Source organism: Lysobacter cavernae (assembly GCF_042648505.1).
GTDB lineage: Bacteria > Pseudomonadota > Gammaproteobacteria > Xanthomonadales > Xanthomonadaceae > Lysobacter_L > Lysobacter_L cavernae.
In genome coordinates, this window is record NZ_JBHRXK010000001.1 from 110,788 (window position 1) to 168,458 (window position 57,671).

Annotated in this window: 49 protein-coding genes and 1 pseudogene (2 of these 50 only partly in view); 14 read left to right on the forward strand and 36 right to left on the reverse strand. The window is 65.1% G+C overall.

What is annotated here, in order from left to right:
- Together chrA and ACFOLC_RS00565 are read left to right on the forward strand one after the other, a co-directional pair.
- Nucleotides 1-45, forward strand: partial view of a chromate efflux transporter gene (chrA, locus tag ACFOLC_RS00560; RefSeq protein WP_386756741.1) — the 3' portion only. 1,296 nt of this gene lie to the left of the window's left edge; 45 of the gene's 1,341 nt are visible here — the last part of the coding sequence; its start codon lies beyond the left edge, outside the window; it ends in the stop codon at nt 43-45.
- A gap of 84 nt (nt 46-129) precedes the next feature.
- Nucleotides 130-438, forward strand: coding sequence for a hypothetical protein (locus ACFOLC_RS00565; RefSeq protein WP_386756742.1), 309 nt, complete (start codon nt 130-132; stop codon nt 436-438).
- A 77-nt stretch (nt 439-515) separates the two neighbouring features.
- Here ACFOLC_RS00565 and ACFOLC_RS00570 read toward each other — a convergent pair whose 3' ends face one another.
- The 11 genes and pseudogenes from ACFOLC_RS00570 to ACFOLC_RS00620 all read right to left on the reverse strand — a co-directional run bounded on the left by ACFOLC_RS00570 (nt 516) and on the right by ACFOLC_RS00620 (nt 11,346).
- The gene (locus ACFOLC_RS00570; RefSeq protein WP_386756743.1) at nt 516-788 is read right to left on the reverse strand and encodes a hypothetical protein; all 273 of its coding nucleotides are present in this window, start codon (nt 786-788) and stop codon (nt 516-518) included.
- A gap of 46 nt (nt 789-834) precedes the next feature.
- Complete coding sequence (locus ACFOLC_RS00575) at nt 835-3,066, reverse strand: S8 family peptidase (protein ID WP_386756744.1); 2,232 nt, start codon at nt 3,064-3,066, stop codon at nt 835-837.
- A gap of 11 nt (nt 3,067-3,077) precedes the next feature.
- Complete coding sequence (locus ACFOLC_RS00580; protein WP_386756745.1) at nt 3,078-4,196, reverse strand: AAA family ATPase; 1,119 nt, start codon at nt 4,194-4,196, stop codon at nt 3,078-3,080.
- A gap of 722 nt (nt 4,197-4,918) precedes the next feature.
- Nucleotides 4,919-5,167: pseudogene (locus tag ACFOLC_RS00585) on the reverse strand (transposase); the annotation flags it as partial.
- 300 nt (nt 5,168-5,467) lie between these two features.
- Nucleotides 5,468-6,004 carry a DUF4136 domain-containing protein gene (locus ACFOLC_RS00590; RefSeq protein WP_386756746.1) on the reverse strand — a complete coding sequence of 179 codons (537 nt, stop codon included), beginning with the start codon at nt 6,002-6,004 and terminating at the stop codon, nt 5,468-5,470.
- Nucleotides 6,005-6,088: 84 nt separating this feature from the next.
- Nucleotides 6,089-6,451: a DUF1622 domain-containing protein gene (locus ACFOLC_RS00595; protein WP_386756747.1), complete on the reverse strand. Its 363-nt coding sequence runs from the start codon at nt 6,449-6,451 to the stop codon at nt 6,089-6,091.
- Between the two features lie 41 nt (nt 6,452-6,492).
- The gene (locus ACFOLC_RS00600; RefSeq protein ID WP_386756748.1) at nt 6,493-7,419 is read right to left on the reverse strand and encodes a formylglycine-generating enzyme family protein; all 927 of its coding nucleotides are present in this window, start codon (nt 7,417-7,419) and stop codon (nt 6,493-6,495) included.
- A 45-nt stretch (nt 7,420-7,464) separates the two neighbouring features.
- Complete coding sequence (locus ACFOLC_RS00605) at nt 7,465-8,382, reverse strand: HAD family hydrolase (RefSeq protein WP_386756749.1); 918 nt, start codon at nt 8,380-8,382, stop codon at nt 7,465-7,467.
- 81 nt (nt 8,383-8,463) lie between these two features.
- The gene (locus tag ACFOLC_RS00610; RefSeq protein WP_386756750.1) at nt 8,464-10,047 is read right to left on the reverse strand and encodes an arylsulfatase; all 1,584 of its coding nucleotides are present in this window, start codon (nt 10,045-10,047) and stop codon (nt 8,464-8,466) included.
- A 120-nt stretch (nt 10,048-10,167) separates the two neighbouring features.
- Nucleotides 10,168-10,899, reverse strand: coding sequence for a YidH family protein (locus ACFOLC_RS00615; protein WP_386757905.1), 732 nt, complete (start codon nt 10,897-10,899; stop codon nt 10,168-10,170).
- Between the two features lie 15 nt (nt 10,900-10,914).
- Nucleotides 10,915-11,346 (reverse strand): hypothetical protein, encoded by a 432-nt coding sequence (locus tag ACFOLC_RS00620; RefSeq protein ID WP_386756751.1) that lies wholly within the window; start codon nt 11,344-11,346, stop codon nt 10,915-10,917.
- A gap of 257 nt (nt 11,347-11,603) precedes the next feature.
- Here ACFOLC_RS00620 and ACFOLC_RS00625 point away from each other — a divergent pair, with 257 nt between their 5' ends.
- Complete coding sequence (locus ACFOLC_RS00625) at nt 11,604-12,746, forward strand: HAD family hydrolase (RefSeq protein WP_386756752.1); 1,143 nt, start codon at nt 11,604-11,606, stop codon at nt 12,744-12,746.
- Nucleotides 12,747-12,770: 24 nt separating this feature from the next.
- Here ACFOLC_RS00625 and ACFOLC_RS00630 read toward each other — a convergent pair whose 3' ends face one another.
- The 9 genes from ACFOLC_RS00630 to ald form a co-directional block, all read right to left on the reverse strand.
- Nucleotides 12,771-14,090, reverse strand: coding sequence for an acetate kinase (locus ACFOLC_RS00630; protein WP_386756753.1), 1,320 nt, complete (start codon nt 14,088-14,090; stop codon nt 12,771-12,773).
- A 55-nt stretch (nt 14,091-14,145) separates the two neighbouring features.
- Nucleotides 14,146-14,667, reverse strand: a complete 522-nt coding sequence (locus tag ACFOLC_RS00635; RefSeq protein WP_386756755.1) for a PASTA domain-containing protein — start codon at nt 14,665-14,667, stop codon at nt 14,146-14,148.
- Nucleotides 14,668-14,680: 13 nt separating this feature from the next.
- Nucleotides 14,681-15,382: a C39 family peptidase gene (locus ACFOLC_RS00640; RefSeq protein ID WP_386756756.1), complete on the reverse strand. Its 702-nt coding sequence runs from the start codon at nt 15,380-15,382 to the stop codon at nt 14,681-14,683.
- Complete coding sequence (locus ACFOLC_RS00645; RefSeq protein WP_386756757.1) at nt 15,379-15,801, reverse strand: hypothetical protein; 423 nt, start codon at nt 15,799-15,801, stop codon at nt 15,379-15,381. Before ACFOLC_RS00645 ends, ACFOLC_RS00640 begins: the two co-directional genes overlap by 4 nt.
- A gap of 134 nt (nt 15,802-15,935) precedes the next feature.
- On the reverse strand, nt 15,936-16,901 hold the full coding sequence (locus ACFOLC_RS00650; RefSeq protein ID WP_386756758.1) for a hypothetical protein: 966 nt from the start codon (nt 16,899-16,901) through the stop codon (nt 15,936-15,938).
- A 427-nt stretch (nt 16,902-17,328) separates the two neighbouring features.
- Entirely contained in the window at nt 17,329-18,696 is a 1,368-nt protein-coding gene (locus tag ACFOLC_RS00655; protein WP_386756759.1) for a replication-associated recombination protein A, read from the reverse strand.
- A 90-nt stretch (nt 18,697-18,786) separates the two neighbouring features.
- A complete protein-coding gene (lolA, locus tag ACFOLC_RS00660) occupies nt 18,787-19,407 on the reverse strand; it encodes an outer membrane lipoprotein chaperone LolA (RefSeq protein WP_386756760.1) in 621 nt (206 codons plus the stop codon).
- Between the two features lie 106 nt (nt 19,408-19,513).
- Complete coding sequence (locus ACFOLC_RS00665; RefSeq protein WP_386756761.1) at nt 19,514-21,859, reverse strand: DNA translocase FtsK; 2,346 nt, start codon at nt 21,857-21,859, stop codon at nt 19,514-19,516.
- A gap of 271 nt (nt 21,860-22,130) precedes the next feature.
- Nucleotides 22,131-23,213 (reverse strand): alanine dehydrogenase, encoded by a 1,083-nt coding sequence (gene ald, locus ACFOLC_RS00670; protein ID WP_386756762.1) that lies wholly within the window; start codon nt 23,211-23,213, stop codon nt 22,131-22,133.
- A 294-nt stretch (nt 23,214-23,507) separates the two neighbouring features.
- Between ald and trxB the strand changes: the two genes are divergently transcribed.
- The 4 genes from trxB (at nt 23,508) to infA (ending at nt 26,923) form a co-directional block, all read left to right on the forward strand.
- Entirely contained in the window at nt 23,508-24,461 is a 954-nt protein-coding gene (gene trxB, locus ACFOLC_RS00675; RefSeq protein WP_386756763.1) for a thioredoxin-disulfide reductase, read from the forward strand.
- A 210-nt stretch (nt 24,462-24,671) separates the two neighbouring features.
- Nucleotides 24,672-25,886 carry a GNAT family N-acetyltransferase gene (locus ACFOLC_RS00680; RefSeq protein ID WP_386756765.1) on the forward strand — a complete coding sequence of 405 codons (1,215 nt, stop codon included), beginning with the start codon at nt 24,672-24,674 and terminating at the stop codon, nt 25,884-25,886.
- Nucleotides 25,849-26,610 carry a leucyl/phenylalanyl-tRNA--protein transferase gene (gene aat / locus ACFOLC_RS00685; RefSeq protein ID WP_386756767.1) on the forward strand — a complete coding sequence of 254 codons (762 nt, stop codon included), beginning with the start codon at nt 25,849-25,851 and terminating at the stop codon, nt 26,608-26,610. The genes ACFOLC_RS00680 and aat overlap by 38 nt, the downstream gene beginning before the upstream one ends.
- A gap of 94 nt (nt 26,611-26,704) precedes the next feature.
- Entirely contained in the window at nt 26,705-26,923 is a 219-nt protein-coding gene (gene infA / locus ACFOLC_RS00690; RefSeq protein ID WP_031372296.1) for a translation initiation factor IF-1, read from the forward strand.
- Between the two features lie 62 nt (nt 26,924-26,985).
- Here infA and clpA read toward each other — a convergent pair whose 3' ends face one another.
- Nucleotides 26,986-29,268, reverse strand: a complete 2,283-nt coding sequence (gene clpA, locus ACFOLC_RS00695; RefSeq protein ID WP_386756768.1) for an ATP-dependent Clp protease ATP-binding subunit ClpA — start codon at nt 29,266-29,268, stop codon at nt 26,986-26,988.
- Between the two features lie 141 nt (nt 29,269-29,409).
- Nucleotides 29,410-29,730: an ATP-dependent Clp protease adapter ClpS gene (gene clpS, locus ACFOLC_RS00700; protein ID WP_386756770.1), complete on the reverse strand. Its 321-nt coding sequence runs from the start codon at nt 29,728-29,730 to the stop codon at nt 29,410-29,412.
- A gap of 101 nt (nt 29,731-29,831) precedes the next feature.
- On the opposite strand from clpS, the gene ACFOLC_RS00705 reads away from it, so the two are divergent.
- The 4 genes from ACFOLC_RS00705 to hflD are packed head-to-tail and all read left to right on the forward strand — an operon-like array spanning nt 29,832 to nt 32,618.
- Complete coding sequence (locus ACFOLC_RS00705) at nt 29,832-30,341, forward strand: YbjN domain-containing protein (RefSeq protein WP_386756771.1); 510 nt, start codon at nt 29,832-29,834, stop codon at nt 30,339-30,341.
- Nucleotides 30,341-30,820: an NUDIX hydrolase gene (locus tag ACFOLC_RS00710; RefSeq protein ID WP_386756772.1), complete on the forward strand. Its 480-nt coding sequence runs from the start codon at nt 30,341-30,343 to the stop codon at nt 30,818-30,820. The genes ACFOLC_RS00705 and ACFOLC_RS00710 overlap by 1 nt, the downstream gene beginning before the upstream one ends.
- Before the next feature lie 14 nt (nt 30,821-30,834).
- On the forward strand, nt 30,835-32,004 hold the full coding sequence (gene mnmA, locus ACFOLC_RS00715) for a tRNA 2-thiouridine(34) synthase MnmA (protein ID WP_386757907.1): 1,170 nt from the start codon (nt 30,835-30,837) through the stop codon (nt 32,002-32,004).
- A complete protein-coding gene (gene hflD, locus ACFOLC_RS00720; protein WP_386756773.1) occupies nt 32,001-32,618 on the forward strand; it encodes a high frequency lysogenization protein HflD in 618 nt (205 codons plus the stop codon). Before mnmA ends, hflD begins: the two co-directional genes overlap by 4 nt.
- A 2-nt stretch (nt 32,619-32,620) precedes the next feature.
- Here hflD and ACFOLC_RS00725 read toward each other — a convergent pair whose 3' ends face one another.
- Both ACFOLC_RS00725 and ACFOLC_RS00730 read right to left on the reverse strand, forming a co-directional pair.
- Nucleotides 32,621-32,764, reverse strand: coding sequence for a hypothetical protein (locus tag ACFOLC_RS00725; RefSeq protein ID WP_386756775.1), 144 nt, complete (start codon nt 32,762-32,764; stop codon nt 32,621-32,623).
- 163 nt (nt 32,765-32,927) lie between these two features.
- Complete coding sequence (locus ACFOLC_RS00730; protein WP_386756777.1) at nt 32,928-35,549, reverse strand: bifunctional aconitate hydratase 2/2-methylisocitrate dehydratase; 2,622 nt, start codon at nt 35,547-35,549, stop codon at nt 32,928-32,930.
- A gap of 373 nt (nt 35,550-35,922) precedes the next feature.
- On the opposite strand from ACFOLC_RS00730, the gene acnA reads away from it, so the two are divergent.
- Nucleotides 35,923-38,679: an aconitate hydratase AcnA gene (gene acnA / locus ACFOLC_RS00735; protein ID WP_386756778.1), complete on the forward strand. Its 2,757-nt coding sequence runs from the start codon at nt 35,923-35,925 to the stop codon at nt 38,677-38,679.
- A 210-nt stretch (nt 38,680-38,889) separates the two neighbouring features.
- Here acnA and ACFOLC_RS00740 read toward each other — a convergent pair whose 3' ends face one another.
- Entirely contained in the window at nt 38,890-39,330 is a 441-nt protein-coding gene (locus ACFOLC_RS00740) for a nuclear transport factor 2 family protein (RefSeq protein ID WP_386756779.1), read from the reverse strand.
- A gap of 193 nt (nt 39,331-39,523) precedes the next feature.
- On the opposite strand from ACFOLC_RS00740, the gene ACFOLC_RS00745 reads away from it, so the two are divergent.
- Together ACFOLC_RS00745 and ACFOLC_RS00750 are read left to right on the forward strand one after the other, a co-directional pair.
- Nucleotides 39,524-41,203 carry a long-chain fatty acid--CoA ligase gene (locus ACFOLC_RS00745; RefSeq protein WP_386756780.1) on the forward strand — a complete coding sequence of 560 codons (1,680 nt, stop codon included), beginning with the start codon at nt 39,524-39,526 and terminating at the stop codon, nt 41,201-41,203.
- Nucleotides 41,204-41,365: 162 nt separating this feature from the next.
- Nucleotides 41,366-42,244 carry a crotonase/enoyl-CoA hydratase family protein gene (locus tag ACFOLC_RS00750; RefSeq protein WP_386756781.1) on the forward strand — a complete coding sequence of 293 codons (879 nt, stop codon included), beginning with the start codon at nt 41,366-41,368 and terminating at the stop codon, nt 42,242-42,244.
- Between the two features lie 21 nt (nt 42,245-42,265).
- On the opposite strand, the gene ACFOLC_RS00755 is transcribed toward ACFOLC_RS00750, so the two are convergent.
- The 11 genes from ACFOLC_RS00755 to dapB all read right to left on the reverse strand — a co-directional run.
- Nucleotides 42,266-44,434: an ATP-binding protein gene (locus tag ACFOLC_RS00755; RefSeq protein ID WP_386756782.1), complete on the reverse strand. Its 2,169-nt coding sequence runs from the start codon at nt 44,432-44,434 to the stop codon at nt 42,266-42,268.
- A gap of 3 nt (nt 44,435-44,437) precedes the next feature.
- Nucleotides 44,438-45,505, reverse strand: a complete 1,068-nt coding sequence (locus ACFOLC_RS00760; protein ID WP_386756784.1) for an HD domain-containing phosphohydrolase — start codon at nt 45,503-45,505, stop codon at nt 44,438-44,440.
- 104 nt (nt 45,506-45,609) lie between these two features.
- Nucleotides 45,610-47,133: a lysine--tRNA ligase gene (gene lysS, locus ACFOLC_RS00765; RefSeq protein WP_386757909.1), complete on the reverse strand. Its 1,524-nt coding sequence runs from the start codon at nt 47,131-47,133 to the stop codon at nt 45,610-45,612.
- A gap of 154 nt (nt 47,134-47,287) precedes the next feature.
- A protein-coding gene (gene prfB / locus ACFOLC_RS00770; protein WP_386756785.1) for a peptide chain release factor 2 occupies nt 47,288-48,416 on the reverse strand; the annotation gives its coding sequence in 2 pieces (ribosomal slippage) (nt 47,288-48,340 and nt 48,342-48,416; 1,128 coding nt in all).
- Nucleotides 48,417-48,523: 107 nt separating this feature from the next.
- A complete protein-coding gene (locus ACFOLC_RS00775) occupies nt 48,524-49,156 on the reverse strand; it encodes a YkvA family protein (protein ID WP_386756787.1) in 633 nt (210 codons plus the stop codon).
- A 101-nt stretch (nt 49,157-49,257) separates the two neighbouring features.
- The gene (gene recJ, locus ACFOLC_RS00780) at nt 49,258-50,973 is read right to left on the reverse strand and encodes a single-stranded-DNA-specific exonuclease RecJ (protein WP_386756789.1); all 1,716 of its coding nucleotides are present in this window, start codon (nt 50,971-50,973) and stop codon (nt 49,258-49,260) included.
- Complete coding sequence (locus ACFOLC_RS00785) at nt 50,970-51,920, reverse strand: phosphoglycerate mutase (protein WP_386756790.1); 951 nt, start codon at nt 51,918-51,920, stop codon at nt 50,970-50,972. Before ACFOLC_RS00785 ends, recJ begins: the two co-directional genes overlap by 4 nt.
- A 4-nt stretch (nt 51,921-51,924) precedes the next feature.
- Nucleotides 51,925-52,401, reverse strand: a complete 477-nt coding sequence (gene greA / locus ACFOLC_RS00790; RefSeq protein ID WP_386756791.1) for a transcription elongation factor GreA — start codon at nt 52,399-52,401, stop codon at nt 51,925-51,927.
- Between the two features lie 259 nt (nt 52,402-52,660).
- Complete coding sequence (carB, locus tag ACFOLC_RS00795; RefSeq protein ID WP_386756793.1) at nt 52,661-55,912, reverse strand: carbamoyl-phosphate synthase large subunit; 3,252 nt, start codon at nt 55,910-55,912, stop codon at nt 52,661-52,663.
- Between the two features lies 1 nt (nt 55,913).
- The gene (carA, locus tag ACFOLC_RS00800) at nt 55,914-57,050 is read right to left on the reverse strand and encodes a glutamine-hydrolyzing carbamoyl-phosphate synthase small subunit (RefSeq protein ID WP_386756794.1); all 1,137 of its coding nucleotides are present in this window, start codon (nt 57,048-57,050) and stop codon (nt 55,914-55,916) included.
- Between the two features lie 194 nt (nt 57,051-57,244).
- On the reverse strand, nt 57,245-57,671 hold the 3' portion of the coding sequence (gene dapB / locus ACFOLC_RS00805; RefSeq protein ID WP_386756795.1) for a 4-hydroxy-tetrahydrodipicolinate reductase. It continues 296 nt past the right edge of the window; only the last 427 of its 723 coding nucleotides appear in the window; the start codon falls outside the window, past its right edge; it ends in the stop codon at nt 57,245-57,247.

Sequence of the window (57,671 nt, forward strand, 5' to 3'; positions counted from 1 at the left end):
GGGGCCGCCCTGTGGGGCTGGCTGTCGCAGGCACTTGGCCACTGAGTTGGTTGGTCCGGTGACGGCAAGGCAAGGCAAGTATTCTCGCGACGGCAGTTTCCCCGGCCCTAGCCTTGAGGAGAACGTGCGGTGGTAGATATTGACGATCGATTTGGAATGCCGGAAAGCGCGTTTCGTGCGGCACGGGAATCCCATGGCGTCAACAACCCTACGATCCGATTGGGAATGTACGTGCCAACCCGGCGAGAAGTTGCGGAATCGCCTGCAGACAACCTCTACGAAGTTCTCATCGATTGGATGTGGGAGTCGCCATCAGAGCTTATCCCTAGCAACGAACAGATAGCTGAGTTGAAATCGATCTTATTGGCACGACCGGATGCTCAGGATAACGCGGTGCTGAAGCTGGTCGCGGAGTGTGATGACTACCTTTCTGTCTAGCGATCGAAACGGATAACGATTCGTACCGGTTCAGCGCGAAAACTTCCGATATCGACCGCCCTATCGGGCACCGCACCTCAGCCCCAATAGCGCGCTTTCTGTCGTTCCAGCTCGACCTGACTATGTTCGATCCAGGCGGCGACCGCCGCATCATCAGTCAGGCGTACTGCGTTTCTTTCCAAGCTGATGGCGAACAAGTCTTGACGTACTTGTTCAATCAACGCCACGTCGGGAACGGCTTTAGCTTCTTCCTCCCCGATCCGCGCCGAGCACTGTGCAATGCGGGTATTGCACAGTTCACACGCAACTTCGAAATTCAGAACCTGTTCGTTGGTGTAGATTTCTGACATGTAATGCCTCCCAAGGATCGCGTCGCTCACAATTGCGTGCGGATTCTCAACGACCCGTACCGACACGCACAGGAAGCGTAATTTGCGGTTGAATTGGGATGAGAATTTGAGGGTACGCCCGCAAAATTTCGTTGTAGAGATCCGGATGTCGTTTGGCTTCGACGGTGATCACAAGGGCGTATGGGATCTTGTCCGGTCGATGGGGCTTTCCTGCACCTTCGCGGGCGTTGTAATGCACATCAAATACAGGCGCGGATAAAGACGATCCGAGCATCCCCTTATCGCCATGAAGCACAGTCTCCCACTTGCCCATGTCCTGTCGTCGGTCCTGCTCGGTAGCGTAAGTCTTCATGTCGAAAAATCCACGGGTGTCGGCGTTTTGCTTCCCGGCCTTTTGACGAGATGAGTTCGGGCGGAAGACTACTTCGAGACCTGCGCGCGTGTAAGCAGCAGCATCTTGTGGATCGACCGGGCAGGCATAACAAAATGTCGCCTTGATTCGCACCTTCCCTTTCAGCCCTGCCCCTGGCAAGGGCAATTCGGCCCGAAGAAACTTTCCGGGCTTCAACTCGCCTTGGTACACGACACGAGCAACACCCTCCGGGCATGTGATCAGTTCCATTACGTCTTCTGGCACCTTGCCCCAACCAACATCGAACTTGCCGTAGGTCTTCGCTTGCGCGCCGTGCACTAGCAGTGCCTTGATCGCCAAGGGTGATAGCTCGCTTCCCAAGATAGCCCGAACCCCCACAGCAGACCTCAAGGCATACGGAGCGGCGAAGCTCGTACCGCGCTCTGGAATAAGCGATGGCTTGAGCCCGGGTGCCAAGGCGTGAAAGTACTCGCTGGGATCACCGCCGAAGGCGACGAGATCGGGCTTCACAACGCCAGGACTCCGACCCGGACCGATCGCACTGTAAGGAGCCCTGCACCATGTATCCCCTACTGAACTGGTGGCACCGATCGCCAAGGCATTCACGCAATCAGATGGCACTTGGACGCGGGAATTTCCGCTTGCCGCGTCGCGTTCTCCGTTGTTGCCAGCGGCAACCGTCATGAACGTGTTCCCGTCGCTCAACAGTTCGTCGATGACCGAAGTCCATGCGTGCACGTCGTTGTCTTCGATCGGCAGGTCTGGCCCGAGGCTCAGGTTTACGAAGTTGTACTGCCGAGAAAGGAGAACCTGCTCAACGAAGCCAAGCGTGCGGTACAACTCAAGTGGATGCTCGGTGGCGCTATCGCTGTCCAGGACCCTCAGATGATCTACAAAGGAAAAGGGCCGAGGTGCTTCGTCATTTGGCGAGATTGGCCCAAACAGGAAAGCTGAGGTCACAGCGAGTCCATGTCCAATTCCATCTGCGTCATCTGCAGCCGAATCATCCAGTTTTTTGTAAGCCCGCAGCCAAGGCCCGATGGTGTGCTCGTCAGGCAGGCCACCATCTAGGATTGCCACCTTCGGCTCGGAAGAGAGTGGCTGTGCGTTTGGCAGCCGGCATCCAATGGCTAAACCTGTGGCGCGCACGACGGGGCGCAAACCGCGCAGCTTCGGCATGGGTCTTACGACGCGAACCAAGCTGAATTCTGCAAGTTGATGCACGTTGTCACGTGCTCCTTCAACAGGGACAAACCATAGATTTCCCGCCAAAAAGCTCAAATCTCCATGCACTTTGACCTTGCGCGAGCCCGCAAATTTTTTGAAAGCGTTCTGCACGAACGCTGCGTCTTCATCGCCAAAAAGGTGAACGCCAACCTCGAAAAACCTTGTGGCCGCAGTCTCGTCCTGCCGACGAATCCGGTCGTCCGGCGTCAGCGGACTAAAGATTTCGACATGGGCGAGGTCTAACGCCTCCCTTGTGTTGACCTCTACCGAAGCAGCCCAATCCGGCAAGTGCTTGAAAACGTCCCGCCGGCCAGCGACAAAGAGTTCCAACGTTGATGCAGATTCCGGCGCGCCCTTCCTCGTCCAACGCTCGGGCGTGATGGTTACGTTCCGGCTACCCACTGATTCCAAGCCCGATGCTCGTAGCATCGCCGCAGGGAAGTAGGATTTTGCGATGTAACCCGGATTCATCGTGAGCTTTGCAACCGCGATATCACCCGGGAACGCGGTCTCCGGCAATCGATCGATTGCATCTGCAACTAGCTTGAACTGAGGCGCCAGTCGTCCTCGTGCTTGCTCTAGCGTGTACAACTCAACCTTTTCTCCACCCCGCTTCGGCCCTTTGATGTCATAGGTAAGAAGCTCGCCCCGGCCGATCAAGAAGTTGGTTTCGCTCATGGCAGCTTCCTTTAGCTAGGAGATCCGGTGGTGTGCTTTCGAATGGTGTCTCGACTAACACCCGTGATATCGGATATTGCGTGTTGAGAAAGACCCGAATCCTTGGAAAGCTGCACAGCGAGTGGTATGCGCTTGGAGCGTTCGATGGAAGTCATGCGCCCTCTCAAAAAATCCTCAACAAGGGTCTTGTCGTCAGAAGCGCCCAGAGCTAGAGCACGACGAAAACGATGGGCTTCGCGTTCTATGTCGCTGAACGATTCCCCGGCAAATGCCTGAGTCAAGACTTCGGCCCAGCGACCAAAAACCGCGTAGTCCGGGCCCAGATAGAGACGAAGCGCTTCGCGCACAGCGTCCTGCTCAGGCATACCGAACTTGACGATCAGGTCGAAACGACGCCATAGGGCCGGATCAATGAGTTCAGGATGATTGGTTGCGCCGAGCAGCAGGCCATCAGGTGGCCACTCATCGACTTCCTGCAAGATCACTGTGACCAATCGCTTCAACTCACCAATATCCGCGTCATCACTTCTACGTTTGGCAACCGCATCGATTTCATCGAGGAGAAGGACACAGGGAGTACTCTTCGCAAAGTCGAGTGCCGCCCGCAAATTGGTGCCGCTGCGGCCCAAAAGGCTACTCATTACCGCCGTGAGATCGAGCACGAACAGCGGTACGTTGAGTTGGGATGCGAGCCATCGCGCGGTCAGCGTTTTACCCACCCCGGGCTCACCGACGAACATTGCCGATCGAGTCGGGCGCAGACCAAGTGCAATTAACTTGCCAGCCTGCTTCCGTTCTTGAACGAGCTGGCCGAGTAGCTCCTCAAGATCCGAGGACAGCAGTGGTTGCACCCTACCCGGCTCGTCTCGGAACGCCTTCAATAGGGATAAGCGAGATTCGTCATCGACGGGCACAGCATGCGAACTATCCTTAGGTGCGGCAGACTTGCGCAGCACGCTATTCGATCTGGAAGGCCTTGATCTGAGGTACATATCAAGCTGCTCAGCCAGCTCCGGATTTGTCACCCTGTACTTGCGAACCAAGCGCGCCACATAGAGGCGTACGTCGTCGATCTGCTCGGCTATAGCCAACCGCACGATCTGGACTAAATTTTGCTCTAGCTCGTTCATTTCGCCCGCAATTATTTTAACTTATTGATTTATATGTATAATTTATCCAGTCATGCTGGACTAGTTTAGTCTCGCATGTTCGCGCCTGGGAAGGAAGGGGTTTTTGAATGCAGTGATAGACGGTGGCGATTGCGTCCGGAATGGGGCCGGGAGAGCAAGTACGAGATGCCCAGCGTGCGTAGGTCAGCCCGCGTCACGGGAGCGGCTTTGCGCCCGTTCCTAATCTAGAGTTTGGCGCCACAGCCAGCAGCGGCTTTAGAGCCGGTCGCTCGCTCGCGTTTCAGCTGAACAAACGCAACACCACTGAATCCCAAGTGCGGTCGTTCTCAATCTGCTTGTTGCGCCGCCTCTCTGAAACGTCGCAACACAAACGAATAGTTCGTAAACGCAACACGTCTTACGCAAGCGCGAGCTGTGCAGCCTCCATCCAAGGCTTAAATACTACGCAACACAATAAATAACTACCAAGATGCGAAAAAAATGGTACTTATTGAGGTGTTGCGTTGGGGTGACCGCCTAGCTGGTCAGGCAGCTAATTCCCCCCCCCCTAGTCCACCGCCTGATTTCTGGTTTGCCATGAATCAGTCTCCAAAGTCCGTTTTATGAGAGATCACAGAAGTTGTCTTCCTCACGGCTCCACACTCGCAGGATGCGCTGGAACCGTGGCGCCGCATTTCGTTCGAGCTTTTCCTTTGGGGCTGTCCTAGATAAGCATTAGAAGTCAGGAAGAAGTGTTTGCGCGGTACGCCGTTGTACTTGCGCAGCACGCGCTTGGATTGGTTCCAGAAGTTCTCGATCCCGTTGATGTGGTTGCCACGTGTATTCACGAACGTCTTGCTGTGATTGACGCGCCGATGCTTGAAGCCCGACACGTCCAGGATGTTGTAGCTGGCCAGGCTGTCGGTATAGATCACGGAATCGGCCTGCACACGCGTTTTCAGGGCGGTCAGCAGGGTTTGGCTGGTGGCGTCAGCCACCGGCAGGGCGCTCATCGTTCCAGAAGCGATTCAACGGTGGCTTCGACTTCCAGCTCTTCCTCGCTAGTCACTACGGCGACCTGCTCGCGGGAATCCATTGGCGATGCGGCGCGTGATCCATCCGCTCAGCGGATAACGACCTGCCGCTCCCAGGCTTCCGCCCACCATGACCAGTAACAGCTGTTGCCACCACAAATTCATGCCGTGCGATTCTTTGCCCTCTTCAAACGCCCCCTAAAACGCGCAAGGCCAGCAAGACGTGCTTGCTGGCCCTGAGACGTGTGCAGCCGAGCGTTACTTCGCCGGCGCACTGCCCGGCGGGAAGCTGGCGAACATCTTGTCGATGCCGGCCTGTACGGAGGCGTTGACCTTTTCCGGCGAGCTCGGGACGGTGCCGGATGCGGTGCCGCGCCAGACGGCCTGCTTGGTCTTGCTGTCGAACATGTCGACGACCAGGGTGCCGACATCGTAGGTACGCACGGTCGTGGTCGCGCTGCCCATGCCCATGCCGCCGCGCCAACCCCAGCCGCCCCAGGCACCGCCGCTGTAGAAGGTATCCAGCGACTGTTTCTGGCTGGTCGCGACGTGGGCGGCCAGTGAAACGTCACCGTCAGCGGCCTGGGTCCAGCCCTTGGCGCGCAGCTGAGCGTCGATGCCATCGACGATGCGCTGCTGTACCAGAGGCGAGGTGCCTTCCGGCTTGGCCAGCCAGGTGTAGGTGTGGTAGCTGGCGAACTGCGCGGACGGATCAGAATCGGTATGGACGGTGGGCGTGCTGGCGCACGCCACCAACATCGTTGCCATGACGGCTGCCAATGCAAACTGTTTCATTTGCGTATCTCCTTGACGTGCTGCAGTGGGTGCATATAGCGGTGGATATAAGCATGAACCGCGCCGCGCGGGAATGGAATGCCCTTATTCAACCCGCGGCAGTGCAGCCTTCTCACGCTGACGGACTTCTTCGACGTCGCGCTCCAGAAAGTAGTTCAGGAAGGTGCGGATCAAGGCGACTGCCGCAAGTCGCCCGATGCCGTCCCAATCAGGCGTGATCGAAGACTCGACGACGTCGGCCGCCAGTTGGAATGTCAGGCCAGCCACCAGCCAATGCGAGTAGCGCATCCAGACAGCGCGCCGGTCATCGTTGCTGGCATCGCGGTTTACGAGGAGGCGGACAATACCGACCAGCGCCTGCAGCGTTCCGATCACGACCACCAGCAGGGCGATCGCGTCGATGACCACGACGACTGGCTCGGTAATGGCAATCAACCACTGGTTCATCGTGCCCTCCCCCATCGGCTATCCATCAAAGAATGCGGCGCTCAGCCCCGCACGACACACCTGAAACCCAGGTGGCAGGTGGACGTGTCGATGGGTTGCGCCATGCGCGCCGCCGGACGGTACCGCCGGCAATAGTTCGGTGCGCACACGTGCGAGCCCCCTTTCATGACCCGCCGCGGGATGTTCGCCTGCGGGTTGCGTGGATCGAGGCTGTCCTCGCGCGCGCCACCACGGGGATTCTCCAAAGTGCAGCAGGCATGCTGGATGCGGTTGTGCTCCTGGTACCAGTCCGTGGTCCATTCCCAGACGTTGCCGATCATGTCGTACAGGCCGTAGCCGTTCTCGGGAAACGTCCCCACCGGTGCCGTCCAGCGATGGCCGTCCAGGACCTGGTTGTCCCATGGGAATTCGCCTTGCCAGGTATTGGCCATGTAGCGTCCGTCCGGTTCCAGCTCATCGCCCCAGGCGAATTCGCTGCCGTCCGCCCCGCCCTTCGCGGCGAACTCCCATTCGGCTTCGGTCGGCAGTTCCTTGCCTAGCCACTGCGCATACGCCAGCGCGTCCTCGTAGGCGACATGCACGACGGGGTGCTCGTCCATGCCGTCGATCGAGGTATCCAGACCGCGTGGATGGCGCCAGTCGGCGCCGGGGATGTACTGCCACCAGTTGAAGTGGTTACTCAGATCAACCCGACCCGGCGGCGGCACGAACACCACCGATGCCGGCGCCAGCATCGCCGGGTCGGCCCCGGGATAGTCCTCGGGATTGGCCGGCCTTTCGGCCATGGTCACATAGCCCGTCGCCTCGACAAACCTGGCGAAATCGCGGTTGGTCACGGCGTGGCGGTCGATCCAGAACGGGGCGACACTGACCTTGTGCGCCGGCTTCTCTTCCGGGTAGTGGTCGTCCGACCCCATCGTGAAAGTGCCGCCGGGAATACGCATCATGTTGTCCAGCGTCGCGCTCAATGCATCCATCCTGTTGGTGTATTCGCCCATGGTCACACGCGCCGGTCAATCCGGAAACACGCGGTTCCAATCGTTCTTCATGCTGACGATGCGGATGCCGTATTCGTCCGCATGGTCCAAACCATCCTTGAACGGACTCGGCTTGAAGTCGCGATCGTAGGCGAATTCGTGCTCGGCATCGTCGTGGTGCAGCAGCAGCCCCATGCGTGCGCCCGGCCCGGTCAGCGTGTAACGCAGCATCGCCAGGTCGCCGTCGGAATTGCCGAAAGCGAAGATCGGGCGGCGGCCGATGTGCAGGTCGATGTTGACCGGTTTTTCGTCGCGATCGTCGAAGCTGCCCAGGTCCGGCATCTTGCGAATCGCGGATTGGCCGTCGGCGATCTCGAATTTGGCCTTGGTGCTGGAACCGACCACCTGTTCCGGCGGAATCCCGTACAGCTGTTCCGACACCTCGCGCACGAACTCGATGCCGCCGCCGGTGACGATGAAGGTCTTGAAGCCGTTGTCGCGCAGGTACTGCAGCAGCTCGACCTGCGGTTGGTAGGTGTTGCTGGCGAACAGCCGGCCGAGCTTGGGGTGCTTCGCCTGCTGCAACCAGTGGCCGACGGTGGCCTTGAACTCGTCGACGGTCATGCCCGCGTGCACCGCGAACGCCGGCTCGAAGATTTCACGCTTGGAAAGCGTCATCAGCGTCTTCAGGTCGCCGGCCAGCAGCGCCTTGAAGGCCGGTTTGGCCAGCAGCGCCGGGGCGGTGACCGTCAGCCGCTTCAGCTCGTCCAGGGTGAAGAACACCTGCACCTGCAACGGAAATTCACACCACAGCGTGCCGTCGTTGTCGAAGGTGGCGATCCGCTCTGGCGGGGCCACGTAGTCGCTGCCACCGACGTGGGTGACCCGGGTCACGAAGTCGACGATCGCCGCCTTGGTCGCCGTGTTGTTCCAGGAGGGCAGTACTTCAGTCATTGCCATCTTGCTTCCATGGTTTCGTTGCCACGACACGAAAAGCGATGCCGGCGCACATGGCGCCGGCATCGTCGTCCTGACTCAGTCCTTGACCGACATCGCGCTCATCTTCTCCAGCGCGTCATCGATGGTGAAGCTGCCCGGCTTCTGCACGCGCGGGAACTCCACCAGCGTCGCAGCGAACTTGTCGGCCAGGCCGTAGGCCGCGAGCAGGAGGTAGTCGTGGTACAGGAACCACTCGTAGTAGCTGTTCGAGGTGATGTCCGCGTACTCGTACGGATCGGTCCGTAGATTGAACAGCTTCGGCAATCGCAGCGTGGTGAACGGCTCGGCCCAGATCTGCATGGTGCCCCGGCAGCGCTGCTCCATGAAGGTGACCTTCCAGTTGTCGTAGCGCATCGCCAGCACGTCACCGTCATCGCTGAAGTACATGAACAGATTTCGCGGGCTCTCCTTCTGCTTGCCGGTCAGGTAAGGCAGCAGGCTCATGCCATCGATGTGGTTCTTGAAGGTCTTGCCGTTGGCCTTGTAGCCCTTCTTCAGCTTCTCGACGACGTCCGGTGCGCCGGCCATTTCCAGGAAGGTCGGCAGCCAGTCGTGGTGTTGGGTGATGCCGTTGGCGACCGAGCCAGCCGCGATCTTGCCCGGCCAGCGCACCAGCTGCGGAATGCGGAATGCGCCTTCCCAGTTGGTGTCCTTTTCGCTGCGGAACGGCGTGGTGCCGGCATCCGGCCACGAGTTGCGGTGCGGACCGTTGTCGGTGGCGTAGACCACCATCGTGTCCTCGGTGATGCCGAGCTCATCCAGGTAATCGAGCATGTCGCCGACGTTCTTGTCGTGGTCGATCATGGTGTCGTGGTAGGGCGACTGCCAGCGACCGGCCTGGCCGAGGCTCTTCTTCTTGGTGTGGGTGAACATGTGCATGTGGGTGGTGTTCAGCCACACGAAGAACGGCTTGTCGGCCTTGTGCTGGCGACCGATGAAATCCTTGGCCGCTTCGACGAATTCATCGTCGCAGGTCTCCATACGCGCCTTGGTCAGCGGGCCGGTGTCCTTGATCTTCTGCTTGCCGACCTTGCCCCAGCGCTCTTCAACAGTCGGGTCGTCCTTGTCAGTGGCCCAGCAATGCAACACGCCGCGCGGACCGTTGTTCTTGCGGAAGTTGGGGAAGTCCTTCTCCGGGAAGTAGTCGTACATCTCCGGCTCTTCTTCGGCATTGAGGTGGTAGAGATTGCCGAAGAACTCATCGAAGCCGTGCACGGTGGGCAGGTACTTGTTGAGGTCGCCCAGGTGGTTCTTGCCGAACTGGCCGGTGGCGTAGCCCTGCTCTTTCAGCAGCTCGGCGATGGTCACGGTCTCCGCCTGTAGGCCTTCCTTGCCGCCGGGACGGCCGACCTTGGACAGGCCGGTGCGGTAGACGCTCTGGCCGGAAATGAACGACGAACGGCCGGCGGTGCACGATTGCTCACCATAGGAATCGGTGAACAACATGCCTTCCTTGGCGATGCGGTCGATGTTGGGCGTGTGGTAGCCCATCAGGCCCTGGCTGTAACAGCTCAGGTTGCTGATACCGATATCGTCGCCCCAGATCACCAGGATGTTGGGCTGTTTGGCCTTGCCGGTCTTGCCAGCAGCTGCGGGTGAAGCCTTCTTTGCTGTCGCCATTGTGAAACTCCTTTCTCCGTCCAGACTCTTTCAGGGAAATCCGCCACTGCCGCTACACTGCGGGGAAGGGGTGGAACCGGTCATCCGATTACGCAATCAGATGTGATTGTTGCGGCGCCCCTAGCCCAGGGTGCCCAGGTTGAACGCCATGCTGGCGATCGCCAGCAGGCCCAGCAGCCACAGCAGCGTGGCCGTGATCAGCGTCAGCGATACCGGATAGGGGCTTTCGCCGTGAATCAGGCCATCGAGCTTCATCGCCGAGCGTTCGGCGCGCAGGCTCTTCATGAAGCTGAGGTGGTAACCGATGCCGAGTGTCAGCATGACGACGCCAAGCGCCACTAGCGCGATACCGAAATTGCGCGGCGCATGGCTGGTCTCGGCCAGAAGCTTGGAGCTCTGCAGGTGGCCGAAGAACTGGAAGATGGTGAAGCCGAAGCCGATCAGCGACAGCGCCGTGCGCAGGATCGACATCAGCGTGCGGTCGGCGCTCATGCGTGTGCGCTGGAACGACATGCCGGTGCGGCGCATCGCCATCTCGGTGCGCTCGTTCGACAGCGCGGTGCGGTTTTCTGAAAGGCTGGTGCGATGTTCGGACAGATCGGTCCGGTGCGTCGACAAGTCGGTGCGGTACTCCGAAAGCGAGGTCCGGTGTTCGGACAGCCCGGTCCGGTGGTTCGATAGCCCGGTGCGATAGGCCGAGTACTCGGTGGAGGCCTGATCCGCAGCCACGTTTCCGGGATCTGGAATCGGCGGTACCGGCGTGACTTCCAGCCGTGGTGGTCTGGTCGGAAGCGGCGCGGGGGGCTCTTTCAAACGTTCGGGGTGTTCGGGCATCTGCTCGCTTTCCTGCATCACCAACTGGGCTCCTCAACCCGCCTTTTGCTTCCGGCCGAACCACCATGTCGCAATGCGCTTGATCGGACCGCGCAACAGCAAGTACGGCACGAACGCCAGAAGCACCACGATCACCAGCGCTTCGGTTGGATAGAACAGGAAATCCTGTTTTCCTTGCGAATACATCTTGTACTGATAGATCACGTCCATCCCGACCCCGAGCAGCAAGACCCGGGTCACGGCGGTGAACCCCTCGCGGAACGCGGTCAATCGGGCCGTCTTGTCACCATGGACGAGGCGTTGAAAATAGGGCGCGCGCCCGGCCTTCGCATCCTTGATGCCGTCATGCAGGGCCGCGATGAAGGCCATCGTCGGTTGCAAAAAGAAACGGAAAGTCATCGGGCCGTCCGACCGGGCAACGAGGTCAGTCCAGAACCGCTGAAGAATGTCCAGCTCAGTGTCCATGCATCTCCAATGTAAGCGCGTTGGTGCCTTTACACGGCTGGATTACGGTCGATATGGCCCGGAAAACGATGACTTTGCGGTCGCAAGATTACTGGCAAGCGTCAGTCTTCCGGGCATATTTCGCCTTCGTGCAATCGCCGATTTGCGCTTCATCCAACCTGCCGCATGCTGGTGAAGATCATGTGATGGACGCGTGAAATCAACACCGAAATACATACCAATGCAGCGTGCGCGAAAGAGCGGATTCGGCAAAACAAATGCAGCCGTTCGCTTCCGGAACTAGTGATGACGGCTGCGCGTTTCGCCTGTACATTTCCAGCGGCTGCAATCCCTGCATGCGCAGCATTCCATTGCTGCCCCAACGCCTTATGGTTGCCGGCAGGTCTTTGCCAAGGATGATCAAGGAGCTCCATGTGAATCGAATGATTCGCTGCCTGCTGGCAGCGCTGCTGGTGTTTTGTTCGCTGCCGGTATTGGCCGCCGACCCCCTGCCCTCGTGGAAATCCGGTCCCTCGAAAAAGGCCATCGTCGCCTTCATGGACAAGGTGACCACCACCGGGTCGCCCGACTTCGTCGCGGTCAACGAGCGCATCGCCACCTTCGACAACGATGGCACGCTCTGGGCCGAGCAGCCTTTGTACTTTCAGGGCTTCTTTGTCTTCGACCGGATCCGGGTGTTGGCGCCGCAGCACCCGGAATGGCAGACCACCGAGCCGTACAAGTCCGCTCTCACGGGGGACATGAAGGACCTGGCCGCGGCCGGCGAAAAGGGCCTGGCGGAACTCATTGCCGCCACGCACAGCGGCATGACCACGGACGAATTCAACTCGGTCGTGACGCAGTGGGCTGCGACGGCGCGTCACCCCAAGACCAAGAAGCTCTACACCGAGATGGTCTACCAGCCGATGCTGGAACTGCTGGCCTATCTGCGGGCGAACGGTTTCAAGACCTATATCGTCTCCGGCGGCGGCCAGGAGTTCATGCGGCCCTGGACCGAGCGCGTCTACGGCATTCCGCCGGAACAGGTGATCGGCAGCGGCGGTGAGCTCAAGTACGAGCTGCGCGATGGCGTGCCGGTTCTGGTCAAACTGCCGAAGGTGGCACTGGTTGATGACAGTGTTGGCAAGCCGGTAGGCATCCAGCGCTTCATCGGGCGTCGCCCCATCTTCGCGTTCGGTAATTCCGATGGCGACCAGCAGATGCTGGAGTGGACGACGGGCGGCGATGGCCCGCGTTTCGCTGGCCTCGTCCACCACACCGATGGCAAGCGCGAGTGGGCCTACGACCGCAAGTCCAGGATCGGCAAGCTCGACAAGGCCTGGGACGAGGCCACGCAGAAGGGCTGGACGGTGGTCGACATGCGCAAGGAATGGAAGACGATCTACCCACCCGCACGCTGATGCGCAGCCGCGACGTGCCGTTCTTCAGAACGAGATCGGCACCCGCGCGGTGAGCGTCACGTCCGGCGTGTCGCGTGTCACACCGACGCCGAGCGCGACGTTGAGCGATACGCGCTCGTTGAAGCGGTAAGTACCGCCCAGCAGCAAGGTGCCCAGCACCACCCGCACCGATCCGGGCGCGTCTTCACCGTTCTGCTTGGTCTTGCCGACGATGTTCTGGTCGTAGCCCAGGCTGATCGAGGCTTTTTCGTTGAGCGCCAGGCCCATGCCGAGGTTGAAGCCGAGGATGTCGCCGATCTTGACGTCGCCCAGTTCCTCGGTGACACCGCCGAGCACGGTGCGCGAGACGTTGTCGCGCTCGAAATTGTAGACGTAGCTGAAACTGCCGAAGAACACCACCGGGTCGGACGGATACAACCAGGTCACGCCGGGTTGCAGGGCCTCGAAGCCGGTGCCGGTCGGCAACTCCAGCGGCAGGCCGGTGCCGGTGGTGTTGGCCACGCAGCGCGTCACGCAATCGGTCACCACTTCAAACAGGTCCTTGCCGGTGCGGCTCTTGTAACGCAACCAGCCGATCCAGAACGCCTTGTCGGGCCCGCCCTTGTTGATCTGGTAACGCGCGGTCATTTCGACGTCGCCGATGCCATTGCCGTTGGCGTTGAAGACGTTGTCGACGGCGCTGCCGGTGAAGATCTCGCGGCTGACGGTGTCGCCGTTGATGTAGACGTACGGCACCTTGGCTTCCAGCTCGAAACGGTCGCCGAGGCCGTAGCGGCCGGTCAGGGTCGCGATGCCGGTGGTGGTCTTGACCTCGCGCACGTCGATCAGGCCGATCAGGATCGCCGGAATGATGGTGAAACCGACCAGGGCGACGCGGTCGTTGGACAGGTAGCCGAACTGCAGCGACGGCTCGAGGATGAACTGGCCGCGCGGGGTCAGCACGCCGGGCTGGTCGAAGATCTGCGCGACCTCAGGTGGGCGGGAATCCGAAGCCGGCGCCTGCCCCACTGGTTGCTGTTGGGGCTGTGCCTGCTGCGCAAGGTTCTGCACGACCGGCGCGGTGGTCTGCTGTGCCAGCGACGGGATCACGACGCCCGGTGGTGCGCCGGTACCGCGGGTCGCACCCAGGCGCTCTTCGTTCAACACCCGCTGCAGCTCCGCGACATTGCGCTCCTGCTGCGCCAGCGACTGGCGCAGTTCGTCCAGCCGCTGGGTCTGCTGGTTGATTTCCTGCTGCAACGCATCCAGCCGTGGCACGTCGGCGGCGCTGGTTGACTCCTGGGCGCGGGCGATGCCGGCCATGGCCAGCCACAAGCAGGGAACAAGGACCAGGTGGCGGGGCATCGACGGCGTCCTTTTCATGCAGTGTCCTTGGTTGCAAACGCAGACCGGTCGCTTTTCAGGGCGCCCCGATGGCCTGGATCTGTGCGCTGTGCAGGGCCGCCTGCGTGTTCATGTCCTGGAAGGCCCCCAGCGTGTCCACCCCCACGTTCACGGTGGTCAGTGCACGCAGGTCCTGGCCATCGCTGCTGTTCTGGATCACCACGCCGTTGAAGTTGCCGGAAGATTCCACATGGTTGTTGGCACCGACCTGCACGATCAGGCCCTCGTTGAAGCGGGCCAGCTGCTGCGCCTGCTCGCCGGTCATGCGGGCCACATCGGGGATATGCACCCGCGTGGTGGCGACCAGTGCGCCGTTGACGAAGATGGCGCGCTCGATGCCGAACGACAACGCCATGCCCGTGCTGGTCACGAAGCCGCCGCGCAGTTCGTCCAGGCGCGCCGGGTCGATCGCGACCCACTCCGGGCCGAGCTTCGCGCCGGGCCGTTCATCGCCCTGCCCTGCAGCGCCAGACGACCAGATCGAGGCAAGGACCAGCAGCGCACAGGCACTCATCGACGTGGACGTGGACGTAGTCATGGCATCACCTCACTCAGATGTCGCCCGGGCCACGCCGGGGCGTCACGGTGTAGTACAGGCCATCGCGGGCGATTCCCGCATCCAGCGGCGCCGGTGGCGCGGTGCGCCAGTCGCGCGCGAGGTTGAAGTGCGCTTCCTCGCGGCGGTTGTGCACCACGAACAGGACACGGTTGTCCCACAACTTCTCGAAGCGCGAACGTGGCATCGCGCGCGTGCCGCGTGCCGGATCGCCGATCAGCACGCGTCCGTTGTGCAATCCCTTGATGACGACGAAATGGCGGTAACCTCGGTCGTTGAGCAGCACGATCGCCGGCAGTTGCTCCTCGAACAGCTTGTCCAGGGGCAATTCAAAGCCGTCGGCCTCGAACCCACGGGATTCCAGGTAGCCGCGGATGTCGAGCAGCGAGAAGCCTTCCTGGCGGATCTTGCCCTGGTCGCCGTGGGTGTACATCTGCATGAACACTTCGGCCTCGGTGACCGGGATCCCGTACTGATAGGTCAGCAAGGTCGCCGTTGCCGCCGAGCCGCAACTGAAATCGTATTGCTGGGGAACCGTGGTCCGGAACCGCGCTTCTTTCAGGCTGGTCACGCGCACGCCATAGCTGGCGCCGTGCGGTATACGCACGTCGAGCGAAGCCGCCGATGCCAGACCGCCTGCCAACAGCCAAACCAGTGCCAGCAACCATGCCCGGCGACGGGCTCCATCCAGGCTCATGGCACCGGCGGTGCGAACTGCACGTTGACGATCATCGCGTTCTGGATCAGCACGTTCGCCCCGGTGTTCTGGATCGTGGTGACGATGCCGTTGCTGTTGGCAAACGACCCGGCGTTGATCGAGTTGTGGCCGGTGACGACGCGGTCGGCACTGGTGTTGTCGACCTTGCCGTCGACCAGGATGTCGTTGTCGATATCCGTACCGCCGCGCAATCCGGCAAGCCGATCGGAATTGATCGTTTGGCCCATGCCGATGACCTGCACGGGCACGGACGGCGCCGATGCGAGTACGGGTGGTTCCGTGCACTCGGCCAGCCCGGGTACGGGGCCAAAGTCCGAGGCCAGTGCGCTGCCAGTGATCAGCATCCACAGCGCAGTTGAAACAGGCATCACGATGGAACGGTACGGTCGCATGGTCATGCTCCTTCGCCTGCATTCCCGACCGCGCGTGCGGGTCCCCTCACCCTCAGGCGCTCCGCCGAAGCGTGCGGGTCGGCGGAGCGCCTGCTCGCGCGTGACGCGCCGGGAGGTGCCCGACGCGCCATGGGGAGCGCTTATGGACCTACGGTCAGGTTGGCCTGCACGGTGACACCCTGCTGGATCAGCGAGGCGAAACCGCTGTTCTGCGCGGCGACCATGATGCCGGCGGCCGACTGTCCGACACTGGACATGGTGCTGGACATGTTGAAGGTGCCTGCATCATTGGTCACCGAGCCACCGGCACCACCGGCACCGCCGGTACCACCGCTGCCGGCGCCGCCGGTTGCCGCACCGCCCGTGCCGCCCGATCCGGCACCACCGGCACCGGCGTTGGACGCGACCGAGCCGCCGGAGCCTGCCGTCGATGCACTGGAGCCACCGGTTCCGGTTGCAGCGCCGGCCGTCGAGGTGCCACCGGCACCCGCACCGCCTGCACCACCGGTACCGCCCGTGGCATTGCCAGCACCGCGTTCGCGGGCATTGGCGCGGCCGCCGTCGCCGCCGTCGCCGCCGCCTGCTGCGGATGCGCTGGCTGCAACCGCCCAGCCGCCGTCACCGCTGGCGTCGCCGCCATTGGCACCGCGTGCGCGGGCATCGCCGCCGTCGCCGCCGTCGCCGCCATAGCCCTTGCCGCCATAGGCCTTGCCGCCGTCGCCGCCGTAACCCTTGCCGCCGTCGCCACCGTTGGCATCGCCCCAGTTCTTGGCGACATTGCCAATGTCATGGATGCGGATGTCGCTGACGGTGCCATTGAGCTCGGTCTTGGCGACGATATAGCTCGAGGTCTTGCTGAAGCTGCTGGAGTCGGTGTAGGTATTGGTGGCGGTGCCACCGTTGTTCGCTGCGGCGGAACCGTCATCAGCGCGAGCGCGGCCGCGGTTGTCGCGGTTGTCGCCGGTGCTGTTGTCGGAGTTGTCGAGGGCGACCAGGACGTCGTCCCCGGCATTGCCGTCACCGTTGGTCTGTTGTGCCCAAGCCTGGCTACCGAATCCGAGGCCGATGAGCACTGCCGTTGCCATCAAGCTGGTACGAATGCGCATTGTGGTTCTCCTTTACGTCGGTTTGACACCTAGGGAGGAAGGCATCGGATAACGACGCATAGAGCTACACGCATGGCCGGTGCCAGCCCTGGTTCATCTGCGCTAATGCCTTGATCGGCGACGGGATTCTTGCTGAACGTAAACGCGGCGCTGAACGGCCAGCGGATATCGCCGCCGGTCGGCCGCCTCGATGTTTCAAGTACGCAACGTGGTGGTGTCGTTCGCTTGCCAGGTCGATGCTCGTGCTGCATGGCAAGCCATTGATCCACCTACCCGATCAGGTCGGGCCGGGCAGTTCAGATCAATGTTGCACAAAAGATACGTCCGCTATTGCAGCGCGCTTGCAGCGACGGCAATCCTGATTTACGCCAAGCAGTTGGGCGAATCACATGAAGTGACTCTGGCGTTGCGTCAAGGCAACGGCTGTTCAGCCGTCCTTGCCGTCGGTGGTGCGGCGCGCGGCGTCCCGGGCTGCACGCAGACGATCAAGCTTCTCCTTCAGCTTGATTTCCAGGCCCCGCTCCACCGGCTGGTAGTACACGCGCTCGCCCATCGCGTCGGGGAACCCGGTCTGGTCAAGCGCGATCCCTCCTTCGGCATCGTGGTCGTACTGATAGCCCTTGGAGTAGCCGAGCTGCTTCATCAGTTTGGTCGGCGCATTGCGCAGGTGCAGCGGCACCTCCTGCGTACCGTGCTCGCGCACGTCCTGCCTGGCGGTGTTATAGGCGACGTAGGCGGCATTCGATTTGGCGGTGCTGGCCAGGTAGATCACCAACTGCGCGAATGCGAGTTCGCCTTCCGGGCTGCCGAGCCGGTCGTACGTGCCCCAGGCCTCCAGCGCCATCTGCAGCGCACGCGGGTCGGCCAGGCCGATGTCCTCGACCGCCATGCGCGTCAATCGCCGCGCCAGGTAGGCCGGATCACAACCGCCGTCGAGCATCCTCGTCAGCCAGTAGAGCGCGGCATCCGGATTGGAGCTGCGCACGGATTTGTGCAGCGCCGAGATCTGGTCGTAGAACTGCTCGCCGCCCTTGTCGAAACGGCGGGTGCGGTCGGCCAGCACCTGCGCCAGCGTCGCAGCCGTGATCTGTCCGCCCTCGCCTTCGGCCAGTTCGGCAGCGATTTCGAGCAGGGTCAGGCCACGGCGCACATCACCGTCGGCGGCGCGGGAGATCTGCTCCAGTGCTTCGTCGCCGACCTGCAAGCCGCGACCACCGAGGCCGCGCTCCTCGTCCCCGAGCGCATGCAACAAGGCCAGGCGGATATCCTCGGCCGAGACCGCCTCCATCACGTGCACGCGGCAGCGCGACAGCAGCGCCGAGTTCAGTTCAAAGGACGGGTTCTCGGTGGTGGCGCCGACAAACACGATGGTGCCGCGCTCGATGTGCGGCAGGAACGCGTCCTGCTGCGTCTTGTTGAAGCGATGCACCTCGTCGACGAACAGCACGGTGCGCCGGCCCTCGGCGAAACGGTGCGCCGCCTCGGCCAGCACCTGCCGCACCTCCGGCAAACCGGAGAGCACCGCCGAGATGGCGCGGAATTCCGCCTGGGAGTAATGCGCCAGCAGCAGGGCCAACGTGGTCTTGCCGCACCCGGGCGGGCCCCACAGGATCATCGAATGAACCCGGCCGGATTCGACCGCGCGACGCAGCGCCGACCCCGGCGCGAGCAGGCGGCGTTGCCCGACCATCTCGTCCAGCGTGCGTGGCCGAATGCGCTCGGCCAATGGCCGCAACGGGTCGCGGTCCACGCTGAGCAGGTCGTTCTCGGGCACGGCGTTGCGGGATTTGCTCACGGGCCGATTCTAACGTGCAGCCCGTCGCAGTCGCTGCGACCTCAGAACGCCGATCATCGAAGCGGGTCAGCGTACTACCGCGTGTGCGGTTCAGCCCTCGCCAATGACATCCACGCCCTTGGGCGCAGCGTATTTGAAGGTGCCCGCCGGGAAAGCCGGGTTGCGCTTCCAGCCGCTGAAGATGATCTCGGTGCGCTGGCCCAGTGCGTCGACGACCTGCATCCGTGCCAGCCCGCTCGCGTCGAAACCGAGCCGGGCGGACTGGAAGTTCGCCTCGGCGTCGTTCTTCGGCGCCATGGCCAACCATTGCAGACCGTCGGCGGCACCGGCGTCCTTGACCACGAATTGCGCGTCAAGCTTGCCCGGATCGATCAACGCCGCGAGCGGGCTGTTCTGCTCCTCGACGCCCTGCGGCCGCACCGTGACCTGCTGCAGGTCGGGGTCGTACACCCAGACCTTCTTGCCATCGGCGACGATCAGTTGCGGGTACGGCTTGAGGTACTCCCAGCGGAACAGGCGTGGCGCCGACAGGGCGACGTTGCCGTTCGAGCTTTCCTTCAACTTGCCGCTGGGGTCGAACACCTTCTGCGTGAACTGGCCGTCGAGCCCTTTCAGACCCCGGGTGAAGGCGTTGAGTTCGTCGCGTGCACCGGCATAAGCCGTCGTCGCAAACAGCACAGCCAGCAAGCCGATCGATCGAATGACACGCATTGAAGAACTCCGGAAAACCGTTGGCGGCGAGTGTGCCGCGTCTTTGCTGAATACGTACGAAGCGCCCCGCTCGCCCGCGCGACTGACGGATCGATCGGGCCGTTACTTACTTGGGCGGCGGCGGTGCCAGCACGCTGCGGTCGCCGTTGTGCTCCGGCGGCGTGACGATGCCGGCCGCCTCCATTGCTTCGATCAGGCGCGCGGCGCGGTTGTAGCCGATCTTGAGGCGACGCTGCACGCCGGAGATCGAGGCACGGCGGGTCTCGGTGACGATGCGCACGGCCTCGTCGTACAGCGGGTCGGACTCGTCGCCTCCCCCGCCGCCGCTTTCCGGCAGGCCGGTCGCGCCGACCACGGTGCCGTCGCCCATGGTCTGCACTTCGTCCAGTACGCCCTCGACGTAGTCCGGGCCGCCACCGACCTGCTTGAGGTGTTCGACCACGCGATGCACTTCCTCGTCGGAGACGAAGGCGCCGTGCACGCGCTCGGGCATCGCGGTGCCCGGTGGTAGGTACAGCATGTCACCGTGGCCGAGCAGCGTTTCCGCACCGGATTGATCAAGAATCGTGCGCGAGTCGATCTTGCTCGACACCTGGAACGCGATGCGGGTCGGGATATTGGCCTTGATCAAACCGGTGATCACGTCCACCGACGGCCGCTGGGTGGCGAGGATCAGGTGGATGCCGGCGGCGCGTGCCTTCTGCGCCAGGCGCGCAATGAGTTCCTCGACCTTCTTGCCGACGATCATCATCATGTCGGCGAATTCGTCGATGAAGATGACGATGAAGGGCAGCGTTTCCAGCGGCCGCGGCGCCTCACCCAGCTCGCCGTTGGGCTTGAACAGCGGGTCCATCATCGGCTGGCCAGCCTCGATGGCGTCCTTCACTTTCTTGTTGAAGCCGGCGAGGTTGCGCACGCCCACCGCCGACATCACCTTGTAGCGCCGCTCCATCTCGGCCACGCACCAACGCAGGCCGTTAGCGGCCTCCTTCATGTCGGTGACGACCGGCGCCAGCAGGTGCGGGATGCCCTGATAGACCGAGAGCTCCAGCATCTTCGGATCGATCATCAGCATCCGCAGGTCCTTGGCGGAGGCCTTGTACAGCAGCGACAGCACCATCGCGTTGACCGCGACCGACTTGCCCGAACCGGTGGTGCCGGCGACCAGCAGGTGCGGCATGCGCGCAAGATCGGCCACGGTCGGTCGGCCGGCGATGTCCTTGCCCAAGGCCAGCGTCAGCGGGCTGGTGGACTTGTCGTACTCCTTCGAACGCAGCAGCTCGGACAGGAAGATCATCTCGCGGCTGGTGTTCGGGGTTTCCAGGCCGATCACCGACTTGCCCGGGATCACGTCGACCACGCGCACCGACTTGACCGACAGGCCGCGGGCGATGTCCTTGTCGAGCGAGCTGATCTGGCTGACCTTGACGCCCGGCGCCGGCTGCACCTCGAAGCGGGTGATGACCGGTCCCGGATAGGCGCCGACGACTTCGGCGTCGATGCGGAAATCCTTGAGCTTGAACTCGATCTGCCGCGACAGCGTCTCCAGCGTCTCCTCGCTGTAGCCCTTGGGCTGCGGCTTGGGGTCGTCGAGCAGCGCCAGCGGCGGGATGCCGCTGCCGTCGCTGGTGTGGAACAGCGGGATCTGCGTTTCGCGCTTGGCGCGGTCGCTCTTCTCCACCACCGGTGCCGGCGGCGGTTCGATCTTGACTGGCGCACGCTTGGCGCGCAGCTCGCTGTCGAACTTGCGCGCTTCCTCGCGCTCCTCACGGAACGCGCGGGTCTGCTGCCATTCGGTGGCCTGCTGGCTGCCGCGGCGGAACAGCTGGCTCAGCGTCGGCCCGAGCGAGAGCACCCATTGCCCGATCCGGTCCATGACCGAGAACCAGGACAGGCCCGTGGCCAGCGTCACCGACACCAGCAGCAAGGCGAGCAGGAACAGGTTGCCGCCAACCGGACCGAAGCCGCTGTAGAGCGATTTGCCGACCAGCTGGCCGAGAATGCCGCCGCTGCGTGCCGAGAAATCGGCGGCCGGGCCGATGCGCAGCTCCAGCAGGCCCGTGGCCGAGACCAGGAAGCCGACGATGCCGACCAGGCGCAAGGCCGGCCCCAGATCGGCGGCGCCATCGCCGTCCACGTCCATGCCGAACAAGGCGATCCAGGCGACCGCACCGAGCATGATCGGCAGCAGGAACGCCACGTAGCCGCACAGGTACAAGAGCACGTCGGCCGTCCAGGCGCCGACGCGCCCGCCGACGTTGTGCAGCGGCGCGGTGACACTGCCCGAGTGCGACCAGCCCGGATCGGTCGGTGAGAACGTGATCAGGCTGGCCAGCAGATAAAGCAACAGGGGCGCGATCAGGATCAGCGCGATGTCGCGCATGAGGCGCTGTCGCCGCGGCGACGGCGGGAGCTTCTCGGCTTTCGCCTTCCTGCGGCTGGCTGTGGACACTTGCGCCACCGTGATGTTCTGCCTCAGCTAGGCTGCGTTAGTTGTTGAATATACGACAAAAGAGGCCGAAGCGGGCCTCTGGACACCGTCATTCCGCGAAGGCCGGGATCCAGGGACTTTGCTTTCAACGGGTTACCGCCCGAGGACTCCTGCCTTCGTGGGAAGGACGAAGAAAACCCATGGCCATCAGGTTACGGCACTTCAGCAACGAAACGGGGAGCGCCGGTTCCCCGACCCTCCCCGTTTCTTGACCCGGTTCGCGCCTTCGCTGTTACAGCTTCATGTCCTGCAGCGCGGGATGCACCAGTTTGCCGCCCTCGACGTTGATGCCGCGCACCAGCGCCTGGTTGTCGCGCCAGCTGTTGCCCGGCGTGTCGCCCGAGGCCAGCTTGTTGACCCACGGCAGGATCGCCGCGCAGATCGCCTGCGAGCTGGTCTGCGGCACGGCGCCGGGCATGTTGGTCACGCAGAAGTGGGTCACGCCCTCTTCAACGTAGGTCGGTTCCTTCCAGGTGGTCGGGCGCGAAGTCTCGAAGCAGCCGCCCTGGTCGATCGAGATATCAACCACCACGCTGCCGTCCTGCATGCCCTTGAGCATCTCGCGGGTCAGCACGTGCGGCGCACGCGCGCCGGTCACCAGCACCGCGCCGACCACCAGGTCGGCCGAGGCGACTTCACGGGCGACCACGTCGGCATACGGGTACAGCGCGGTCACGTTGTTGCCCAGGCGCATCATTTCTTCCATGCGGTCCTGGCGCATTTCGAACACCACGACATTCGAGCCGCCGGCCGCGGCCAGCTGTGCCGAGGCACTGCCGGCCTTGCCCGCGCCGAACACCACCACCTTGCCGCGCTCGGTCGACGGCAGGCCGCCGAGCAGCTTGCCCTTGCCGCCTTCCGGCTGGTGCAGCAGATGGGTGCCGACCTGCACCGCGATCTTGCCGGCGATGACCGACATCGGCGCCAGCAGCGGCAGGTCGCCGTTGGGCAGCTCGACGGTCTCGAAGGCAACACCGGTCAGGCCGATGTCGAGCAGTTGCTTGGTCAGTTCCGGCTCGGCCGCCAGGTGCAGGTAGCAGAACAGCAGGTGGTCCTTGCGCAGCAGCGCCAGGTCGCCGGCGATCGGCTCCTTGACCTTCACGATCAACTCGCCCTTCTCGTACAACGCCGCCGCATCCGGCGCGATCTTCACGCCGAGCTGGGCGTACTGCTCGTCCTTGAAGCCCGACTTGATGCCGGCATCCTTCTCGATCCAGACCTCATGGCCGCGCTTGACCAGGTCGCCGGCCGCGGCCGGAACGAGCGCGACGCGCCCTTCGAGAGTCTTGGTTTCCTTGGGAACGCCGATCCGCATGTCTCTACCTTTGCTCGTTGAAAAACCGCGCGGGCTTGCGCGGCTCGTATGGGGGAAGTCCTGACGAAAAAAACGCCGCATCCGCGGCGCGTCCTGCCTATTGTCGTCCGTCGCGATGGATGCCTCACGGCGCAGTGCAACATTGCGTCGCGGGACGCGCCTTGTTTTGGCGGGATCGCGCCTCCAAGCTATGGCTCAACGTTCCATCGACACGCCCGCGTACGGATTCAGCACGCCTGCGTATGGCGGAACACTTCGCGCAAGAGCGCATTCCTACAGCCCGCGATTATACCCATGACCCCATCGAAGCACTCCAAAGTCATCATCCTCGGCTCCGGCCCGGCCGGCTGGACCGCCGCCGTCTACGCGGCACGCGCGAACCTGAAGCCGCTGGTGATCACCGGCCTGCAGATGGGCGGTCAGCTGATGACCACGACCGAGGTCGACAACTGGCCCGGCGATGCCCACGGCCTGATGGGCCCGGACCTGATGACGCGCATGCAGGCACACGCCGAGCGCTTCGACACCGAAGTCGTGTTCGACCACATCCACACGGCCGACTTGGCAAACCGTCCGTTCAAGCTCATCGGCGACAGCGGCGAGTACACCGCCGACGCCTTGATCATCGCCACCGGCGCCACCGCCAAGTACCTGGGCCTGCCGTCGGAAGAACTGTTCAAGGGACGCGGCGTGTCCGCCTGCGCGACCTGCGACGGCTTCTTCTACAAGGACCAGGACGTGGCCGTGATCGGCGGCGGCAACACCGCGGTCGAGGAAGCGCTGTACCTGTCCAACATCGCCCGCAAAGTCTACCTGGTGCATCGCCGCGACACGCTGCGCGCCGAGAAGATCATGCAGGACAAGCTGCACGCCAAGATCCAGGCCGGCAAGATCGAGCCGATCTGGCATCACGAAGTCGACGAAGTGCTCGGCAACGACGCCGGTGTCACCGGCCTGCGCGTGAAGTCGGTGCAGGACGGCTCCAGCCGCGAGTTGTCGATCCACGGCCTGTTCGTGGCGATCGGCCACACCCCGAACACCAGCCTGTTCGAAGGCCAACTGGCGATGAAGAATGGCTACCTCACCATCCAGACCGGCCTCGACGGCAACGCCACCCAGACCTCGGTGCCGGGCGTGTTCGCCGCCGGCGACGTCGCCGATCAGGTCTATCGCCAGGCCATCACTTCGGCCGGCTTCGGCTGCATGGCCGCGCTCGACGCCGAGAAGTTCCTGGACAAAGAAGGCTGAGCGGTTCCCGACGCGAATTGACGCGGAGCGAATCCACGGGCATGTCATCCCGGGCGTAGCCAGGGATCTGCTTGAAGTTGTCACCTCGAACGCAGCAAGGGATCTGTTTTTTTCCGTGCGATCGCCGACGGAAAGCAGGTCCCTCGCTGCGTTCGGGACGACAGTTCAGGCTCAGGACGCGACATCCATGTTATTCCGTGTTCACGTTCCATGACCGCCACGCCTACCGCACGCATCCTCGACTCGCTCGCGCAGATTTCCGCCGCGCAATGGGACGCGCTGCACGACGGCCGCAACCCGTTCATTGCCCACGCCTTCCTTGCCGGGCTCGAACAGCACGGCTGCCTGCGCGCGCAATGGGGCTGGACGCCCCATCACCTCACGGTCTGGGAAGGTGAGGCGCTGGTCGCCGCCGCACCGGCCTATCTGAAGGACAACTCGCACGGCGAGTTCGTGTTCGATCACGTCTGGGCGCACGCCCATGCCCAGCAGGGCCTGGACTACTTTCCGAAATGGCTGTGCGCCGTGCCCTACTCGCCCGTGACCGGGCCACGGCTGCTGGCATGTGATGCCGCCCATCGACGCACGCTGACCGGGCTGTTGGCCGCGCTGGCGGAGCGCAATGGCCTGTCGTCGGCACACGTCAATTTCCACCGCGACGATGAGGAACCGGCCTTTGGCGACGACTGGCTGCCGCGCGTCGACGTGCAATACCACTGGCGCAACCCGGTCGATGCCGCCGACGAACCGTGGCGCGACTTCGATGCGTTCCTGGCCGCCTTCGACCACAAGCACCGCAAGAACATCCGCCAGGAGCGGGCCAAGGTGACGCGGGCCGGCATCACATTCCGTGTGGTCGAGGGACATCAGGCCAGCGAGGCCGACCTGGCCGCGATGCACGGCTTCTATCGGCAGACCTTTGCCGACTACGGCAACCATCCGGCGTTGACGCTGGAGTTCCTGCAGCACCTGGCCGCCACCCTGCCGGCATCGCTGGTGATCTTTCTCGCCCAGCGCGAGGGCCGGGCGATTGCCGGCGCGTTGTGCCTGCGCGGCGGCGACACGCTGTACGGTCGCTACTGGGGCGCCGCGGAGACCTGGCCGGGCCTGCATTTCGAGACCTGCTACTACCAGGGCATCGAATATTGCCTGCGCCATGGACTGACCCGTTTCGAGCCCGGCGCCCAGGGAGAGCACAAGCTCGCACGCGGTTTCCTGCCGAGCCTGGTGCACAGCCGGCACTGGATTGCGCACGAGGGCTTCCGCGAGCCCCTGCGCGACTGGTGCGCGCAGGAGGCCGCCTCGGTGCAGCGTTACGCGGCGACGCTGGCGGCGCACACGCCGTTCAAGTCGCCCGCAGGCACAACCATCGGCCATGATCGCATCGATGAGTTCACTGCCCGCCCTGCTGCCGGCCGATCCTGAGGCGCCGTTCCCGCCGGCGGAGCGGGCGTTGCGCCAACCCGACGGGCTGCTGGCGGTCGGCGGCGACCTGTCGCCGGCGCGCCTGCTCAATGCCTACCGGCACGGCATCTTCCCCTGGTACTCCGCGGGCCAGCCGATCCTGTGGTGGTGCCCGGACCCGCGCACGGTGTTCGCCACCGATCACGTGCGGCTGTCGTCGAAATTCCGCCGCAGTCTGCGTCGCTGCGATTGGACGGTCCGCGCCGACACCGCCTTCGCCGAGGTGATCGAGGCCTGTGCGAGGACTCCGCGTCCGGGTCAGCACGGCACCTGGATCATCGACGACATGCGCGTCGCCTACCAGCGCATGCACGCGCTTGGCTACGCTCATTCGTTCGAGGTATTCGACGGCGAGCGCCTGGTCGGCGGCATCTACGGCATCGCCGTCGGCCGGATGTTCTTCGGCGAGAGCATGTTCAGTGCGCAGCCCGGCGGCTCCAAGGTCGCCCTGGCTGCCCTCGCCCACCACCTCGACCACTGGGGCTGGCCGCTGATCGATGCCCAGGTCGAGAACGACCACCTGCTGAGCCTGGGCGCACAACGCTGGCCACGGCGTCGCTTTCTGGAAACTGTGGCCGACCTGCGCGACCAGCCCGAACTCCGCGGCCCCTGGACCGCGCGCGTGGGCGACTGGCCGGCCCGGCGCTTGGGCATCACGGGCGATCAGGCCCCGGCAGCCGATTAACATATTTTTTGCGCCCTCGCCGATGGCGTGGCAGAATGCCCGGCTTCGTTCCTCGCTTTATTCCAAGGCGACCCCTTCACAACCCAGGAACCACATGGCAAAAGACGACGTGATCGAATTCGAGGGCACGGTGGCGGAAACCCTTCCGAACACCATGTTTCGTGTGCGCCTCGAAAACGGGCACGAGATCATTGCCCACATCTCCGGCCGCATGCGCAAGAACTACATCCGCATCCTGACCGGCGACAAGGTGAAGGTCGAAATGACCCCTTACGACCTGACCAAGGGTCGTATCACCTACCGCATGAAGTAATTGCGGTAACCCATTGAAAAAAGGCGGCCAGTGGCCGCCTTTTTTGTTTTCCTGCGGACCGTTCACACCGTGACCGGCAGCAGCTTCTCCGGCTCGGCCTGCGCCTCGACCACCAGCTCGTCGTCGCGTACGTCGATGGTGACCCGACCGCCGCCGACCAGCTTGCCGAACAACAGCTCGTCGGCCAGCGGGCGCTTGACCTTGTCCTGGATCACCCGCGCCATCGGCCGCGCGCCCATCAGCGGGTCGAAACCGTGCTGGGCCAGCCAGTCGCGCGCGGTCGGGGTCGCGGTCAGCGTGACGTTCTTCTCGTGCAGCTGGGCTTCCAGCTCGATCAGGAACTTGTCGACCACGCGCAGGATGTGGTCGAAGCCCAGCGCCTGGAACTGCACCACCGCGTCGAGGCGATTGCGGAATTCCGGGGTGAAGCTGCGCCGGATCACTTCCATTGCATCGGTCGAATGGTCCTGCTGGGTGAAGCCGATCGTGCGCCGCGCCGCCTGCGCCGCGCCGGCGTTGGTGGTCATCACCAGGATCACGTTCTTGAAGTTGGCCTCGCGGCCGTTGGTGTCGGTCAGCACGCCGCGGTCCATGACCTGCAGCAGGATGTTGAAGATGTCCGGGTGGGCCTTCTCGACCTCGTCCAGCAGCAGCACGCAGTGCGGGGTCTTGACGATCTTCTCGGTCAGCAGGCCGCCCTGGTCGAAGCCGACGTAGCCCGGGGGCGCGCCGATCAGGCGGCTCACCGAATGCGGCTCCATGTACTCGGACATGTCGAAGCGCACCAGTTCGATGCCCAGTTGCAGCGCCAGCTGCTTGGTGACCTCGGTCTTGCCGACGCCGGTCGGGCCGGCGAACAGGAAGTTGCCGATCGGCTTGTCCGGGTTGCCCAGACCCGAGCGCGCCAGCTTGATCGCCGAGGTCAGCGTGTCGATGGCCGGGTCCTGGCCGAAGATCACCATCTTCAGGTTGCGCTCGAGGTTCTTCAGCACGTCCTTGTCGGAGGCGCTGACCTGCTTGGTCGGGATCCGCGCCATCTTGGCGACGATGGTCTCGATCTCCTCGACGTCGATCAGGCTCTTGCGGATGCCTTCGGCCAACAATCGCTGCCGTGCGCCGGCCTCGTCGATCACGTCGATGGCCTTGTCCGGCAGCAGGCGGTCGCCGATGTGCTTGACCGACAGGTCGACCGCCGCGTGCAGCGCCTCGTCGGCGTAGGTCACGCCGTGATGCGCTTCGTACTTCGGCTTGAGGCCGACCAGGATTTCATAGGTCTCGCCCACGGTCGGCTCGACGATGTCGATTTTCTGGAAGCGCCGCGCCAGGGCCCGGTCCTTCTCGAAGATGCCGCGGTACTCCTGGAACGTGGTCGAACCGATGCAACGCAGCTCGCCCGAGGCCAGCGCCGGTTTGATCAGGTTGCTGGCGTCCATGGTGCCGCCACTGGCGCTGCCGGCGCCGATGATGGTGTGGATCTCGTCGATGAACAGCACCGCTTCCGGCAGCTTCTTCAACTGGGTCAGCACGGCTTTCAGGCGCTTCTCGAAATCGCCGCGGTACTTGGTGCCGGCGACCAGCGCGCCCAGGTCGAGGGCATAGATCACCGCGTCGGCCAGCACTTCGGGCACGTCGCCGTCGACGATGCGCTTGGCCAGGCCCTCGGCGATCGCGGTCTTGCCGACGCCGGCCTCGCCGACATACAGCGGGTTGTTCTTGCGGCGGCGGCACAGCACCTGGATGGTGCGCTCGACCTCGTCGGCGCGACCGACCAACGGGTCGATCTTGCCGTCGCGGGCGAGCTGGTTGAGGTTGACCGCGAATTCGGCCAAGGCGTCGGCCTTGCCCTCGCCCTCGCCGCCTTCGCTGGCGCGGGCCTCGCCGTCCTCGGGCGGGCTGCCGGGTTCTTCGGAGCCGTGCTTGGCGATGCCGTGGGAGAGGTAATTGACCACGTCCAGGCGCGCCACGTCCTGCTGGTTGAGGAAATAGACCGCGTGCGAGTCCTTCTCGCCGAAGATCGCCACCAGCACGTTGGCGCCGGTGACCTCCTTCTTGCCCGAGGACTGGACGTGGTAGACGGCGCGCTGCAACACGCGCTGGAAGCCCAGCGTCGGCTGGGTGTCGCGATCGACGTCTTCGGGCAACACCGACACCGAGGTGGCGATGGCCTGCTCGAGGTCGCCGCGCAGGCGCGCGAAGTCGGCGCCGCAGGCCTTGAGCACGCTTTCGGCCGAGGGGTTGTCGAGCAGTGCCAACAGCAGGTGTTCGACCGTCATGTACTCGTGGCGCGCCTCGCGGGCGCGCTTGTAGCACTGGCCGATGCTGTATTCGAGATCCTTGCTGAACATGGGGCGAAAGCCTCCGGAAGCTACTGCTGTCCTAGATGGGGGCTGGTGCAATGATTTCCATGCCGGCCCCTTGCTGGCTTGGACCCGCATCGGCCCCTCGGGTTGCGCCCTTCATCCATGGGGACGTCGTAAGCAGAACTTTTAGGCCTTTTCCATCGTGCACAGCAAGGGGTGCTGGTGCAGCCTTGAGAATTCGTTCACCTGCGCCACCTTGGACTCTGCGACCTCGCGGGTGAAAACCCCGCATACGCCCCGGCCGCGGGTATGCACGTGCAGCATGATCTGGGTCGCCTTCTCGACGTTCATCGGGAAAAAACGCATCAGTACCTCGACCACGAAGTCCATCGGGGTGTAGTCGTCGTTCAGCAGCAGCACCGAATACAGCGGTGGCCGTGCGATTTCCGGCTTCCCGGTTTCCACCAGTACGCCGTGGCTGTGTTCGTGTTCGGTCTGTTTTGCCATGCGCGAATTATAGGGGGGGCGCGGCGACGGTCGTGGACGCCCGCGTGGCGCGCCGGCAAAATAACCTCGGGAAATACCTCTCATGGCCCGCAAGGACCGATATGCACCTGGCTTCGCTTCCGCTCGCACTGCTCCTGTCGACGCCGGCCCTGGCCGCGACCGAGGCGGCCAAGCCCCTCGCCGATGAAACGAAGCGTTCCACGACTGCCGACGTGGCCGTCCGCAATCAGCTCGATGCCCTCGACTACCAGTACGAGGTCGATGCCGACGGCGACTACAAGCTGACCTTCGACCTGGACAACGAGCGCAGCCAGCTCGCGTTCGTGATCTCCGGTGTCGAGGACTACGGCACGTTCCGCATCCGCGAGGTCTGGGCCCCGGCCTACCGGTCGCCCGGTGAGCAGCTCCCGGTTGAGGTCGCCAACCGGCTGCTCGAGGACAGCCAGTCCAGCAAGATGGGCGGCTGGGTCAAGCAGGGCAACCTGGCCGTGTTCGTGGTCAAGATCGCCGCCGACGCATCGAGCAGGGCGCTCGACGACGCGATCGACTACGTCGTGCGCGCCGCCGACCAGATGGAAGCCGAGCTGACCCCGGGCAAGGACGAATTCTGATGACCTACCGCGAAGGCCGTTTCTGGCAGCCGGACGTGACCGTGGCGACGGTGGTGGTCGACGCCGGCCGCCTGCTGATGGTCGAGGAGTCGGTCGGTGGCAAGCTGGTGCTGAACCAGCCCGCCGGTCACCTTGAACCCGACGAGAGCCTGATCGAGGCCGCCCTGCGCGAGACCCGCGAGGAAACCGGCTGGGACGTGCGCCTGACCGCCTTCGTCGGCGCCTACCAGTGGACGGCGCCGATCAACGGCGACGGCAGCGGCGGCCGCCATTACCTGCGCTTCGCCTTTGCCGCCGAGCCACTCGCGCACGACCCCGCCCGTCCGCTCGACGAAGGCATCGTCCGGGCGCTGTGGATGACCCCGGGCGAACTCGAAGCCGCCCAGGCCCGCCACCGCAGTCCGCTGGTCTGGCGCACCGCCGCCGATTTCCTGGCCGGCCGCCGCCACCCGCTGGAGCTGATGCAGCAGTTGGCATGAGCACGACAGGTTCCATGCAGGCCCGCACCATCGTCGGCATGTCCGGCGGCGTTGACTCCTCGGTCGCGGCGCTGCGCCTGCGCGACGCCGGCGAGCCGATCGCCGGCTTGTTCATGCAGAACTGGGCCGACGACGACGCGCAGGACAGCGCGAGTGCCGCTGCAGGCAGGACGCCGAAAGCGGCCGGCAGTGGTGGAGACTGCCGCGTCGAGGACGACCGCCGCGACGCGGTCGCGGTCAGCGGCCGGCTCGGCATCCCGATCCACTTCCGCGATTTCTCCGGTGAATACTGGGCCGGCGTGTTCGAGCACTTCCTGGCCGAGTACGCGGCCGGGCGTACGCCCAACCCGGACGTGCTGTGCAACCGCGAGATCAAGTTCAAGCATTTCCTCGATGCCGCCCGCGAACTGGGGGCACAGTTCATCGCCACCGGCCACTACGCCCGGGTCGAACAGGTCGGTGGCCATCACCGGCTGCTGCGCGCGGTGGACCGCAGCAAGGACCAGAGCTACTTCCTGCACCAGCTGGGCCAAGCGCAACTGGCGGCAACGAAGTTCCCGCTGGGCGAGCTGCTCAAGCGCGACGTGCGGCAGATGGCGCTCGATGCCGGCCTGCCGACCGCGACCAAGAAGGATTCGACCGGCATCTGCTTCATCGGCGAGCGCGACTTCCGCGAGTTCCTCGGCCGTTACCTGCCGGCACGCGAAGGCGAGATGCGCACCCCCGACGGCCAGGTGATCGGCCTGCATCCAGGCGTGTTCTATTTCACCCTCGGCCAGCGCGAAGGCCTCAACATCGGCGGCGTGCGCGGCTTCGAGCCGGCGCCGTGGTACGTGGTCGGCAAGGATGTCGCCGGCAACGTCCTGTACGTCGACCAAGGCGCGGCCAGCCCATGGCTGATGTCGCAGGCGTTGTGGTCGGAACCGGCGCACTGGATCGCCGGCGCCGCCCCCGCGGAACGCTTCACCTGCACCGCCCAGACCCGCTACCGCCAGGCCGACGAAGCCTGTGAGGTGACGGTATGTGACGACGGCACTCTGGAAGTACGCTTCCCCCGCCCCCAACGTGCAGTGACGCCGGGGCAATCCCTGGTGCTCTACGACGGCGAGGTCTGCCTTGGCGGCGCGGTGATCGCCGCCACCGACGCGCCACTCGAACTACGACTGAAGGCCCAAGCTGCATGAGTCAAAGCAATTCGATCTCCGAGCGCGTCCTGGCACTGGCCGGGCTGGTGCAGGCGCTGGCGCAGGTGCGCCGGGTCGCCGACACCGGCCAGGCCAACGCCGCGATCCTCGGCACCGCATTGGATTCGGTGTTCCGCATCGATGCGGTCTCGCCGGCCGCGGTCTACGGCGGCACCGAGCCCCTGCGCCCGGGCCTGACCCTGCTGCGCGACTACTTCTCCAGCCAGTCCAAGGACGAGCAACTGCCGCGACTGGCGCTGGCAGTGGTGCAACTGGAGCGGCGTTTCGTCCGCGATGCGGCCATGGCCACGCGTGTGCAGGCCGGCATCCGCGCCCATGCGGCGACGGCGGAACGGCTCGGCAGCAGCCACCCCGAGGTGCTGGCCGCATTGGGCGGCCTGTATGCGGAGACGCTCAGCCACCTGCGTCCGCGCGTCCTGGTTCAGGGCAACCCGCACTACCTGGGCCAGGCCCCGGTGGTGGCCGAGGTGCGCGCGGTGCTGCTGGCGGCAGTGCGCTCGGCGGTGCTGTGGCGGCAGCTCGGCGGCAGTTTGTGGGACCTGTTGTTGCGTCGCCGCGACATGCTCGCCGCGATCAACACCCACCTGCGCTGAGGTCAGCCGGCGAAGGGGTCGGTCAGCCCGATGCCTGCTCCGCCCTGGGCCCAGGCCCAGGCCACGGCTGCAATCAACGCAAACGCCAACATCCAGCGGAGCACCTGCTCGACCCGGTCCGCCCGGGTGGATTTCTGCATCTTCATGTTGTCCCCCCTGCCCTGCGTGTAATGAGACGGCAGCACGCAATGCAAGTCCTTGACTAAGGTCACGCACCGCACGCACGACAGCGGCCACCTTTCAAGACGATGACAGCGGACACAAAAAACCCCGGCGATGCCGGGGTTTTTCGTTCGACCGATATCGGGCTCATGCGGCGACGGTGTCGGCGACCTGCTTGTACTCCTCGATCTGGTCGAAGTTCATGTAGCGGTAGATCTCCGCGCCCTTGGCGTTGATCACGCCGATGTCGGCCATGTACTCCTCGCGCGTCGGGATGCGGCCCAGTCGCGAGCAGATCGCGGCCAGCTCGGCCGAACCCAGGTACACGTTGGTGTTGCGGCCCAGGCGGTTCGGGAAGTTACGGGTCGAGGTGGAGAACACCGTCGCGCCCTCGCGCGCCTGTGCCTGGTTGCCCATGCACAGCGAGCAGCCCGGCATTTCCATGCGCGCACCGGCGGTGCCAAAGGTGCCGTAGTGGCCTTCCTTGGTCAGCTCGGAGGCGTCCATCTTGGTCGGCGGTGCGACCCACAGGCGGGTCGGGATGTCGCGCTTGCCTTCCAGCAGCTTGGCGGCGGCGCGGAAGTGGCCGATGTTGGTCATGCACGAGCCAATGAACACTTCATCGATGTGCGCGCCAGCGACTTCGAACAGTGTCTTCACGTCGTCCGGATCGTTCGGGCAGGCGACGATCGGTTCCACTATTTCGTTGAGGTCGATCTCGATGACCGCAGCGTACTCGGCATCGGCATCGCCTTCCAGCAGCTGCGGGTTGGCCAGCCAGGCTTCCATCGCCTTGATGCGGCGGGCGAGCGAGCGCGGGTCGGCGTAGCCCTCGGCGATCATCCACTTCAGCAGCGTGATGTTGCTGTTGATGTATTCGATGATCGGCGCCTTGTCGAGGTGCACGGTGCAACCGGCGGCCGAACGCTCGGCCGAGGCGTCGGACAGCTCGAACGCCTGCTCGACCTTGAGCTGCGGCAGTCCTTCGATCTCGAGGATGCGGCCGGAGAAGATGTTCTTCTTGCCCTGCTTGGCGACGGTCATCAGGCCCGACTTGATCGCGGCCAGCGGGATCGCGTTTACCAGGTCACGCAGCGTCACGCCCGGCTGCATCTCGCCCTTGAAGCGGACCAGCACCGACTCGGGCATGTCCAGCGGCATCACGCCGGTGGCGGCGGCGAACGCGACCAGACCCGAGCCGGCCGGGAACGAGATGCCGACCGGGAAACGCGTGTGCGAGTCGCCGCCGGTGCCGACGGTGTCGGGCAGCAGCATGCGGTTGAGCCAGGAGTGGATGACGCCGTCGCCCGGACGCAGCGAGATGCCGCCGCGGTTGGAGATGAATTCCGGCAGCGTGTGGTGGGTTTTGACGTCGACCGGCTTCGGGTATGCCGCGGTGTGGCAGAACGACTGCATCACCAGGTCGGCCGAGAAGCCCAGGCAGGCCAGATCCTTCAGCTCGTCGCGGGTCATCGGGCCGGTGGTGTCCTGCGAACCCACCGAGGTCATCTTCGGCTCGCAGTAGGTGCCCGGGCGCACGCCTTCACCTTCGGGCAAGCCACAGGCGCGCCCCACCATTTTTTGCGCCAGCGAGTAACCCTTGCCGGTGTCGGCCGGGTTCTGCGGCAGGCGGAACAGCGTCGAGGTCGGCAAGCCCAGCGCCTCACGCGCCTTGGCGGTCAGGCCGCGACCGACGATCAGCGGGATGCGGCCGCCGGCACGGACTTCGTCCAGCAGCACGTCGGACTTCAGCGCGAACTCGGCGATCACCTCACCGTTCTTCAGTGCCTTGCCTTCGTACGGGCGCAGCTCGACGACGTCGCCCATGTTCATCTGCGAGACGTCGAGTTCGATCGGCAGCGCGCCGGCATCTTCCATGGTGTTGTAGAAGATCGGGGCGATCTTGCTGCCCAGGCACACGCCGCCGAAGCGCTTGTTCGGGATGAAGGGGATGTCCTGCCCGGTGAACCACAGCACCGAGTTGGTGGCGGACTTGCGCGAGGAACCGGTGCCGACGACGTCGCCGACGTAGGCGACCAGGTGGCCGTTGTCCTTGAGCGATTCGACGAAGGCGATTGGGCCGCGCTTGCCGTCTTCTTCCGGCTCGAACGGCGCGCCTTCGCGCTTGTTCTTCAGCATCGCCAGCGCGTGCAGCGGGATGTCCGGGCGCGTGGTCGCGTCGGGCGCCGGCGACAGGTCGTCGGTGTTGGTTTCGCCCGGCACCTTGAACACGGTGATGGTCAGCGATTCCGGCACTTCCGGCTTGCTGGTGAACCACTCGGCGTCAGCCCAGCTCTGCAGCACGGCTTTGGCATTCGAGTTGCCCTGCTCCGCCTTCTCCTGCACGTCGTGGAAGGCATCGAACATCAGCAGCGTGTGCTTGAGCGCATTGGCGGCGACGGTGCCGACCTGTGCGTCGTCGAGCAGCTCGATCAGCGGATGGATGTTGTAGCCGCCGAGCATGGTGCCCAGCAGTTCGGTGGCGCGCTCGCGGCTGATCAGCGCGTTGTGCTCGGTGCCGAAGGCGACCGCGGCCAAATACGAGGCCTTGACCTTGGCGGCGTCGTCGACGCCGGCCGGAACGCGGTTCGTGATCAGATCGAGCAGGAAGCTCTCTTCGCCGGCCGGCGCTTGCCCCTTAGAAGCGAGCTTCAACAGCTCGATGACCTCGGCGGTCTGCTGGGCGGTCAACGGCAACGGCGGGATGCCCAGCGCGGCGCGCTCGGCAACGTGTTGGCGGTAGTCGGAGAGCGTGCTGCTGGAGAGCATGAAGAGTCCCGTCGTATGGTGCGAAGTGACACTGACCGACGCTGCGAAACCTGCCCGGAAGCGGGCGTGCAGAGGGTCGGCGTGGGATCGGAGCGGCCCTTGGAAAGGCTGGCCCCTCGACCGCGTATTTTGCCTGCAATGGCCTTTCACGGCAATGCGCGAAAAGTCGGACAGCCATGTCCTGCAAGGCTTTGCGCGGCCTGATGGAACGCAGTGGCGCGGCTTGGACCATTGTCTGCACGCTACCTGAATCCAATATGGTGATAATCCAAGGCCTGTGTGTCGCCACCGGTCGCGACATGAGCCAGCCAACGTGCCGTCGCCCGCACAGCGAACGGCCACAGCCAGTCGTACGTACAGGAGCCCCACCGACATGCTCGACTCCTTCTCCACCCGCCGCCAGCTGACCGTCAACGGCCGCACCCTCAGCTATTACAGCCTCCCGGCCCTGGGCGAGCGCTTCGACATCGGCAAGCTGCCCTATTCGATGAAGATCCTGCTGGAGAACCTGCTGCGCCACGAGGACGGCGGCATCACGGTCGGCAAGGACCACATCGAGGCGGTGGCGAAGTGGGATGCCGGGGCCGAACCGGATATCGAGATCGCCTTCATGCCGGCGCGCGTGGTGCTACAGGACTTCACTGGCGTGCCCTGCGTGGTCGACCTGGCGGCGATGCGCGACGCGGTCGGCAAGCTGGGCGGCTCGGCCTCGCAGATCAATCCGCTGATTCCGTCCGAGCTGGTCATCGATCACTCGGTGCAGGTCGACGTGTTCGGCACGGCCCAGGCGCTGGACCTCAACGGCAAGATCGAGTTCGAGCGCAACAAGGAGCGTTACAGCTTCCTGCGCTGGGGCCAGAAGGCATTCCACAACTTCAAGGTGGTGCCGCCCAACACCGGCATCGTCCACCAGGTCAACCTGGAGCACCTGGCGCGGGTGGTGGTCGAGCGCGAGGTGGGTGGTGAGCACCTGGCCTTCCCCGACACCGTGTTCGGCACCGACAGCCACACCACGATGATCAACGGCATCGGCGTGCTGGGCTGGGGCGTGGGCGGCATCGAGGCCGAGGCCGCGATGCTGGGTCAACCCTCGTCGATGCTGATCCCGCAGGTGGTCGGCTTCAAGCTCACCGGCCAGCTGCCCGAGGGCGCGACCGCGACCGACCTGGTGCTGACCGTCACCCAGATGCTGCGCAAGCTCGGCGTGGTCGGCAAGTTCGTCGAGTTCTACGGCGACGGCCTGCAGCACCTGCCGCTGGCCGACCGCGCCACCATCGCCAACATGGCGCCGGAATACGGCGCGACCTGCGGCATCTTCCCGATCGACGCCGAGGCGCTGAACTACCTGCACCTGTCCGGCCGCAGCGCCGAGCAGATCGCATTGGTAGAGGCCTATGCCAAGGCGCAAGGCCTGTGGCACGAACCCGGCGCACCGGAGGCCACCTACTCCGCCACGCTCGAACTCGACCTCGCCGACGTCAAGCCGTCGCTGGCCGGCCCCAAGCGCCCACAGGACCGCGTGCTGCTGGTGGACCTGAAGCAGAACTACCGCGACAACCTCGGCCCGATGACCGCCACCCGCGACAAGCGCTCGCCGGAAGTGGCCAATTTCGTCTCCGAAGGCGGTGGCGCGGCGGTCGGCAACGAGGCGCTGCACAAGGGGGTCGCCGACATCACCATCAACGCGCAGAACGTGCGCCTGAAGGATGGCGCCGTGGTGATCGCCGCGATCACCTCCTGCACCAACACCTCCAACCCGGCGGTGATGCTTGGCGCCGGTCTGCTCGCGCGCAACGCCGCCAAGCTCGGCCTGAAGGCCAAGCCGTGGGTGAAGACCTCGCTCGGACCGGGCTCGCTGGTGGTCACCGATTACCTGCGCAAGGCTGGCGTCCTCGATGACCTGGAGAAGCTCGGCTTCTTCGTGGTCGGCTACGGCTGCACCACCTGCATCGGCAACTCCGGCCCGCTGCCGACCGAGGTCAGCGCTGGCATCGCCGCTGGTGACCTGGTCGTGGCCTCGGTGCTGTCGGGCAACCGCAACTTCGAAGGGCGTGTGCATCCCGAGGTGAAGATGAACTACCTCGCCTCGCCGCCGCTGGTGGTGGCCTACGCGATCGCCGGCACGGTCGACATCGACCTGAGCACGCAGCCGCTGGGCCAGGACGCCAGCGGCAAGGACGTGTTCCTGCGCGACATCTGGCCTACCAACAAGGAAATCGGCGACGTCATTGCCGCCACCGTCGGCCCTGAGCTGTTCGCGCAGAACTATGCCGACGTGTTCAAGGGCGACACGCGCTGGAACCAGATCGCCTCGCCGGACGGCGAAGCCTTCCTGTGGGAAGACAGCTCGACCTACATCAAGAACCCGCCCTACTTCGACGGCATGACCATGGCCGTGGGCTCGATCGATGACCTGCATGGCGCGCGCGTCATGGGGCTGTTCGGCGACTCGATCACCACCGACCACATCTCGCCGGCCGGCAACATCAAGAAGGATTCGCCGGCGGGCCGCTTCCTGATCTCGCGCGGCGTGCAGCCGGCCGACTTCAACAGCTACGGCAGCCGCCGCGGCAACGACGACGTGATGGTGCGCGGCACCTTCGCCAACATCCGCATCAAGAACCTGATGTTTGGTGGCGAGGAAGGCGGCAACACGCTGTATTTCGGCAGCAACCCTGCGGAGAAGATGTCGATCTACGATGCCGCGATGAAATACAAGGCCGACGGGGTGCCGCTGGTGGTGCTGGCCGGCAAGGAATACGGCACCGGCTCCTCGCGCGACTGGGCCGCCAAGGGCACCAACCTGCTGGGCGTGAAGGCGGTGATCGCAGAAAGCTTCGAGCGCATCCACCGCTCCAACCTGGTCGGCATGGGCGTGCTACCACTGCAGTTCCTCGACGGCGAGAACGCGCAAAGCCACGGCCTCGATGGTTCGGAAACGATCGACGTGGTGGGCCTGGCCGACGGCACCGCCAAGCGTGCCACCGTGACCGCCCGCAAGGCCGACGGCAGCGAGAAGCGCTTCGAGGTCAAGGTGCTGCTGTTGACGCCGAAGGAAGTCGAGTACTTCCGTCATGGCGGCATCCTGCACTACGTGCTGCGTCAGCTGGCCGCGAAGAAAACCGGGTAACACTCCGGAAGACGGAAACCCGGCCCGCCGCGAGAGTGGCGGGCCGACGCAATCGCCATGGAAGCTCGTCATCCCCGCGAAGGCGGGGATCCACGGACGTTGTTTGGTCTGCCATCAGAAGAGCGAAAGTCCCTGGGTTCCCGCCTACGCGGGAATGCAGGCTGGATGGATTCCCGCCATGCGGAGTGACGGGCTGGAGATATACCGCTCCTACAGTTTTGACGTCCAGCGTGCACTGGTAAGTCGCCACTCGCCGTCGTCTTCGCGCCAACCGGTCTCGACGTCGTAAAGCCGGGCCGCGTCCGGCAGGCCCTGCCCTGTTCCCACCGCCACCGCCACCGTGAGGCGGGCGGTCGCATGCCCGGGCTGCAACTGCACGTCGACCGGCCCCAAGGTCACGCCGATCTCACGGTGGCGCAGGAACAACAGCTGCGCCAGACGCCGGGCGCCATCGCGGTCGAGCGATTCCGGGCCGACGAAGTCGGTGGCCAGCATTTCCTGCAGGGCGGAAGCGTCACGCTGCTCGATGGCGGCCTCGACACTGGCGACCGTCTCGCGCAGGCGTTGCTCCGGCGGCGTGCGTGCACAGCCGATGGCGAGCAGCGTCAACAACAGCCAGACGGCCGCTGGACGCCAGCGATGGTTGCGCATGTCACCCCTCGAGTGCCCCGATGCGCACATCCTGACATGCCGCCAATGCAGCCGGCAGCTCCCGAGCACCTCGCTGCAGCCCGCGCCTTGCCAGCCCCTAGAGCCTATGCTCCAATCCCTGAAAGACCGTACGCCAGCGCATTTGACCGCAACCGGCGAAACGGTGTCACCGGCGATTTAAGAGGGGATCGCGATGAGTTTTGAACGTCCGTGGTTGGCGCAGTACCCGCAAGGCGTCCCGGCACAGATCGATGTCGACGAGTACCCGTCGGTCGTCTCCGTGCTGGAAGGGGCGATCGACAAGTACCGCGACCGGCCGGCGTTCGCCAATCTCGGCAAGACCCTGACCTACGCCGAGATCGACACGCTCAGCGCCCAGTTCGCGGCCTACCTGCTCGGCGAACTCAAACTCAAGAAGGGCGATCGCGTCGCGATCATGATGCCCAACTGCCTGCAGTACCCGATCGCGACGTTTGGCGTTCTGCGCGCCGGCCTGACCGTGGTCAACACCAATCCGATGTACACGGCGCGCGAGCTCAAGCACCAGCTTGTCGACTCCGGCGCCAGCGTGATCCTGGTGCTCGACAATTTCGGCCACACCGTGCAGGAGGTGATCGCCGACACCCAGGTCAAGCAGGTCATCACCACCGGTCTGGGCGACATGCTGGCCTTCCCGAAGGGCGCGATCGTCAATTTCGTGCTCAAGTACGTCAAGAAGATGGTCCCCGACTACGATCTTCCGGGTGCGATCCGCTTCAAGGATGCGTTGACGCTGGGGCAGATGCACAAGCTGCCGTCGATCGAGATCGGCCCCGACGACATCGCCTTCCTGCAGTACACCGGCGGCACCACCGGCGTCGCCAAGGGTGCGATGCTCACCCATCGCAACCTGGTCGCCAACATGCAGCAGGCGGCGGCCTGGGTCGGCGTCAACGTCAAGCCCGGCGAAGAAATCATCATCACCGCGCTGCCGCTGTACCACATCTTTGCCCTGACGGCGAACGGCATGGTCTTCATGAAGTTCGGCGGTCTGAACTACATGATCACCAACCCGCGTGACATGAAGGGCTTCGTCAAGGAGCTCAAGGGCGTCCCCTTCACCGCCATCACCGGCGTCAACACGCTGTTCAACGGCCTGCTCAACACGCCCGGTTTCGATCAGGTCGATTTCTCGCGCCTGCACCTGACCCTAGGCGGCGGCATGGCCGTGCAACGCTCGGTTGCCGAGCGCTGGAAGAAGGTCACCGGCGTGACCTTGATCGAGGCCTATGGCCTGACCGAGACCTCGCCCGCGGCCTGCATCAACCCGATGGACCTGAAGGACTACAACGGTGCGATCGGCCTGCCGATCCCGTCCACCGACGCGTGCGTCAAGGACGAGGACGGCAACATGCTGCCCATGGGCGAGGTCGGCGAGTTGTGCATCAAGGGCCCGCAGGTGATGAAGGGCTACTGGCAGCGGCCGGAGGAAACCGACAACGTCATCGATGCCGACGGCTGGCTGCATACCGGCGACATGGCGCGCATGGACGAGCAGGGTTTCTTCTACATCGTCGACCGCAAGAAGGACATGATTCTGGTGTCGGGTTTCAACGTGTACCCGAACGAGGTCGAGGACGTGATCGCGATGATGCCGGGCGTGCTCGAGGTCGCCGCGGTTGGCGTCGCCGACGAGAAGTCCGGCGAGGCGGTCAAGGTCGTGATCGTCAAGAAGGATCCCGCGCTGACCGCCGAGCAGGTCAAGGCGCACGCGCGCGAACACCTCACCGGCTACAAGCACCCCCGGCTCGTCGAGTTCCGCACCGAGCTGCCCAAGACCAACGTCGGCAAGATCCTGCGCCGCGAGCTGCGCGACCCGCCCAGCGGCCACTGACGCTTCCTGCCACCGCCGCGCGTACCTGCGCCCGCAAGGCCGACCGGCCTTGCGGGCGTTTCACTTTGCGGGCATAGAATCGACCGGTCGGACGCACCTTTCTGTTGCCACTGCCGTCCCGTACAGCGACCGGCCGGACGGTTTACCCACGGAGGATTCGCAATGTCAGCAGTCACGCCCTTCCATCGCATCGATTCGGGCCGCACCCTGCGCGTGATCGAGGAGGCCGATCGCGGCGTCTACTGGTGCCACATGCATGCCGGTGCCGCCCCGGGCCGGCGCGCCTGCTTCTCGACGGCCCTGGTCGACGACATCATCGAGTACCAGCGCAACCTGGGCGATCGGCTGCGGCTTGGCAGCCGCATGGCCGCGTCGTCCCTGCCGCACGTGGTACTGGCCTCCGACAGCGATGCGTTCAACCTGGGCGGTGATCTCGAACTGTTCTGTCGCTTGATCCGCAGCGGCGACCGCGATGGCCTGCTGACCTACGCGCGCCAGTGCGTGCGCGGTGTGCACGCCTTCCATGCCGGGCTCGATGCCGGCGTGCACAGCATCGCCCTGGTGCAGGGCGACGCCCTGGGCGGCGGTTTCGAGGCCGCGCTGAGTTGCCACACCATCGTGGCCGAGGAAGGTGCGTTGATGGGCCTGCCGGAGGTGCTGTTCGACCTGTTCCCGGGCATGGGTGCCTATTCGTTCCTGTGCAAGCGCATCACCCCGCACCAGGCCGAGAAGCTGATGCTCGAAGGCAATGTCTACACCAGCGAGGAAATGCACCGCATGGGGCTGGTCGACGTACTGGTGCCGAAGGGGCATGGCGTCGAGGCGGTCGAGGACGTCATCCGTGCCAATCGCCGTATTCCACACGCACGTGCCGCGATGCACCAGGTGCGTGCGCTGGCGCAGGCGGTCACGCTGGACGAGATGATGCGGATCACCGAAATCTGGGTGGATACCGCCCTGCAGTTGGGGGAAAAGTCGTTGCGCACCATGGACCGTCTGGTCCGCGCGCAATCGCGGCGCGCAAACAGCGAGGCGGCGTGAAGCGCCTTGCCGTGATTGCGCTCAGGGGGAGCGCTCGCCTTCGCCGCGCGTAGCGCGCTGCCGTTCGCGGGCATCGAGCGCCACCCTGCCCTGGGCCAGGCGCTCGCCCAACCCTTCCCAGCGGGATCGCCATTCGCGCGCCAGCTGCCAGTCGGGAATCCGCATCAGCTCGCCGCTGACTGCGGCCAGCTTGATCAGGCCCAGGTTGCTGGCGACGCCCTTGAGGGCGTGCGCCTGTTCGCGCACCCGCTCCCAGTCCTGGTGCGCGCCGGCTTCGGACAAGGCGCCGATGCAGGTGTCGGCGTCACGCAGGCATTGCGCGACGAACTCGCGTTCAAAACCTGCGCCCATGCCGAGGGCATCCAGCTCGTCCAGAACCGTGTTGTCGAAGATGCCGTCGCTGAACGGCAGCTCCGTGCGCAGCGCCACGACCGGTGCACCAAAGCGGCCGTGCGAGGCGATTTCGGCCAGAGTGTCGAGCAGACGCACGGTCGACACCGGCTTGGCGAGGAACGCGCGCGCGCCGGCCTGCTGGCAGGCCTGGATCGACTCCGGCGTGACATCAGCGCTGAGGATCAACACCGGCGTGCGGCGCCCGCCGCCGGCTTCCATCACCCGCAATTGCTTGAGCAGGTCGAGGCCGCTGACGTCGGGCATGTGCAGGTCGGCGATCACCGCGTCGTAGTCGGTCGCCGCCAGCGCATTGAGCACGTCCTCCCCGCCGTCGACGCAGACCACGCGGTGGCCGGCCTTCTGCAGCAGGCGCTGCAGGACCATGCGGTTGGCGGCGTGGTCGTCGGCCACCAGGATCGACAGGCTGCGCACGCGCGCGCGGTGGCGCAGGAAAGGATCGGAGAAGGCGATGACGTTGGGCGAGACATCGGCTTCGTCCGTTGCCGGCGTCGCTCCTGCCTCGTCGGATGGCATCGTGGCGATGCGATCGAACGGTAGCTCCACCCAGAAGCGGCTGCCGTGCTGTTCCGCGCTCTCGAAACCGATGCTGCCGCCCATCGCCTCGGTCAGTCCCTTGGCGATGGTGGTACCCAGCCCAGTGCCGCCGTAGCGACGCGCCAAACCGACGTCGGCCTGCTCGAAGGCCTCGAACAGGCGCTGCCGCACTGCCACCGGGATGCCGATGCCGGTATCGGTCACGGTGAAACGCAGGCGCACGCGTTCGGCGGTCTGGCTGGACACGGCCACCTCGAAACGCACCGAGCCCTGGTCGGTGAACTTGACCGCGTTGCCGGCCAGGTTGATCAGCACCTGGCGCAGATGCACCAGGTCGCCGCGCAGGTTCTGCGGCACATCATCGGCGATCGCCGCCTCGTAACGCAGTTGCTTGGCGCGCGCCTGCGGTTGCAGGATCAGGCCGATGCTGCCGACCAGTTCGCGCGGGGAAAACTCCACCAGGTCGAGCTTGAGCTTGCCGGCCTCGATCGCCGAGATGTCGAGCACGTCCTCGACCAGGGCCAGCAGGCTGCGTGCGGAGGCCTGGATGGTGTTCAGGCATTCGCGCTGCTCGGCGTCCAGGCGGGTGGTCGCCAGCAGCTCGGACATGCCCGCCAGCCCGTTCAACGGCGTGCGGAACTCGTGGCTCATGTTGGCCAGGAAGCGGCTCTTGGCCTCGTTGGCACGGCGCGCATCGTCGATTGCGCGGGTCAGGGCATTGAGCAGCGAATCGAAGTACAGCGGCACCGCGCCCAGACCGAGCAGCAGGCCCCACGACAGGTAGGGGTTGGTCTTCCAGTACGGCGACAGCAGGGTCACCAGCAGGAAAGATACAGTTGCCAGCGCGGTGGCGATGCGCAGGTAGCGACTGCCGTAACGCATGCCGTTGCCGATCGTCACCCACAGGTACACGGCGTACAGGGGCGCGGCCGGCTCGCCCTCGATGCACATGATCGCGCCCATCGCCGAGTAATCGGTGAGCATGCCGATCCAGCGCCGCGGGTGCGACACGCCCGGTCGACGCAGGATGGCGACCAGCAGGCCGACGGCGACCAGCAGCTCGCCCACCAGGATCAGCCAGGTGACCGGCAGGGTGTGGTTACCGTCTTCCAGGTGCAGGTAACGCCAGCCCAGATAGGAAATGAACAGGGCCGTGATGGCGATGCGGACCAGGTCCTGCGTGTGCTCGCTGTCGGGTCGCCCCGCCAACCGCGCCTTGAAGCCGTGCAGGACCGAAACCATTGGCTACTCCATGCCCGGGCGTGCGGTGACCGCCGAGTAGCGGTCGCAGATGTCCTCCAGCCGTTCGCGGCTGCGGATCAGTGCATCCACGCAGCGGGGATCGAACAGGCGCCCACGCTGCGCATACAGGTAGCCAAGCGCCGCATCCACGTCCCAGGCCTTCTTGTACGGGCGCGGCGATACCAGCGCATCAAATACGTCGGCAACCGCCACGATCCTGGCTTCCAACGGGATTTCCTCGCCGACCAGGCCATCCGGATAACCGCTACCGTCGAAGCGCTCGTGATGGCGCAGGGCGATCAGCGCACCGGCCTGGATGAAGCGGTTCTGGCTGCCGCTGAGCAATTCGTAGCCGATGCGCGGGTGGCGCCGCATCACCGCGGTCTCGTCCTCGGTCAGTGGACCGGTCTTCATCAGCACCGCATCGGGGATCGCGATCTTGCCGATGTCGTGCAACGGCGCGGCCATCTCGATCACCCTCACCTCGTCCTCGAACATGCCCAGTTGTTCGGCGATCAGGCCGGCGACGTGGGCCATGCGCTCGAGGTAGGCGCTGGTGCCGGCATCGCGGTACTCGATCGCCCGCGCCAGGCGCGACAGGGTCTCGCGTTCGCGCTCCTCGACCTCGTGCATCGACGACAACAGCCGCTGCTCCAGCGACAGCGCCCGTTGCTTGACGTTCTCCGACTGCTGGCGCAGCTGCAGCAGGTTGCGGCAGCGCGCACGCAACTCGCGCGGGCGCACCGGCTTGACCAGGAAGTCGATCACGCCCGCTTCGAGCGCTGCCTGGCGCACCGGCTCGTCGCCGACCACGGTGACCAGGATGATCGGGATGTCGCGGTGCAGCGGCAGGCGACGGAACCGGCGGGCGAACTCCAGGCCGTCGATGACGGGCATGCGGTAGTCCAGCAGCAACAGGTCCGGCTGATGCGCCTCGCACCAAGCCAGCGCCGCTTCCGGGTCACCGAAGTCGTGCACATGCAGCTCGGACGCTATGTCCTCAATGATATGGCGCAGCATCGTGCGCGCGGAGGTTTGATCATCGACGATGACGACATTCACACCCGGCATCCACTAAGAGCCGCCACCCCCTGTGGCGGCTGTACGGACGAGGATACCCCCGCAGCGGCGCCACTGGCAGCGATTTGTGCCAGTAGGCGGCAACGGGAAACCGGTCAGGCACCGGCCTCGGGGCGCATGTAGGGGAACAGCAGCACGTCGCGGATCGAAGCTGAACCGGTCATCAGCATCACCAGCCGGTCGATGCCGATGCCGAGCCCGCCGGTCGGTGGCAGACCGACCTCAAGCGCGCGGATGTAGTCGGCATCGAAGTGCATGGCCTCATCGTCGCCGCCCTCCTTGGCCTCGACCTGGGCCTGGAAACGCGCGGCCTGGTCCTCGGGGTCGTTCAGCTCGGAGAAGCCGTTGGCGATCTCCTTGCCGTTGATGAACAACTCGAATCGGTCGGTCAGCTGTGGATCGCGGTCGCTGGCGCGCGCCAGCGGACTGACCTCAACCGGATGGTCGGTGATGAAGGTCGGCTGGATCAGCGTGTGCTCGACGGTCTTCTCGAAGATCTCCAGCAGCAGCTTGCCCCAACCGTAGCCCGGCTTGACCGCGCACTTCAGGCGCGCGCAGTGGGCGCGCATCTTGTCGAGGTCACGCAGGTCCTCACGCTGGATCTCCGGGTTGTGCTCGAGCACGGCGTCGGTCATCGACCAGCGGCGGAACGCCGGGCCGACGTCGATGTCGTTGCCTTCCCAATGCAGCCGGGTCGTACCGAGAACACCCTGCGCCACGTCGCGGATCACGCCCTCGGTGAGGTCCATGATTTCGGTGTAGGTGGCGTAGGCCTCGTACAGCTCGAGCATGGTGAATTCGGGGTTGTGCCGGGTCGACACGCCCTCGTTGCGGAAGTTGCGGTTGATCTCGTAGACGCGCTCCAGGCCGCCGACGACCAGGCGCTTGAGGTACAACTCCGGCGCCACGCGCAGGTACAGGTCCAGGCCGAGCGCGTTGTGGTGCGTCTCGAACGGCTTGGCCGCGGCGCCACCGGGGATGTAATGCATCATCGGCGTCTCGACCTCAAGGAAACGCCGCGTGTCGAGCCAGGCGCGCATCGCGCGGATGATCTTGGAACGCTTGACGAAGACCTCGCGCGCCTCCGGCGTGACGATCAGGTCGACATAGCGCTGGCGGTAGCGCTGCTCGACATCGGCCAGGCCGTGGAACTTGTCCGGCAGCGGCCGCAGCGACTTGGTCAGCAGGCGCAGCGACTCGGCCTTGATCGACAGCTCACCGGTCTTGGTACGCGTCAGCACACCTTCGGCCGCGACGATATCGCCCACGTCCCAGCTCTTGAAGGCGTCGTAGGTCTCGCCGAGCACGTTGGCCTGCAGGAACAACTGGATGCGGCCGGACTCGTCCTGGATCTGCACGAAGCTGGCCTTGCCCATGACCCGCTTGAGCAGGATGCGACCGGCCACGGCGACACGGTGGCCCTTGGCCTCCAGTGCCTCGGCGGTCCACTGCTCGGCGTCGGCGTAAGCCGCCTGCAGATCGCCGGCGTAGTCGGCACGGCGGAAATCGTTGGGGAATGCGATCCCCTGCCCGCGCAACGCCGTGAGTTTGGCGCGACGCTCGGCGATCAGGAAATTCTCGTCGGCGTGCGTCTGCGGTTCGGGCGTGTGGTCGGTCATGGTCGGATGCGGGTCGATAGGAGTGGGGTTGTTGCTCGTCATCCCTGCCCTTCGACCTGCTCAGGGCAGGCTCCAGCGGGGATCCAGTGTCTTGGCTCGGGCGGGCAAATGCAAAATCGCCGGTTCCCCGCCTGCGCGGGGACGACGGATACGGTTACACGGCGTCGGCGCGTTTCGAACCGACTTCCAGGCCCGACTTGAGGCTGGCCTCGACGAACTCGTCGAGGTCGCCGTCGAGGACCTTCTGCGTGTCGCTGCGCTCGATGCCGGTGCGCAGGTCCTTGATGCGGCTCTGGTCGAGCACGTAGTTGCGGATCTGGCTGCCCCAGCCGATATCGGATTTGGTCGCCTCGACCGCATCGCGCTCGGCGTTGCGCTTCTGGATCTCCAGCTCGTAGAGCTTGGCGGCCAGCATCTTCATCGCGTTGTCGCGGTTCTGGTGCTGGCTGCGGCCGGTCTGGCACGCCACGACAATGCCGGTCGGCACGTGGGTGATACGCACCGCCGACTCGGTCTTGTTGACGTGCTGGCCACCGGCGCCGGAGGAGCGGTACACGTCGGTGCGCAGGTCGGCCGGATTGATGTCGATGTCGATGTTGTCGTCGACTTCCGGCGACACGAACACCGAGGTGAAGCTGGTGTGGCGGCGGTTGTCGGAGTCGAACGGCGACTTGCGCACCAGCCGGTGCACGCCGGTCTCGGTCTTGAGCCAGCCGTAGGCGAAATCGCCCTCGACCCGCAGGGTGGCCGACTTGATGCCGGCGACGTCACCGCCGCTGACTTCCATCAGCTCGGTCTTCCAGCCGCGCGACTCGCACCAGCGCAGGTACATGCGCAGCAGGATCTCGGCCCAGTCCTGCGCCTCGGTGCCACCGGCGCCGGCCTGGATGTCGACGAAGGCGTTGGCCGCGTCCATCTTGCCGGAGAACATGCGGCGGAACTCGAGCTTCTCGACTTCCTTGGCGTAGCGTTCGACGTCGTCGACCACGGCCAGTGCCGTGCCTTCGTCGTTCTCCATCTCGGCCAGTTCGAGCAGCTCGTCGCCGCCAACCAGGCCTTCGGTCAGCGTGCGAATGCCGACGACGACCTTCTCCAGCGAGGAGCGCTCGCGGCCCAGTGTCTGGGCGCGCTCGGCGTCGTTCCAGACGTCCGGGCTTTCGAGTTCGCGGTTTACTTCTTCGAGGCGTTCGACTTTGCTGTCGTAGTCAAAGATACCCCCTGAGCGAATCCAGCCGACCCTTGAGGTCGGCGATGCGCTGGCGGACGGGATTGAGTTCGATCATGTCCGGTGTGATGAGGCCAAAGGAACCGGAGATTCTAACAAACGCCGCACTAACAAACACCGCCGGTGTCCGGCAAGGAAAGCCGCGGCGGCCTTGAGTGGCCGGACTCAGCGGAACTTGAACAGTCCCGGGCGCCAGCCACCGTCGGAGTAGCGGCGGATGGGCCCGTAACTGCTGCTGCCACCGTAGCCGCTGCCGAAGCCCTGACCCGCATCAAAATCGCGACTGCGGCGGAGATGCATGCGCTCCTGCAACTCCTCGCGGCGGCTGCCCAGCCAGTCGGCGCGCCCCACCGTTTCCGGCTTCAGGCCACGACGTTCGGACTCGCGCTGCCGGAAATCGCAGAAGTCCTCGTAAGCCTCGATTTCATGGTGCAGTTCACGCGCGCACAGCTCGATCATGATGGCGTCGTCAAGGAAACCCAGCACCGGCACGGAGTCGGGAATCGCATCGGAGGGTGTGGCGAAATAGACCAGGGCCGAGCGCACGTGGGTCGCGTCCTCCTCGGCCAAGGCCCAGCCTTCGTCGCGGATCATCGCAATCAGGGTGTCGAGCAACTGCAACCGGTCCTTGACGAACTCGGGGGAATGGTTGTGCTGGGCCTTGTCCAGCAACTGCGTGGCGGCCTGCACGATCTCGTCGGTGCTCTTGTTGCCGGCTGCCTTGCGGGCCGTCTCGATCATGCCCGTGAAATGCTGCAGGTCCCGATCAGACAGCTCGATGTTGAGCGTCAATGACATGGCGTGCTCCACGATGGGGAATCGGGGAAGCCTAGGGGCGTCGCCGTTGAGCTGGTGTCAATGCGCTTGACTGTGGGGTGCCCCGGCCGGAGTCCGACGACTCAGGCCGGCTCGCGGTGCACCACGACCAGCTGCACGGCCTGGCCGCCGCGGTAGTCGTCGGCCTCCAGACGGTAGGCGATGCGCACGCGCTCGGCCGGAGCCTGGCCGTCCCAGCCACCGAATTCGATCGCATTGAGCCGCAGTCCAGCATGGCCGAGCTCGAGCTTGAGGTGGCGCTCACCGACCACCCGCCAGGCCAGCACGGCGAACTCGCCGTCAAACTGCGGTTCGGGAAAGCCCTGCCCCCATGGCCCACCGTCGCGCAGTGCTTCGGCACTGTGGCGGCAGAACTCGTCGGCAGCCAGTTCGCCGTCGCTGAGGACGTCGGCCTGCAGTAGTTCCGGCGTCAACGCCGACGTCGCGCAGGCCTCGAACGCCTGCCGGAACCCGGCCAGGGCCTCGGCTTGCAGGGACAATCCCGCTGCCATCGCATGGCCGCCGAAGCGCTCGATCAGCTGCGGATGGCGCGCGGCGACATCGGCAAGCGCGTCGCGGATGTGAAACCCCGGGATCGACCGCGCCGAGCCGCGCAGGGTGTTGCTGCCCGGCTCGGCCGGCGCGAACGCGATCACCGGGCGGTGCAGGCGCTCCTTCATCTTCGACGCCACCAGCCCGACCACGCCCGGGTGCCATTGCGCATCGAACAGGCACACCGCGGCCGGCAGGCTGTCCTCGCCCAGCGCGACGCGTGACAAGGCGGCTTCGGCCTCGTCGGTCATCTGCTGCTGCACTGCGCGGCGTTCGCCGTTGATCTCGTTGAGCATTGCGGCGATGTCGCGGGCCTGACTGGCGTCATCGGTGAGCAGGCATTCGATGCCCAGTGCCATGTCCTCGAGGCGACCGGCCGCGTTCAGCCGCGGACCGACCGCATAGCCGATGTCGGCCGCGGTCAGCCGACTCGCTTCGCGCTGCGAGACCTCGATCAACGCGCGCAGGCCGGCACAGCCCTGCCCGGCCCGCAGCCGGCGCAGCCCGGCGCCGACCAGGGCGCGGTTGTTGGCGTCGAGCGGGACCAGGTCCGCCACCGTGCCGACTGCGACCAGGTCCAGCAGCACCGACAGATCGGGGCCCTGGTCCGGGAATATGCCCTGCTCGCGCAGGCGGCGCCGCAGTGCCAGCAGCACATAGAACATGACCCCGACCCCGGCCAGGGCTTTGCTCGGGAAGGCGTCACCGCGCAGGTTGGGGTCAACGATCGCATCGGCCGGCGGCAGCTGCTCGCCGGGCAGGTGATGGTCGGTGACCAGTACCTGCCAGCCGCGCGCCTTGGCCGCGGTGATGCCGGCATGGCAGGCAATGCCGTGATCGACGGTGACCAGCAATTGCGGCTGCAGCGCGGCCAGTTCCTCGACCAACGCCGGTGACAGACCGTAGCCGTGCACCATGCGGTTGGGCACCGCATGCGACACGCGCTTCGCGCCGAGCATGCGCAGGCCGCGCACGCCGACCGCACAGGCGGTAGCGCCGTCGCAGTCGAAGTCGCCGACCACGACGATGTGGCGGTCCAGTGCGATGGCCTCGGCCAGCAGCGCGGTGGCGGCATCGAGGCCGCCCAGCGTGTCCGGCGGCAGCAGATGCGCAAGCCGTGGCTGGGCCTGGTCGAGAGCCAGCGCGCCGCGTGCCGCATACAGGCGCTGCAGCAGCGGCGACACGGTGTCGGGCCACTGCCCGCCATCATCGGCCACGCGGCGGCGCAGTCTCGGCGTGGGTTTCATGGCGAGCCGGCCTGGGCTTGTCCGACAAACGAACGCAGCGGCTTGCGCCAGAAGCGCCAACGTTGGCGGGGTGTCAACTCGTAACGGCAACCGTCGGCAAAATCGAGGTGCACGCGCTCTAGATGTCCATCGGCGAGCGCCGCCAACAGCGGCGCGAACCAGTCGCGTTCGAGCAGCGCCAGGTCACGGGCATGGCGCAGATCGAACAACCGCTCCCCGGTCCCACCCGGCCACGCCGATGGCAAAGCGCCGGTCGCGACCTTGGCCAGTCCGGCAAGTGCGCTCAGCGATTCGTCGTCGCTGGCGACCGCGTCGAAGGCGCAACGCACCTGGTCCGGCAAGGCGCCGGCGCCCCAGAACCACAGCGAATTGACCGGGGCCAGCCCGGCCGCGGCACGCTGCGCATTGAGCGGATGGTTGTGCAGCACGACCTGCGCTTCGCTCAGCAAGGCACGCCAGCGGCGGCCTTGCACTCCCTCGGGCAACTGTTCGAACAGATCCGCCCCCAGCGCCTGCTCCGGCGCCGCGAAGGTCGGCAGCGGCGTCCCGGGCGGCAGGCGCAGGTACCAGCGCGACGGATGCGGCGCATCGATCGGAAACCCGGCATCGCCAAACAGAGGTTTCAGCGGCCGCAGCAAGGCGGCACTGTCCTCGGTGCCAAGTCCGAGCGCTTCGCCGTAGGCGAGCAACCGCGCGCCGTTGATGTCGGGGCGGATGTAGGCGGGATCGGCACGAAGCCAGGCCGCACTCGCGGCGTCGCCGGCATCGCGTTGGCGCGCAGCGGCGGCCACCGGCCAGCCGCGCGGCAACACGTCGAGCACGCGCGTCAGCTGCTCGCCTTCGCGCATGCTGCAGTCACCGCGGGCGAACCAACGCCCGGTGGCGTCGGACAGGCGTTGCCCGCCGAAGCGGGCACGGTCGGGCAACAACAAGGTGGCTGTGGCCATCGCCTCAGCCGGCGTAACTGACGCCGACGATTTCGTACTCGCGGATGCCCCCGGGCGCTTCGATGGTGACGCTGTCGCCTTCGTGCTTGCCAATCAGCGCACGTGCCACCGGCGACGAGATCGCGATCAGCCCCTGTTTGATGTCGGCTTCCAGGTCGCCGACGATCTGGTAGGTTTTTTCTTCGTCGGTTTCGGCATCTGCCAGTTCGACGGTGGCGCCGAAGACGACGCGCGAGCCGGCATTGAGCGCGGCCACGTCGATCACCTGCGCGTGCGACAGCTCGGATTCGAGCTGCTGGATGCGGCCTTCTATGAAACCCTGCTGCTCACGTGCGGCGTGGTATTCGGCGTTCTCCTTGAGGTCGCCGTGCGCGCGGGCCTCGGCGATCGCATGGATCACCGCGGGGCGCTTGACCGACTTCAGCTCTTCCAGTTCGGCGCGCAGACGCTGCGCACCCTTCACCGTGATCGGTGCTCTCATGTCCAAATCCTTGTGCCGGCGAGTTCCGGCCGATCCAATTACTGATGTGGATTGTGCCCGGAACCCAGCGCCTCGTCATTCCCGCGAAAGCGGGAACCCAGGGCCTTTGCCGGGAGGGGCTAGCAGTGCGAAGCTCAAAGCCGCTGGATCTGCGATCCCGGCCATCGCGCATGGCGCAATGGCGTTCAGTACCGCGCGAACCAGTGGTTCGCAAACGCGGCCCTTCACCCCCGCCTTCGCGGGGATGACAGCCTTGAAGTCACGCCGCGCCGCTGATCTCGGCGTGCAGTTCCTGCAGCGACCACACCGGGCCGGTGCCGCGGTAGTCGAGCGAGTTCACCAGCGCCCGCGCCCCCGACACCGTGGTCGAGTACGTGACGCGGTGCTGCAGCGCCTCGCGACGGATCGAGAACGAGTCGGTGATCGCCTGACGGCCTTCGGTGGTGTTGACGATGTACGCAATCTCGCCGTTCTTGATCAGATCGACGACGTGCGGACGGCCTTCAGTGACCTTGTTGATCGGCTCACAGGCCACGCCCTGTGCGCTGAGGAAAGCATGGGTGCCGCTGGTCGCGACCAGCAGGTAGCCGCGCTTGATCAGGTCCTGGGCCACCGACAGCACGCGCTGCTTGTCCGGATCGCGCACCGAGATGAACACCTTGCCCGATGCCGGCAGCGCCCGGATACCGCCAGCTTCCTGCGCGCGCGCCATCGCCGCGCCGAAGTTGCGGCCGACGCCCATGACCTCGCCGGTCGAACGCATCTCCGGCCCGAGGATCGGGTCGACGCCCTGGAACTTGGCGAACGGGAAGATCGCTTCCTTGACCGAGTAGTAGTCCGGCACGATTTCCTTGGTCGCGCCCTGCGCCGCCAACGTCTGGCCAACCATGCAGCGCGCCGCGATCTTGGCCAGCGGCATGCCGGTGGCCTTGGACACGAAGGGCACGGTGCGCGAGGCGCGCGGGTTCACTTCGATCAGATAGACCGTGTCGTTGCCGTTCTCGTCGAATGTGACCGCGAACTGTGTGTTCATCAGGCCGACCACCTTCAACGACGTGGCCAGCGCCCGCACCTGCTCGCGCAGCTTGTCCTGCACTGCCGGCGTCAGCGAATACGGCGGCAGCGAGCACGAGGAGTCGCCCGAGTGCACGCCAGCCTCCTCGATGTGCTCCATCACACCGCCCACCAGGACGTTGCCATCCTTGTCGGCGATGATGTCGACGTCGACTTCGACCGCGTTGTCCAGGAAGCGGTCCAGGAGGACCGGCGAGTCGTTCGACACCTTCACCGCATCACGGATGTAGCGCGACAGGTCGGCATCGGAGTAGACGATTTCCATCGCGCGGCCACCGAGCACGTAGCTCGGACGCACCACCAGCGGGTAGCCGATCTGCGAGGCCAGCAGCAGTGCTTCCTCCGGATTGCGCGCGGTACGGTTGAGCGGCTGGGCCAAGCCCAGCTCCTGCACCAGTTTCTGGAAGCGCTCGCGGTCCTCGGCCAGGTCGATGCTGTCGGGCGAGGTGCCGATCACCGGGACGCCGTTGGCTTCCAGCGCCTGCGCCAGTTTCAGCGGAGTCTGGCCGCCGTACTGCACGATCACGCCCTTGGGCTTTTCGAGGTCGCAGATCTCGAGCACGTCTTCGAGCGTCAGCGGCTCGAAGTACAGGCGGTCGGAGGTGTCGTAGTCGGTCGACACGGTCTCCGGGTTGCAGTTGACCATGATGGTTTCATAGCCGTCCTCGCGCAGGGCGAGCGCGGCATGCACGCAGCAGTAGTCGAACTCGATGCCCTGACCGATGCGGTTGGGGCCGCCGCCGAGCACGATGATCTTGTCGCGGTTGCCCGGGTTGGCTTCGCACTCGTCCTCGTAGGTCGAGTACAGGTAGGCGGTATCGGTGGCGAACTCGGCCGCGCAGGAGTCCACGCGCTTGTACACCGGGCGCACACCGAAGGCGCGACGCAGGGTCCGCACAGCAGTTTCGTCGGTACCGGTCAGCTGGGCCAGGCGAGCGTCGGAGAAACCCATGCGCTTGAGCTCGCGCATGCGTGTCTTGTCGAGCGCGGACAGGCCGGCGTCGGCGACGTCCTTTTCAGCCGTGATGATCTCCTCGATCTGGTCGAGGAACCACGGATCGACGAACGACAGCGTGTGCACGTCCTCGACGGTCAGGCCGGCGCGGAACGCGTCGCCGATGTAGAACATGCGCTCCGGACCCGGTTCCTTGAGCTCGCGCTTGAGCTTGACCAGGTCCGCGTCGCTGGACAGGTCCAGGCCGGTCGGGTCGAGACCGACCTTGCCGGTCTCCAGGCCGCGCAAGGCCTTCTGCAGCGACTCATGGAAGGTGCGGCCCATCGCCATCACCTCGCCCACCGACTTCATCTGCGTAGTCAGGCGGGCGTCGGCCTGCGGGAACTTCTCGAAGGCGAAGCGCGGAATCTTGGTGACGACGTAATCGATGCTCGGCTCGAACGAGGCCGGCGTGGCGCCGCCGGTGATCTCGTTGCGCAGTTCGTCCAGCGTGTAACCGACGGCGAGCTTGGCGGCGATCTTGGCGATCGGGAAGCCGGTGGCCTTCGAGGCCAGCGCCGAGGAACGCGACACGCGCGGGTTCATCTCGATGACGACGACGCGGCCGTCCTGGGCATTGATGCCGAACTGCACGTTGGAGCCGCCGGTATCCACGCCAATCTTGCGCAGCACCGCGATCGAGGCATCGCGCAGGCGCTGGTATTCCTTGTCGGTCAGGGTCTGCGCCGGGGCGACGGTGATCGAGTCGCCGGTGTGCACGCCCATCGCGTCGAAGTTCTCGATCGAGCAGACGATGATGCAGTTGTCCGCGGTGTCGCGGACCACTTCCATCTCGAACTCCTTCCAGCCCAGCACTGACTCCTCGACCAGCACTTCGGTGGTCGGCGACAGTTCGAGGCCGCGCTTGACGATTTCAATCAGCTCTTCGCGGTTGTACGCGATGCCGCCACCGCTACCGCCGAGGGTGAACGACGGTCGGATGATGGTCGGATAACCCACGCGGGTCTGGATATCGAGCGCTTCTTCCAGCGTGTGCGCGACTTCGGCCTTCGGGCATTCCAGGCCGATTTCCTTCATCGCGACGCGGAACAGCTCGCGGTCCTCGGCCATGCGGATGGCATCACGCGAGGCACCGATCAGCTCGACGTTGTACTTCTCCAGCACGCCGTTGTCGGCCAGGTCGAGCGCACAGTTGAGCGCGGTCTGGCCGCCCATGGTCGGCAGCAGCGCGTCGGGGTTTTCCTTGGCGATGATCTTCTCGACCGTCTGCCAGTTGATCGGCTCGATGTACACGGCGTCGGCCATGTTCGGGTCGGTCATGATCGTGGCCGGGTTGCTGTTGACCAGCACCACGCGATAGCCCTCGTCACGCAACGCCTTGCACGCCTGCGCGCCGGAGTAGTCGAACTCGCAGGCCTGGCCGATCACGATCGGGCCGGCGCCGATGATCAGGACGGTCTTGATGTCGGTGCGCTTTGGCATGTCAGTTGGCCTCCATCAGCGCAACGAAGCGGTCGAAAAGTGGGGAAACATCGTGCGGGCCGGGGCTCGCTTCCGGATGCCCCTGGAAGCTGAAGGCGGGCGCGTTGGCCAGCTCGATGCCCTGATTGGTGCCGTCGAACAGCGAACGGTGGGTCACGCGGACATTGGCCGGCAGCGTCGGCTCGTCGATGGCGAAGCCGTGGTTCTGCGAGGTGATCATCACGCGGCCACTGTCGAGGTCCTGCACCGGGTGGTTGGCGCCGTGGTGGCCGTGGCCCATCTTCATGGTCCGCGCGCCGACGGCCAGTCCCAGCAGCTGGTGGCCCAGGCAGATGCCGAAGGTCGGGATCTTGGCGGCGATGAATTCCTTGATCGCGGCGATGGCGTAGTCGCAGGGCTCCGGGTCGCCCGGGCCGTTGGACAGGAACACGCCGTCGGGCTTGAGCGCGAACACTTCCGACGCCGGCGTCTGTGCCGGCACCACCGTCAGGCGGCAGCCGCGCTCGGCGAGCATGCGCAGGATGTTGTGCTTGACGCCGTAGTCGTAGGCGACGACATGGAAGCGCGGCGCGGCCTTCACGAACTCGTTGCGGTCCAGGTCAAGCTGGCCGTCGCGCCATTCGTAGCGCTCGCGCGTGGTCACTTCCTTGGCCAGGTCCATGCCCTTCAGGCCCGGGAACTTGCGCGCGGCTTCGAGTGCCTGGTCGACATTGAGTCGCTCTCCAGGAGCCGCACCGGCCATCAGCGCGCCGTTCTGCGCACCCTTGTCGCGCAGGATGCGGGTCAGCTTGCGGGTGTCGATGTCGGCGATGGCGACGATGCCGCGGGCATGGAGCCATTCCGGCAGCGACACCTGGCTGCGCCAGCTGCTCGGGCGGCGCGGCACGTTGCGCACGATCAGGCCGGCAGCCCAGGCCTTATCAGACTCGTCGTCCTGGTCGGTGCAGCCGGTATTGCCGATATGCGGATAGGTCAGCGTCACCAGCTGGCGTGCATACGAGGGGTCGGTGAGGATTTCCTGGTAGCCGGTGATCGCGGTGTTGAACACCACTTCGCCGACGCTGAGGCCGGGCGCGCCTACGGAAACGCCCTCGAAGATGGTGCCGTCTTCGAGTGCGAGGATTGCGGATTGGGTCACGGGGGTCGCCTTCGCTGCCGGGGAGTGCTGACACCCCGCTGCGCAGCGCCGGCAAAACCGACTTGCAGCAAAGCGCGGACGCGGTGCGGGACCGGTCCGACGGGCGGGGTTCAGGCGAGCGAGAATTCTAGCGGGCCGACGCCGGCAACGCCAGCGTCATGTTCATCCAATCGGCCCACCAGGCGGCGGATCGTTCAGGCCAGCAGGTCGCGCAAACGGTAGTGCCCCGGTGGGCGGGCAGCCAGCCTGGCCGCGGCATGCAATGCACCACGGGCGAAGATGTCGCGATTGGTGGCGCGGTGGTTCAGCTCGATGCGTTCGCCCAGCGTCGTGAACTGGACGAAGTGCTCGCCAACGATGTCGCCGGCACGCAGCGAGGCATAGCGCGGATGCGCCCCGCCCTGCTCCGCACTCGCCCCGAGCGCCAGCGCGGTGCCCGAGGGTGCGTCCTGCTTGTGCACATGGTGCGACTCGACGATGTCGCAGTCCCAGCCCGGCAGCGCCGCGGCGGCACGCTCTACCAGCTCGCTGAGCACGGCCACGCCGAGGCTGAAATTCGCCGCCCACAGCAGCGGAATCCGCGTCGAGGCCGCCTGCAGGGCCTCGCGCTGCACCGCCTCG

Coding starts and splice junctions, on each gene's coding strand:
- lysS (WP_386757909.1), bottom strand. CDS start 47,133: ATGACCGACCACACGCCCGAACCGCAGACGCACGCCGACGAGAATTTC.
- ACFOLC_RS00640 (WP_386756756.1), bottom strand. CDS start 15,382: ATGAGCCTGGATGGAGCCCGTCGCCGGGCATGGTTGCTGGCACTGGTT.
- clpS (WP_386756770.1), bottom strand. CDS start 29,730: ATGGCAAAACAGACCGAACACGAACACAGCCACGGCGTACTGGTGGAA.
- lolA (WP_386756760.1), bottom strand. CDS start 19,407: ATGCGTGTCATTCGATCGATCGGCTTGCTGGCTGTGCTGTTTGCGACG.
- ACFOLC_RS00635 (WP_386756755.1), bottom strand. CDS start 14,667: ATGACTACGTCCACGTCCACGTCGATGAGTGCCTGTGCGCTGCTGGTC.
- ACFOLC_RS00785 (WP_386756790.1), bottom strand. CDS start 51,920: ATGGCCACAGCCACCTTGTTGTTGCCCGACCGTGCCCGCTTCGGCGGG.
- ACFOLC_RS00680 (WP_386756765.1), top strand. CDS start 24,672: ATGACCGCCACGCCTACCGCACGCATCCTCGACTCGCTCGCGCAGATT.
- ACFOLC_RS00745 (WP_386756780.1), top strand. CDS start 39,524: ATGAGTTTTGAACGTCCGTGGTTGGCGCAGTACCCGCAAGGCGTCCCG.
- ACFOLC_RS00605 (WP_386756749.1), bottom strand. CDS start 8,382: ATGACTGAAGTACTGCCCTCCTGGAACAACACGGCGACCAAGGCGGCG.
- ACFOLC_RS00610 (WP_386756750.1), bottom strand. CDS start 10,047: ATGGCGACAGCAAAGAAGGCTTCACCCGCAGCTGCTGGCAAGACCGGC.
- ACFOLC_RS00595 (WP_386756747.1), bottom strand. CDS start 6,451: ATGAACCAGTGGTTGATTGCCATTACCGAGCCAGTCGTCGTGGTCATC.
- acnA (WP_386756778.1), top strand. CDS start 35,923: ATGCTCGACTCCTTCTCCACCCGCCGCCAGCTGACCGTCAACGGCCGC.
- ACFOLC_RS00760 (WP_386756784.1), bottom strand. CDS start 45,505: ATGCCGGGTGTGAATGTCGTCATCGTCGATGATCAAACCTCCGCGCGC.
- ACFOLC_RS00750 (WP_386756781.1), top strand. CDS start 41,366: ATGTCAGCAGTCACGCCCTTCCATCGCATCGATTCGGGCCGCACCCTG.
- ACFOLC_RS00775 (WP_386756787.1), bottom strand. CDS start 49,156: ATGTCATTGACGCTCAACATCGAGCTGTCTGATCGGGACCTGCAGCAT.
- infA (WP_031372296.1), top strand. CDS start 26,705: ATGGCAAAAGACGACGTGATCGAATTCGAGGGCACGGTGGCGGAAACC.
- hflD (WP_386756773.1), top strand. CDS start 32,001: ATGAGTCAAAGCAATTCGATCTCCGAGCGCGTCCTGGCACTGGCCGGG.
- ACFOLC_RS00575 (WP_386756744.1), bottom strand. CDS start 3,066: ATGAGCGAAACCAACTTCTTGATCGGCCGGGGCGAGCTTCTTACCTAT.
- ACFOLC_RS00580 (WP_386756745.1), bottom strand. CDS start 4,196: ATGAACGAGCTAGAGCAAAATTTAGTCCAGATCGTGCGGTTGGCTATA.
- ACFOLC_RS00645 (WP_386756757.1), bottom strand. CDS start 15,801: ATGACCATGCGACCGTACCGTTCCATCGTGATGCCTGTTTCAACTGCG.
- ACFOLC_RS00630 (WP_386756753.1), bottom strand. CDS start 14,090: ATGCCCCGCCACCTGGTCCTTGTTCCCTGCTTGTGGCTGGCCATGGCC.
- trxB (WP_386756763.1), top strand. CDS start 23,508: ATGACCCCATCGAAGCACTCCAAAGTCATCATCCTCGGCTCCGGCCCG.
- mnmA (WP_386757907.1), top strand. CDS start 30,835: ATGCAGGCCCGCACCATCGTCGGCATGTCCGGCGGCGTTGACTCCTCG.
- ACFOLC_RS00625 (WP_386756752.1), top strand. CDS start 11,604: ATGCAGCCGTTCGCTTCCGGAACTAGTGATGACGGCTGCGCGTTTCGC.
- ACFOLC_RS00615 (WP_386757905.1), bottom strand. CDS start 10,899: ATGCAGGAAAGCGAGCAGATGCCCGAACACCCCGAACGTTTGAAAGAG.
- recJ (WP_386756789.1), bottom strand. CDS start 50,973: ATGAAACCCACGCCGAGACTGCGCCGCCGCGTGGCCGATGATGGCGGG.
- ACFOLC_RS00740 (WP_386756779.1), bottom strand. CDS start 39,330: ATGCGCAACCATCGCTGGCGTCCAGCGGCCGTCTGGCTGTTGTTGACG.
- aat (WP_386756767.1), top strand. CDS start 25,849: ATGAGTTCACTGCCCGCCCTGCTGCCGGCCGATCCTGAGGCGCCGTTC.
- ACFOLC_RS00730 (WP_386756777.1), bottom strand. CDS start 35,549: ATGCTCTCCAGCAGCACGCTCTCCGACTACCGCCAACACGTTGCCGAG.
- ACFOLC_RS00570 (WP_386756743.1), bottom strand. CDS start 788: ATGTCAGAAATCTACACCAACGAACAGGTTCTGAATTTCGAAGTTGCG.
- clpA (WP_386756768.1), bottom strand. CDS start 29,268: ATGTTCAGCAAGGATCTCGAATACAGCATCGGCCAGTGCTACAAGCGC.
- ACFOLC_RS00705 (WP_386756771.1), top strand. CDS start 29,832: ATGCACCTGGCTTCGCTTCCGCTCGCACTGCTCCTGTCGACGCCGGCC.
- ACFOLC_RS00650 (WP_386756758.1), bottom strand. CDS start 16,901: ATGCGCATTCGTACCAGCTTGATGGCAACGGCAGTGCTCATCGGCCTC.
- ACFOLC_RS00710 (WP_386756772.1), top strand. CDS start 30,341: ATGACCTACCGCGAAGGCCGTTTCTGGCAGCCGGACGTGACCGTGGCG.
- ACFOLC_RS00725 (WP_386756775.1), bottom strand. CDS start 32,764: ATGAAGATGCAGAAATCCACCCGGGCGGACCGGGTCGAGCAGGTGCTC.
- ACFOLC_RS00755 (WP_386756782.1), bottom strand. CDS start 44,434: ATGGTTTCGGTCCTGCACGGCTTCAAGGCGCGGTTGGCGGGGCGACCC.
- ACFOLC_RS00620 (WP_386756751.1), bottom strand. CDS start 11,346: ATGGACACTGAGCTGGACATTCTTCAGCGGTTCTGGACTGACCTCGTT.
- ald (WP_386756762.1), bottom strand. CDS start 23,213: ATGCGGATCGGCGTTCCCAAGGAAACCAAGACTCTCGAAGGGCGCGTC.
- carB (WP_386756793.1), bottom strand. CDS start 55,912: ATGCCAAAGCGCACCGACATCAAGACCGTCCTGATCATCGGCGCCGGC.
- greA (WP_386756791.1), bottom strand. CDS start 52,401: ATGAGAGCACCGATCACGGTGAAGGGTGCGCAGCGTCTGCGCGCCGAA.
- ACFOLC_RS00590 (WP_386756746.1), bottom strand. CDS start 6,004: ATGAAACAGTTTGCATTGGCAGCCGTCATGGCAACGATGTTGGTGGCG.